The organism is Aerococcus sp. NPDC058936 (assembly GCF_042741995.1).
In the GTDB taxonomy this organism is placed as follows: domain Bacteria; phylum Bacillota; class Bacilli; order Lactobacillales; family Aerococcaceae; genus Aerococcus.
This window is the reverse complement of record NZ_JBHYKZ010000012.1, coordinates 1-57,671: the sequence shown is the minus strand read 5'-3', so window position 1 is coordinate 57,671 and position 57,671 is coordinate 1. Positions and strand designations below refer to the sequence as shown.

Annotated in this window: 51 protein-coding genes and 2 other annotated features (1 of these 53 running past the window's edge); of the genes, 43 read left to right on the top strand and 8 right to left on the bottom strand. The window is 40.8% G+C overall.

The annotated features are described in order from the left end of the window. A protein-coding gene (locus tag ACFW0C_RS09390; protein ID WP_378106958.1) for an HAD family hydrolase crosses the window boundary here: on the bottom strand, positions 1-308 show its 5' end (the start). 529 nt of this gene lie to the left of the window's left edge; the window shows 308 of its 837 coding nt (coding positions 1-308); the start codon lies at positions 306-308; its stop codon lies off the left edge, out of view. A gap of 201 nt (positions 309-509) precedes the next feature. Between ACFW0C_RS09390 and licT the strand changes: the two genes are divergently transcribed. From licT to ACFW0C_RS09295, 19 genes are all read left to right on the top strand, one after another. Beyond that, positions 510-1,340 (top strand): BglG family transcription antiterminator LicT, encoded by an 831-nt coding sequence (gene licT / locus ACFW0C_RS09385; RefSeq protein ID WP_378106956.1) that lies wholly within the window; start codon positions 510-512, stop codon positions 1,338-1,340. Positions 1,341-1,548: 208 nt separating this feature from the next. Then, positions 1,549-1,779, top strand: a binding site (T-box leader). 98 nt (positions 1,780-1,877) lie between these two features. After that, complete coding sequence (locus ACFW0C_RS09380) at positions 1,878-3,080, top strand: PLP-dependent aminotransferase family protein (RefSeq protein ID WP_378106954.1); 1,203 nt, start codon at positions 1,878-1,880, stop codon at positions 3,078-3,080. A gap of 34 nt (positions 3,081-3,114) precedes the next feature. Beyond that, positions 3,115-4,158, top strand: coding sequence for an Ldh family oxidoreductase (locus ACFW0C_RS09375; RefSeq protein WP_378106952.1), 1,044 nt, complete (start codon positions 3,115-3,117; stop codon positions 4,156-4,158). A gap of 350 nt (positions 4,159-4,508) precedes the next feature. Next, positions 4,509-6,494, top strand: a complete 1,986-nt coding sequence (locus ACFW0C_RS09370) for a beta-glucoside-specific PTS transporter subunit IIABC (protein ID WP_378106950.1) — start codon at positions 4,509-4,511, stop codon at positions 6,492-6,494. Positions 6,495-6,512: 18 nt separating this feature from the next. Then, positions 6,513-7,952, top strand: a complete 1,440-nt coding sequence (locus ACFW0C_RS09365; RefSeq protein WP_378106948.1) for a 6-phospho-beta-glucosidase — start codon at positions 6,513-6,515, stop codon at positions 7,950-7,952. 349 nt (positions 7,953-8,301) lie between these two features. Beyond that, positions 8,302-9,720 (top strand): glycoside hydrolase family 1 protein, encoded by a 1,419-nt coding sequence (locus tag ACFW0C_RS09360; protein ID WP_338191961.1) that lies wholly within the window; start codon positions 8,302-8,304, stop codon positions 9,718-9,720. Between the two features lie 248 nt (positions 9,721-9,968). After that, positions 9,969-10,307: a hypothetical protein gene (locus ACFW0C_RS09355; RefSeq protein ID WP_378106946.1), complete on the top strand. Its 339-nt coding sequence runs from the start codon at positions 9,969-9,971 to the stop codon at positions 10,305-10,307. Positions 10,308-10,493: 186 nt separating this feature from the next. Continuing rightward, positions 10,494-11,879 (top strand): L,D-transpeptidase family protein, encoded by a 1,386-nt coding sequence (locus ACFW0C_RS09350; RefSeq protein ID WP_378106944.1) that lies wholly within the window; start codon positions 10,494-10,496, stop codon positions 11,877-11,879. 236 nt (positions 11,880-12,115) lie between these two features. After that, positions 12,116-12,862: a methionine ABC transporter ATP-binding protein gene (locus ACFW0C_RS09345; RefSeq protein ID WP_378106942.1), complete on the top strand. Its 747-nt coding sequence runs from the start codon at positions 12,116-12,118 to the stop codon at positions 12,860-12,862. Continuing rightward, complete coding sequence (locus tag ACFW0C_RS09340; protein WP_378106983.1) at positions 12,855-13,538, top strand: methionine ABC transporter permease; 684 nt, start codon at positions 12,855-12,857, stop codon at positions 13,536-13,538. The genes ACFW0C_RS09345 and ACFW0C_RS09340 overlap by 8 nt, the downstream gene beginning before the upstream one ends. A 108-nt stretch (positions 13,539-13,646) precedes the next feature. Beyond that, positions 13,647-14,495: a MetQ/NlpA family ABC transporter substrate-binding protein gene (locus tag ACFW0C_RS09335; RefSeq protein ID WP_378106940.1), complete on the top strand. Its 849-nt coding sequence runs from the start codon at positions 13,647-13,649 to the stop codon at positions 14,493-14,495. 563 nt (positions 14,496-15,058) lie between these two features. After that, positions 15,059-15,296, top strand: a binding site (T-box leader). A 100-nt stretch (positions 15,297-15,396) separates the two neighbouring features. Beyond that, entirely contained in the window at positions 15,397-15,963 is a 567-nt protein-coding gene (locus ACFW0C_RS09330; RefSeq protein ID WP_378106939.1) for an NAD(P)H-dependent oxidoreductase, read from the top strand. Beyond that, complete coding sequence (locus tag ACFW0C_RS09325; RefSeq protein WP_378106937.1) at positions 15,945-16,505, top strand: GNAT family N-acetyltransferase; 561 nt, start codon at positions 15,945-15,947, stop codon at positions 16,503-16,505. Before ACFW0C_RS09330 ends, ACFW0C_RS09325 begins: the two co-directional genes overlap by 19 nt. A 64-nt stretch (positions 16,506-16,569) precedes the next feature. Beyond that, positions 16,570-17,349 (top strand): amino acid ABC transporter permease, encoded by a 780-nt coding sequence (locus tag ACFW0C_RS09320; RefSeq protein ID WP_378106935.1) that lies wholly within the window; start codon positions 16,570-16,572, stop codon positions 17,347-17,349. Then, positions 17,349-18,182, top strand: a complete 834-nt coding sequence (locus ACFW0C_RS09315) for a transporter substrate-binding domain-containing protein (RefSeq protein WP_378106933.1) — start codon at positions 17,349-17,351, stop codon at positions 18,180-18,182. Before ACFW0C_RS09320 ends, ACFW0C_RS09315 begins: the two co-directional genes overlap by 1 nt. A 25-nt stretch (positions 18,183-18,207) precedes the next feature. Next, the gene (locus ACFW0C_RS09310) at positions 18,208-19,044 is read left to right on the top strand and encodes a transporter substrate-binding domain-containing protein (protein ID WP_378106931.1); all 837 of its coding nucleotides are present in this window, start codon (positions 18,208-18,210) and stop codon (positions 19,042-19,044) included. A 24-nt stretch (positions 19,045-19,068) separates the two neighbouring features. Next, the gene (locus tag ACFW0C_RS09305) at positions 19,069-19,899 is read left to right on the top strand and encodes a transporter substrate-binding domain-containing protein (RefSeq protein ID WP_378106929.1); all 831 of its coding nucleotides are present in this window, start codon (positions 19,069-19,071) and stop codon (positions 19,897-19,899) included. A gap of 18 nt (positions 19,900-19,917) precedes the next feature. Further along, positions 19,918-20,631, top strand: a complete 714-nt coding sequence (locus ACFW0C_RS09300) for an ABC transporter permease subunit (protein ID WP_378106927.1) — start codon at positions 19,918-19,920, stop codon at positions 20,629-20,631. Continuing rightward, entirely contained in the window at positions 20,628-21,371 is a 744-nt protein-coding gene (locus tag ACFW0C_RS09295) for an amino acid ABC transporter ATP-binding protein (RefSeq protein WP_378106925.1), read from the top strand. Before ACFW0C_RS09300 ends, ACFW0C_RS09295 begins: the two co-directional genes overlap by 4 nt. A gap of 330 nt (positions 21,372-21,701) precedes the next feature. Here ACFW0C_RS09295 and ald read toward each other — a convergent pair whose 3' ends face one another. After that, complete coding sequence (gene ald, locus ACFW0C_RS09290) at positions 21,702-22,814, bottom strand: alanine dehydrogenase (RefSeq protein WP_378106924.1); 1,113 nt, start codon at positions 22,812-22,814, stop codon at positions 21,702-21,704. A 77-nt stretch (positions 22,815-22,891) separates the two neighbouring features. Continuing rightward, the gene (locus tag ACFW0C_RS09285; protein ID WP_378106923.1) at positions 22,892-24,004 is read right to left on the bottom strand and encodes a hypothetical protein; all 1,113 of its coding nucleotides are present in this window, start codon (positions 24,002-24,004) and stop codon (positions 22,892-22,894) included. A gap of 234 nt (positions 24,005-24,238) precedes the next feature. Here ACFW0C_RS09285 and trmL point away from each other — a divergent pair, with 234 nt between their 5' ends. The 13 genes from trmL to ACFW0C_RS09220 all read left to right on the top strand — a co-directional run bounded on the left by trmL (position 24,239) and on the right by ACFW0C_RS09220 (position 42,574). Beyond that, on the top strand, positions 24,239-24,754 hold the full coding sequence (gene trmL / locus ACFW0C_RS09280; RefSeq protein WP_378106922.1) for a tRNA (uridine(34)/cytosine(34)/5-carboxymethylaminomethyluridine(34)-2'-O)-methyltransferase TrmL: 516 nt from the start codon (positions 24,239-24,241) through the stop codon (positions 24,752-24,754). Positions 24,755-24,916: 162 nt separating this feature from the next. After that, positions 24,917-26,677: a DUF4153 domain-containing protein gene (locus tag ACFW0C_RS09275; protein ID WP_378106921.1), complete on the top strand. Its 1,761-nt coding sequence runs from the start codon at positions 24,917-24,919 to the stop codon at positions 26,675-26,677. 276 nt (positions 26,678-26,953) lie between these two features. Next, positions 26,954-29,050, top strand: coding sequence for a transglycosylase domain-containing protein (locus tag ACFW0C_RS09270; RefSeq protein ID WP_378106920.1), 2,097 nt, complete (start codon positions 26,954-26,956; stop codon positions 29,048-29,050). 168 nt (positions 29,051-29,218) lie between these two features. Beyond that, positions 29,219-29,602 carry a YlbF family regulator gene (locus ACFW0C_RS09265; protein ID WP_026465470.1) on the top strand — a complete coding sequence of 128 codons (384 nt, stop codon included), beginning with the start codon at positions 29,219-29,221 and terminating at the stop codon, positions 29,600-29,602. A 247-nt stretch (positions 29,603-29,849) separates the two neighbouring features. Continuing rightward, on the top strand, positions 29,850-31,127 hold the full coding sequence (locus ACFW0C_RS09260) for an exonuclease SbcCD subunit D (protein WP_378106919.1): 1,278 nt from the start codon (positions 29,850-29,852) through the stop codon (positions 31,125-31,127). A gap of 2 nt (positions 31,128-31,129) precedes the next feature. Further along, positions 31,130-33,877: an AAA family ATPase gene (locus ACFW0C_RS09255; protein ID WP_378106918.1), complete on the top strand. Its 2,748-nt coding sequence runs from the start codon at positions 31,130-31,132 to the stop codon at positions 33,875-33,877. Between the two features lie 24 nt (positions 33,878-33,901). Next, positions 33,902-34,945 (top strand): OB-fold nucleic acid binding domain-containing protein, encoded by a 1,044-nt coding sequence (locus ACFW0C_RS09250; protein ID WP_338191942.1) that lies wholly within the window; start codon positions 33,902-33,904, stop codon positions 34,943-34,945. Positions 34,946-35,158: 213 nt separating this feature from the next. Continuing rightward, complete coding sequence (locus ACFW0C_RS09245) at positions 35,159-36,283, top strand: ABC transporter ATP-binding protein (protein ID WP_338191941.1); 1,125 nt, start codon at positions 35,159-35,161, stop codon at positions 36,281-36,283. Continuing rightward, positions 36,280-37,170 (top strand): sugar ABC transporter permease, encoded by an 891-nt coding sequence (locus ACFW0C_RS09240; protein ID WP_338191940.1) that lies wholly within the window; start codon positions 36,280-36,282, stop codon positions 37,168-37,170. Before ACFW0C_RS09245 ends, ACFW0C_RS09240 begins: the two co-directional genes overlap by 4 nt. Before the next feature lie 15 nt (positions 37,171-37,185). Continuing rightward, positions 37,186-38,034: a carbohydrate ABC transporter permease gene (locus ACFW0C_RS09235; RefSeq protein ID WP_338191939.1), complete on the top strand. Its 849-nt coding sequence runs from the start codon at positions 37,186-37,188 to the stop codon at positions 38,032-38,034. Positions 38,035-38,179: 145 nt separating this feature from the next. Continuing rightward, positions 38,180-39,532: an ABC transporter substrate-binding protein gene (locus ACFW0C_RS09230; protein WP_338191938.1), complete on the top strand. Its 1,353-nt coding sequence runs from the start codon at positions 38,180-38,182 to the stop codon at positions 39,530-39,532. Positions 39,533-39,678: 146 nt separating this feature from the next. Next, positions 39,679-40,974: an MBL fold metallo-hydrolase gene (locus ACFW0C_RS09225; RefSeq protein ID WP_338191937.1), complete on the top strand. Its 1,296-nt coding sequence runs from the start codon at positions 39,679-39,681 to the stop codon at positions 40,972-40,974. 22 nt (positions 40,975-40,996) lie between these two features. Then, the gene (locus ACFW0C_RS09220; protein WP_338191936.1) at positions 40,997-42,574 is read left to right on the top strand and encodes a bifunctional UDP-sugar hydrolase/5'-nucleotidase; all 1,578 of its coding nucleotides are present in this window, start codon (positions 40,997-40,999) and stop codon (positions 42,572-42,574) included. A gap of 360 nt (positions 42,575-42,934) precedes the next feature. Here the strand turns inward: ACFW0C_RS09220 and ACFW0C_RS09215 are convergent, their stop codons facing one another. The 3 genes from ACFW0C_RS09215 to ACFW0C_RS09205 form a co-directional block, all read right to left on the bottom strand. Then, a complete protein-coding gene (locus ACFW0C_RS09215; protein WP_338192389.1) occupies positions 42,935-44,074 on the bottom strand; it encodes a peptidylprolyl isomerase in 1,140 nt (379 codons plus the stop codon). Positions 44,075-44,189: 115 nt separating this feature from the next. After that, positions 44,190-44,552 carry a YtxH domain-containing protein gene (locus ACFW0C_RS09210; protein ID WP_313552176.1) on the bottom strand — a complete coding sequence of 121 codons (363 nt, stop codon included), beginning with the start codon at positions 44,550-44,552 and terminating at the stop codon, positions 44,190-44,192. A gap of 1 nt (position 44,553) precedes the next feature. Next, positions 44,554-44,988: an HIT family protein gene (locus tag ACFW0C_RS09205; RefSeq protein ID WP_313552177.1), complete on the bottom strand. Its 435-nt coding sequence runs from the start codon at positions 44,986-44,988 to the stop codon at positions 44,554-44,556. Positions 44,989-45,203: 215 nt separating this feature from the next. On the opposite strand from ACFW0C_RS09205, the gene ACFW0C_RS09200 reads away from it, so the two are divergent. The 4 genes from ACFW0C_RS09200 (at position 45,204) to trmB (ending at position 49,072) form a co-directional block, all read left to right on the top strand. Continuing rightward, positions 45,204-45,950, top strand: coding sequence for an ABC transporter ATP-binding protein (locus tag ACFW0C_RS09200; RefSeq protein ID WP_313552179.1), 747 nt, complete (start codon positions 45,204-45,206; stop codon positions 45,948-45,950). After that, positions 45,937-47,184 carry an ABC transporter permease gene (locus tag ACFW0C_RS09195; RefSeq protein ID WP_378106917.1) on the top strand — a complete coding sequence of 416 codons (1,248 nt, stop codon included), beginning with the start codon at positions 45,937-45,939 and terminating at the stop codon, positions 47,182-47,184. Before ACFW0C_RS09200 ends, ACFW0C_RS09195 begins: the two co-directional genes overlap by 14 nt. 145 nt (positions 47,185-47,329) lie before the next feature. Further along, positions 47,330-48,142, top strand: a complete 813-nt coding sequence (locus tag ACFW0C_RS09190; RefSeq protein WP_378106916.1) for a phosphotransferase family protein — start codon at positions 47,330-47,332, stop codon at positions 48,140-48,142. Between the two features lie 288 nt (positions 48,143-48,430). Next, positions 48,431-49,072, top strand: coding sequence for a tRNA (guanosine(46)-N7)-methyltransferase TrmB (gene trmB / locus ACFW0C_RS09185; RefSeq protein WP_378106915.1), 642 nt, complete (start codon positions 48,431-48,433; stop codon positions 49,070-49,072). 47 nt (positions 49,073-49,119) lie between these two features. Here the strand turns inward: trmB and ACFW0C_RS09180 are convergent, their stop codons facing one another. Further along, positions 49,120-49,470: a hypothetical protein gene (locus ACFW0C_RS09180; RefSeq protein WP_378106914.1), complete on the bottom strand. Its 351-nt coding sequence runs from the start codon at positions 49,468-49,470 to the stop codon at positions 49,120-49,122. A 397-nt stretch (positions 49,471-49,867) separates the two neighbouring features. Here ACFW0C_RS09180 and ytpR point away from each other — a divergent pair, with 397 nt between their 5' ends. The 5 genes from ytpR to ACFW0C_RS09155 all read left to right on the top strand — a co-directional run bounded on the left by ytpR (position 49,868) and on the right by ACFW0C_RS09155 (position 54,834). Beyond that, complete coding sequence (ytpR, locus tag ACFW0C_RS09175; protein WP_378106913.1) at positions 49,868-50,503, top strand: YtpR family tRNA-binding protein; 636 nt, start codon at positions 49,868-49,870, stop codon at positions 50,501-50,503. A 58-nt stretch (positions 50,504-50,561) separates the two neighbouring features. Beyond that, a complete protein-coding gene (locus ACFW0C_RS09170) occupies positions 50,562-51,428 on the top strand; it encodes a hypothetical protein (RefSeq protein ID WP_378106912.1) in 867 nt (288 codons plus the stop codon). Continuing rightward, a complete protein-coding gene (murC, locus tag ACFW0C_RS09165) occupies positions 51,421-52,764 on the top strand; it encodes a UDP-N-acetylmuramate--L-alanine ligase (protein ID WP_378106911.1) in 1,344 nt (447 codons plus the stop codon). The genes ACFW0C_RS09170 and murC overlap by 8 nt, the downstream gene beginning before the upstream one ends. Positions 52,765-52,845: 81 nt before the next feature. Next, entirely contained in the window at positions 52,846-53,835 is a 990-nt protein-coding gene (locus ACFW0C_RS09160; protein ID WP_378106910.1) for a magnesium transporter CorA family protein, read from the top strand. A gap of 96 nt (positions 53,836-53,931) precedes the next feature. Next, entirely contained in the window at positions 53,932-54,834 is a 903-nt protein-coding gene (locus tag ACFW0C_RS09155; protein ID WP_378106909.1) for a UTP--glucose-1-phosphate uridylyltransferase, read from the top strand. A 56-nt stretch (positions 54,835-54,890) separates the two neighbouring features. Here ACFW0C_RS09155 and ACFW0C_RS09150 read toward each other — a convergent pair whose 3' ends face one another. Beyond that, the gene (locus tag ACFW0C_RS09150) at positions 54,891-56,201 is read right to left on the bottom strand and encodes an alkaline phosphatase (RefSeq protein WP_378106908.1); all 1,311 of its coding nucleotides are present in this window, start codon (positions 56,199-56,201) and stop codon (positions 54,891-54,893) included. Positions 56,202-56,335: 134 nt separating this feature from the next. On the opposite strand from ACFW0C_RS09150, the gene ACFW0C_RS09145 reads away from it, so the two are divergent. Together ACFW0C_RS09145 and ACFW0C_RS09140 are read left to right on the top strand one after the other, a co-directional pair. Then, the gene (locus tag ACFW0C_RS09145) at positions 56,336-57,343 is read left to right on the top strand and encodes a nucleoid-associated protein (protein ID WP_378106907.1); all 1,008 of its coding nucleotides are present in this window, start codon (positions 56,336-56,338) and stop codon (positions 57,341-57,343) included. 49 nt (positions 57,344-57,392) lie between these two features. Then, a complete protein-coding gene (locus tag ACFW0C_RS09140) occupies positions 57,393-57,575 on the top strand; it encodes a hypothetical protein (protein WP_003141595.1) in 183 nt (60 codons plus the stop codon). Positions 57,576-57,671: the final 96 nt, after the last annotated feature.

Genomic DNA, 57,671 nt, shown 5'->3' with positions numbered 1-57,671 from the left:
AAATAAAATTCTAAATTACGGTCTAGTAACCAGTAGACGATTTTGCGGGTTTCTTCGCTTGTTAAATGCTTGTGATAGATTACTTCATCCGCTACTTCGATGTAGTTACCGTTCCCGCCAACATAGCCGTCAAAGCCGATGTCTAGGATTTCTTTGTACATTTCAGCTTTGGACCGACCAGTCACTGTGAAGACCTTATGACCATTAGCTTGGGCTTGATGGATAGCTTCAACTGCAGATTCTGGAAGGACGTTTTCATAAGAAACCAAAGTCCCGTCTACATCTAGAAAAATATACTTACTTGTCATAAATTATGCTCCTTTTTCGATTATGGGTGATCGAATATTGATAATAAAGCGTTTTCAAAATTGATATACTAATGATAGCCGATAACGTTCATATAAGTCAAATTGTATGGTTCTAATTGTTTGATTCAGTAAAGGTTGAAAAAGAAACCGGTAACATGATATATTAATCTACATAAGAGAAAAATGTTTGGGGGTGGCAACGTGCAAATTGTTCGGATATTTAATAACAATGCGGTACTAGCGATTGATGAAGAGAATGACGAAGTGGTCGCGATGGGTAAAGGTCTAGGTTTCAGTCAACATGTGGGTAACGTGGTGGATGAAACGAAGATTGAAAAGATCTTCAAAGAAAACGCGGTGGATATATCGGTTGAGGAATTGTTTGTGACCTTATCCACCCCTGAAATCGATAGTTTGCTGGCCATTATTGACCTGGCATCCACTAGTCTTGATGAGAAATACCAGGCCAATTTGTATATCACCTTGGCTGACCATATTCATTTTGCCTTGGAACGGTTTGAAAAAGGGCTCGTTATCACGAATCCACTGGCTTGGAATATTCGACGGCTATTTCCGGATGAGTATCATATTGGTTTTAAAGCGCTAGATATTATCCAAGCCAATCTTGGCATCAGGTTGCCGGATGATGAAGCCTCTTCAATTGCCTTGCATTTGGTGAATGCCAGGATGAACCAGGGTGAGATGAGTCAGACGATGGAAGCAATGAAAATTGTCCGAGGCATTTTAGAAGTGGTAACCCTCTTCTTTGGTCAGAAATTTGATACCGAATCTATTGCCTATAACCGATTTATGACCCACTTGCAGTACTTTGCCTTGCGGGTGATTCAAGGGGAAGCGCAGAATGGATCGGGTCAGTTTCTCTATGACCAGGTTAAGGAAAATTATCCTAAGGCCATGGCATGTGCAGAGAAAATCGATGACTATATTTACCACCAATACGCCTACCGAATTACCACTGAAGAGAAATCTTACTTGGCTATTCATGTAAATCGGCTGATTGAATCTAATTAATAATTGAATAAGGGGCAAACAAACCCAATACATGATCTCTTTTTTTGAAACAAATCGGCTAGTATTATGATAAGCGGATGCTTTCAAAAGGTGAGATTTTTTGTTTTTCAGAAATCATGACAAAACACCTTGCAATAAAAACAAAAAAGTTGACAGGGCGACTTAAAAACAATAACATTCTCATCATAATATAATTTAATTTTAATTTATGAAAGCTTTGAAGAGAAGAGTAACTGAAGTATTTTCTGATGCAGAGAACCCTTGGATGGTGAAAGAGGGACAGAAAATAGAAGTGAAGATGAGCTCTGAGCAGCCAAGCGGTTAACGCCTCTTGGTCGGTTGCAACCGTTATATTGCCGGGTTCTATTTGGAACCCTAGAGGTGCTATGTTTATAGCATAAATTTGGGTGGTAACACGGAAAGCATTTTCGTCCCTTCATTGTACGAATGACGTATGGTGGAGGGGCTTTTTTATTTTTTCAATAAGCGTTAATACAAGGACAAAAGCTAGGAAAGAGTTGGAAAAGGAGTATTTCAATGACAAATAATTTTGCGAAACGAACGATCGGACTTCACACATCTCCCTTAAGAGAGAATGCTAAGAAAGCAGGGACAAATCCCGACACAATTTCTTTCTCGTTTGGTTATCCATCAAAAGATGCCTATCCAATAGATACATTGAGACAGATATCTGACAATCTTTACGAAAATGAAGAACCCGATGCTTATCTTCAATACGGGCAAACGGAAGGCGTTCCAGAACTTAGAGAAGCCTTAAAAGAACGATTAGCGAAAACAATCCAGTTAGAAACAGACGAAGATTTGATTATCACTTCTGGTGCTACCCAGGGGATTGCACTTTCGGTCAAGTTATTTTGTAATGAAGGTGATATTGTTTTATGTGAGGCGCAAACCTTTCACGGTGCAGTGACCTCGATTAAATCTAATGGGGCTATACCGGAAGGAATTCCGAAGACCGCAAGCGCTAATATCGATTTTGATTATTTAGAAAAAAGACTTAGTGAAGATGTGGATAAACGGATTAAATTGCTGTACTTAATTCCGACCTTCCAAAATCCTTTAGGCACAAGTCTTACTTTAGAAGAGCGAAAAACCGTCTATGCATTAGCAAAAAAATATGACGTTGTTATCATAGAAGACGATCCATACGGCGAATTGCAGTATAAAGGTGAAGTAATCCCGCGCATTAAATCTCTTGATGAGGATGGTCGCGTGATCTATGTGGGTTCTTTTTCAAAAATCCTCGCACCTAGTACGCGTTTAGGTTTTATGATTGCTTCAAGTGAAATTCTTGAAAAAGTGATTGTCTTAAAACAAGTGGCTGATTCCCATACAAACAACTATTGGCAGCGAGTCTTACTGGGCTTTATCAAAGGTTACGATTTTGAAGGACATGTGGCTTTTCTAAAAGACTATTATGGTCAGAAATACCAACTAATGGTCGACAAGTTAAATGAAATACCATCAGAATATATTGATTTTGCGGTGCCAACAGGTGGTTACTTTATCAACTGCCAAATCAAAGAAGGCGTGGATATCGAGGCCTTCTACCGGTATTTGGCGGACCGTCATGTGGTGGTGATTCACGGTAATGTGATGAGTGTAGACCATGTTGGTTTCGAAGATAATTTCCGGTTGAATTTCACAAGACCGTCCACTGAGGATATTGAAAAAGGGATTGAAGTCATCAAAGAGGCCCTGATAGTAGCCAAAAAATAATGAATTACTATTTAACCAACTAAGGAGACTAATATTGGCAACATTAAAAAGATTTACCAAGGAAAGCTTACAAATTTTACTGAATGATATCTACCAAAAATATGGCTTTTCAAAAGGAGACAGCCAACAAATTACGGAAATCCTTTTGAAAGCGGATATGACAGGGATCCCTTCACACGGCGTCCAACGGTTGAAATACTATGATGGAAAAATTAAATCAGGGCAAATTAGGGTAGATAAGCAAGCTGAAATCATCAAGGAAACCCCCATTTCAGCGATTCTTGACGGTCAATCTGCTATGGGCCACCTGGTTGGGAAAGCAGCCATGGACCTCGCTATTCAAAAGGCGCAACAAGCAGGTGTTGGGATTGTAACCGTTAGAAATTCTAACCATTACGGGATTGCTGGTTACTATGCAGAGCTTGCGTCTAAGGCTGGTTTAATTGGGTTGTCTCTTACGAATTCTAGAGCCATTATGGTGCCGACTAATGCAAGCCAACCCTTCCTTGGAACCAATCCCATTGCATTTGGCATGGCGGGCGTAGAAGATAGCTTTTTATTTGATGCTGCGACAACAACTGTTTCTTATGGTAAAGTCCAAGTCTATGAAAAAAGAGGGATAGACCACCCTGAAACCTGGACCCTATCAGATTATGATCCAAGTTTTACCAGTAATAAGCAAGCTTTAGCCCCTTTAGGTGGTTTTAAAGAGGCGTCTGGTAGTCATAAGGGGTTTGGCCTGGGATTGGTAGTTGAATTGTTAACTGGCATCTTGTCACAAGGGGGGACGTCCGACCAGATTTCAGAGAACGGTGGGATTTGTCATTTCTTCTTAGCTATCGATCCCAAATTATTTGGCGATAAGGAAGCGATTGAAAAAAGTCTCGATGCTTACCTACAAAGGCTTCGCGACGCCGATAGATTGGACGCTGAAATACCGATTTATGTGCCTGGTGACAAGGAAAAGCTAGCTAAAAAAGCAAACGAAAGACAAGGGATTCCAGTGGATGATGTGACAATTGCAGAAATACAAGCGATTGCACAGGACTTCGATATCGATTTCCCAACACCAATTTAAAAGAAAATACTTTGACCATTTAGGGTCTAGAGAATGATGTTAGTATGGAAGCGCCAATTTTTTAGAGACCTTATCCCCTGTCAATAAGCAGGCGATGATTACTTTAGTATGCCACCAAGCAATTAATTTTACAAAAGAGATTGCCTTTTCCCAAAGACCGTGATAAACTAAAAATACGTTAAGCGCTTACATTAAAATAACATACATTCCACTATGGATTGTTACTGGTCAGCAGGCAAAACCTAAATGGAAACATAGTAGAGGGGGACACTCTTTCTTTTTGACTATGTTTTTGTTTGGGTTTTTTTGTGCGAAAGAATGATTTAAAAGAAAGAAAAGAGGGTTTAGAAATGGCAATAAAAGATTATAAAAATTTAGCAAATGATATCGTAAAAAATGTCGGAGGTGAAGAGAATGTCGATGGATTACGGCATTGTGTAACCCGGTTACGGTTTAATTTAAAGGATGAATCAAAGGCTGATACGGATACCATCAAAGGTTTGGATGGGGTCGTAACAGTCATGAAAGCATCCGGCCAATACCAAGTAGTCATTGGGAATGAAGTAGCCGATGTTTATGACGCTATCGTAGATACCACTCACCTTGGCGGAGACGAAGCGGGTGGAAGTAGTAACAATGAACCTGAAAATGATGACCGTAAACTTGCGGACAAAGCCATCGACTTCATCTCGGGTGTATTCCAACCTTTCTTGATGCCACTTGCGGCAACAGGGATGATAAAAGGTATCGTGGCTATTTTAGGGACATTTGGCTTAAACGCTACCAACAGTGGTTTATATTTACTGCTTCAAGCAGCCGGGGACGGCTTCTTCCAGTACCTGCCAGTTATGGTCGCCGTAACGACAGCTAGAAAATTGAAGATGAATGTCTTTACGGCATTAGCCATTGCGGTAGCTTTCTTGCATCCGGCCCTTTCAACTTCAATGACAAACGACGTTTTATATACCTTATTTGAAGGTTCACCGTTTGCTTCAGATATTTATTCAACCGTCTTTGGCCTACCGGTTATCTTACCGTCAAATGGTTACTTCTCAGCAATCATTCCAATCATCGTTGCGGTATGGTTAGGGTCTCGTCTTGAAAAATGGTTCAAGCAGCGCATTCCTTCTACAGTGAATTCATTCTTAACACCATTCTTCACGATCATCATCGCCGTACCAATCGCTTTGATGGTTGTTGGACCAGTTGCCACATGGGCAGCCAGCTTAATCGGGGTATTCTTCACTTGGTTACAAGGGGTATCACCATTAGTCTTCGGTGCCTTACTAGCTGCTTCTTGGCAATTACTAGTAATCTTCGGGTTACACTGGGGTATCATTCCAATTACCTACTTACTATTAGCTGAAACGGGTTTAAACCCACTTGGGCCACTAATGCAAATTTCAACATTCGGTATCCTTGGGGTTCTATTAGCTATGTTAATTAAAGGAAACGAGAAGAAATTAAAAGATATCGCCATTCCTGGTGCAATCTCGACCTTATTTGGGGTGACTGAACCCGTTATCTACGGGATTATGATTCCACTGAGACGTCCATTCATCTATGCCATTATCGCCAACATCTTTGCTGGTGCTTATGCAGGTGCCATGGATACAGTGGCTTATCGTACTGGTGGTTTAGGAATCTTCAGTTTAATGAACATGATCGACAATGAAGGGCAATTAGGGGCTAACTTCTGGAATGTGGTCATTTCATATGCCATCGCCGTTGCCATTGGTTTTATCCTACAAATGGTCTTCCCAGTGAACCGTTTAGAAGAAGAGTTACCAGCCGAAGCATTGGCAGCAAGTGACCCTTCGAGAAATGAACCATCAGCATCTCAAGCTGTGGTTTCTGACGCTGAAATGGTCGCTTCTGCTAAAGAAGAAATTATCGCTAGCCCCTTAGTGGGCGACATTTTACCATTAAGTGCAGTCGCTGATGAAGTATTCGCAAGTGGCGCTTTAGGCAAAGGGCTTGCTATTCAACCAAGCGAGGGGAAAGTCCTTGCACCTGCCAACGGAACGGTTTCTGTACTTTTTCCAACGGGACACGCAGTCGGGATTACGACGGACACTGGAGTTGAATTGTTGATTCATATTGGCTTGGATACGGTGAATCTTGATGGTCGCGGTTATACAATTCATGTGGAGAAAGGGCAAAAAGTTTCAGCTGGGGATATACTGGTCGAGTTTGATATCGCTACCATCCATGAAGCTGGTTATGATACCATTACTCCTGTAATAGTGACCAATACGGATAACTATACAGATGTATTAACTACGACTGAGCCAGTTGTCGCTAAAAATGATTATCTATTTACAATTGTTAAGTAAGAGAAAAGGAGTATGAATATGTCTAGAAAATTACCTGATGGATTCTTATGGGGCGGGGCTACTGCTGCCAATCAATTAGAAGGTGGCTACCTTGAAGGGGGCAAGGGGTTAACAAGTGTTGACTTAATTCCTCATGGCGAGCAACGTTATGCAGTAACTGCTGGTGAATTGCACTATTCTGAAGTGGCTGAAGGTTCACATTTCCCTTCTCATGAAGCGATTGACTTCTACCACCACTTCAAAGAAGATATCGCCTTATTTGCTGAAATGGGCATGAAATCTTACCGTTTCTCAATGGCTTGGTCTCGTATCTTCCCAACAGGTTTTGAATCAGAACCAAATGAAGAAGGCTTGAAATTCTACGAAGATGTGATTGATGAATTGTTGAAATATGACATTGAACCTGTTGTCACAATCAACCACTTCGATGTACCAAAAACATTGATTGATGAATTAGGTTCTTGGCGTGACCGTCAAATGGTTGACCTATTCGTTAACTACGCGACAGCTTTATTCAACCGCTACAAGGGTAAAGTAAAATACTGGATTTCTTTCAATGAAATCAACATGCTTCTACATTTACCATTCATGGGTGCAGGGATTTACCTTGGCGACTTAAATGAAGCAGAACGTACTCAAGTCTTATACAAAGCAGCCCACCATGAATTATTAGCAAGTGCTAAAATCACTAAAGTCCTTCGTGAAATCGATCCAGAAGCCAAAATGGGCTCTATGTTGGCAGCTGGTGAGTACTATCCATACTCAGCAAACCCAGAAGACGTTTGGGCAGCTAACTTAAGCAACCGGGATAACTACTTCTTTATCGACGTACAAGCGGGTGGTGAGTACCCTGAATGGGCGAAAATCATGTTTGAAAACGAAGGTATTGATATTGGTATCACTGAAGAAGATGAAGCGATTTTACGTGAAAACACTGTAGACTACATCACTTTCTCTTACTACTCAAGTCGTGTATCTAAAGGCCAAATCGCTGAAGATGATATTGTCACAGGTAATGCCTTCTCAGGTGTTAAAAACCCATACTTAGAAGAATCTGAATGGGGTTGGGCCATTGATCCACTTGGATTACGTACAACAATGAATGCCCTTTGGGACCGTTACCGCAAACCATTATTCATCGTGGAAAACGGGCTAGGGGCGATCGACACTGTTGAAGAAGATGGGTCAATCAATGACGACTACCGGATTGAATATCTGAAAGCACATATCAATAGCTTCATGGATGCTGTTGAAGAAGATGGTGTACCATTATGGGGTTACACACCATGGGGAATCATCGACTTAGTATCAGCTGGTACTGGTGAAATGTCTAAACGTTATGGTTTAATCTACGTTGACCGTCAAGACGACGGGACGGGTGACTTACACCGTTCTAAGAAAAAATCATTTAACTGGTATAAAGAAGTTATTGAATCAAACGGACAAGCAGCCCGTTAGTTATTCGAATTATATTTAAATTTCCAAGCCATTCTTTTTATTTAAGGGTGGCTTTTTTATTTTCGAAAACGTAATGTCCATTGCAATAGCCAAGCTTTTATTTAGGATGTCTATAAACGTGATTACGAATAAGCTACTGGCAAGCAATTAATTTAAAATATTGGGAAAAGAGAGGTGTGACGTTTAAGTCATGCTTCTCTTTTTATGATTAGTAAGACCGGAAAAACGATTTTTGTAAGGGTATAATCATTTAAAATGGTGATTATTTTACAAGAAAGCGTTTTAATGGTAGGATTAGTATGTAAATAAATTGAATAATACAAGAATATGGAATGGAGCGAATTGTAGAATGAGTCAATATAAATTTCCAGATGGTTTCTTATGGGGCGGGGCTGCCGCTGCCAATCAATTTGAAGGTGCTTTCGATGTAGATGGTAAAGGTTTAACTGTTCAAGATGTGACGCCAAATGGCGGGATGGGTGAAATTACGGATGGTCCAACTGAAGATAACTTGAAGTTAGTGGGGATTGACTTCTATAACCGTTATAAAGAAGATGTGGCTTTATTTGCTGAAATGGGATTTAAAGTTTTCCGTACATCAATCGCTTGGTCACGTATTTTTCCAAACGGGGATGACGCTGAACCAAACGAGGCTGGATTACAATTCTATGATGACTTGTTCGATGAGCTCCATAAATATGGGATTGAACCTTTAGTGACTTTATCGCACTATGAAACCCCATTAAACTTAACCAAACAATACAACGGTTGGACAAACCGTGAATTGATTGGCTTCTTTGAGAAATATGCCACAACTGTGTTTACACGTTACAAAGACAAGGTTAAATACTGGTTAACTTTCAATGAAGTGAACTCTGTCTTACATGCGCCATTCATGTCTGGTGGGATTGATACACCGCCTGAAGAATTATCGAAACAAGACTTATACCAAGCTGTTCACCACGAATTGGTTGCTTCAGCATCTGTGACGAAAATTGCCCATGAAATCAACCCCGACTTCCAAGTAGGTTGTATGGTGCTTGCCATGCCGACTTACCCGATTACACCAAATCCGGATGATGTCATGGCTGCCCACTTGGCAGAAAACCAAAACTACTTATTCTCAGATATTCATGCACGCGGGGAATACCCAGCATATATCAACCGTTATTTTGCGGAAAATGGTATCGAGATCCAATTCGCTGATGGAGATAAAGAGCTGTTAAAAGAAAATACCGTGGACTTCATTTCCTTCTCTTACTACATGTCGATTGCTGAAGCGGCTGACCATAGCCAATATGAAGCGGGTGAAGGAAACATCATGGGTGGTATTCCAAATCCGTATTTAGAAGCATCTGAATGGGGATGGCAAGTTGACCCAGTTGGTTTGCGCTTAGTCTTAAACCAGTTCTACGACCGCTATCAATTACCGTTATTCATTGTGGAAAATGGTTTAGGTGCCAAAGACGTCTTAGTTGATGGCCCGAACGGTGAGAAGACTGTTGATGATGACTACCGGATCAAATACATGAACGACCACTTAGCCCAAGTTGGTGAAGCCTTATTAGATGGGGTGGACATCATGGGTTATACAAGTTGGGGTTGTATCGACTTGGTGTCAGCATCAACTGCCCAAATGTCTAAACGGTATGGTTTTATCTATGTTGACCGTAACGACGATGGTAGTGGTACGCTAGACCGTTACAAGAAAAAATCATTTAGCTGGTATAAAGATGTGATTGCGACAAATGGTGGTAACTTAAATTAATCACTCGATCAAGGTTGGGTAGTCGTAGAAAACGGCTATCCTTTTTTTATTTGGTCGTCATTTTCCAGAAAAGTCCTTCTTTATGTGACGGTAGCGAAAGAAATGCTGGCGTTTTCTGGGCAATAATCTAAAAGGTCAGGTCCGAGATAAATTGGACTTTCTTTCTATTAAAGTTATATAATGCAGTCAATCGCACAAGACCGAATGTTTAAAACAAGTAAAGTAGCGCAAGGTTAGGGAGGCAAACGATGAACAAACATGATGTAAACCGTAAAGGGACTAAGGATGACCATTCCTTTCGAAATGTCTATAAAATTGAAATCAGTGGCTTACAAGGGAACAACTACGATGAATTAGACGACAATAATTTGAAGGTCAGTATCAAAAGTATCCTATTGAAGGTTGTGGTATTTCTGTTTGTGGGTGTCATTACTTTCTTTATTTTTAAAGAAGATATGTGGTCTACAGATACCGAGGCGGCTTCCTTGGCTAGCATCTACTTTATTGTGACAACTTTGGTTGTAGGCTATTTGGGCACAGTCTTAGTGGATCTATTATTCGGTCGGAGAAAGAAGCGCAAGAAATAAGCCGACTGATTGGTTGACTAGTTTTTTTATAGTCAAAGGGTGGCTATTTTGTCAATGAGGAACTTATCAATCCGGGCCAATCGTTAAAAATATGATAAATTGAATAAATATTACAGAAATGTTACAAGAAATAAGGTACAATAGGTTAAAGCTTTAAAAGCGTCAATTGGGAAGGGAGAGAATTGAATGAAGAAAGTTTCGATGTGGTTATTGGGGACAGTCTTAGCATTATTAATAGTGGGCTACGGTGTAGGTGTTTATTATTATCAATCGCATTTCTTACCAGCAACGACTGTTTCTAATGTAAATGTCAGTGGGATGACAAAGGCTGACGCGGAGGCTGCAGTGGCCAAGGCCAACAATGAACGTACCATGAAAATTACTGACCAAGGTCAAGAAGTGGCTACCATGAATTTACAAGAAGCTGGCTTTCAACCAGCAGAAAATGAAGATTTTGATGACATGCTAAATCAACAAGCGACCTTCACATGGCCAGTTGAATTTGTTAGCAATGCTTTAAAGTCTGTGGATGCCAACGAAAGTAACGAGTGGACTGTTGACCGTGAGGCATTCAAGTCTTACTTTGACCAGTTAGACATTGATCAAGAAGGTGCAACACCATCAACAAGTGCGCAAGTAGTCATCAATGATGAAACAAGGACGGTAGAAGTGGTGCCTGAAACACAGGGTAATCAAATCACGTCAGATTCATTGGCGGATGCCGTCTTGTCAGAGGTGAAAGCAGGAACAAGTGAGCTAGATTTAGCGGATGCTTACGTGAAACCTGAAGTGACTAGCGATTCTGAGGCCATTCAAACGGCCAAGGCTGAATTAGAAGGTATTTTAACGGCTACGATCGGCATGCAAGTTGAAGATGAAGTAGTGAACATTCCAAGCGAAACGTTAGCGGATTGGGTAAGCACGGATGACAAGGGCGCGGTCCAAGTGGATGAAGCGGCTATTGATCAATGGTTATATGAATGGAACGTTGAGAATGCGGCATTAAACCATGATCACCAATTCCAATCAACTGCATCTGGCGAAGTGACGGTTACACCAGGTATTTATGGTTGGTATATCGAGCGCGAAATGACGACGCAATTGGTTGCGGAAGCAGTCCTTGCGGGTGAAGATACAGTGATTCAACCAAATATTTGGGGTGGCGGTTATAACCAAGATGACTTCTTTGGCACTTCTTATATTGAAGTGGACTTAAGCAAGCAAAAGATGTTCGTTTATATTGATGGCGAACAAAAAATTGCCACTGATATCGTTAGCGGGAATACTGGTACTGACACGGTTCCGGGTGCCTATGAGATTTGGAATATGGAAGACCCATCAGTATTGAAGGGGTATAACCCAAGAACTGAAAAAGATTATGCGGTACCCGTAGACTACTGGATGGCCTTTGACTTTACGGGTCAAGGGATCCATGACGCCAACTGGCAATCAAATTTCGGTGGCAACGCCTACCAACAAAATGGATCTTTAGGTTGTATTAATACACCGCCACAAACCATGGCAAAAGTATATGATTTAGCTTATGTAGGATTACCAGTCATTGTTTTCTAAACCGTTACTTGAAAAAGGGTTGCCTTGTATAGATGAGGTACAAAGAAATAAATATAAGCAGGACAACTGCTAGGGGTCGAGAACTTGTTTTCTCGGCCTTTTTTGATGTTTATTTTAGTTGGTTAAACAAGTGTATAACAGTTTGTGTAATAAAATGTAACAGTTAAATAGGCTAGACATCAAGGTAAAATGCTGTTAATATGTAACACATGAAGTAGGAGTAGGTGGATAGATACATGATCGATTTCAAGCAAGTGTCAAAAGAGTTCGTCAATAATGGTAACCGCATACAAGCCCTGGACCAGGTGAACTTAAATATTCAATATCGAGAAATATTTGGCTTAGTTGGTGAAAGTGGGGCTGGTAAATCGACTTTGTTGCGTTTTATCAATGCCCTTGAAAAGCCCAGCTTTGGACAAGTTCTAGTAGACGATGTCCTAGTCAATGACTTATCTGGGAGAGACTTGCGGGCATTTCGAAAAGACATCAGTATGGTCTTTCAACAATTTAACCTATTAAACAATAAAACAGTTGCCGAAAATGTTGCCTTACCCTTAAGTTTGCACAAGTATGATAATCCTTTAAGTGTGGATGAGGTCTTGACCTTTGTGGGTTTAGCAAATAAAAAAGACCACTACCCAAGTCAATTATCTGGTGGTCAAAAACAACGAGTGGGGATTGCCCGTGCCTTAATTACTCGTCCAAAAGTCTTATTAGCTGACGAACCGACATCAGCCTTGGATACCCGAACTACAGGCGAGATTGTGAAAGTATTAAAGGCTGCCCATAAAGCCTATCCAATGACCATGATTGTGGTAACTCATGAGCTTGAAGTCATAAAATCCTTGTGCCAACGGGCTGCCATTTTAGAAAAGGGACAAGTCAATCAAGTGGTAACAGTCAAGCCAGATACTGGGGCTGGTTCAGACGGTAACCAGTCTTACGCTGACCATGTATTGGAGGTGCTTGAAGGCAATGAATAACCTACAAGCATATGGCCAACGGTTGATTGAATTTCTACCTAAAATCATTGAAAGTCTAGGTGAAACAGGGATTATGATGGTTTTTGCTATGGTGGCAGCAATAATTTTAGGCCTACCATTAGGGACGATTTTATTCTTAACCAATGAGGATAATCCAAGAGAAAATAAGCTAGTCTACCAGGTCTTATCCTTTATCGTTAACATTATCCGGTCATTCCCATTTTTACTATTGGTTGTCTCTATGCAACCGCTGATTCGAGCGACTTACGGGCGAGCGACAGGGGACCCAGTGGCGGCATCCTTTCCAATGATGGTGATTGCCATCGCTCTATATGCCCGCTTTGTCGAGCAGTCGTTACTGGACGTTGACCCCGGTGTCCTTGAAACAGCCGATGCTTTAGGGGCTAACACCTGGCAATTGGTGACCAAGTTCCTTTTCGTTGAAGCCAAATCGTCCTTAATTATTGGCTATACGACGGCATTTGTGTCGTTCATCTCCTATTCGACAATTATGGGAGTTGTCGGCGGAGGGGGGATTGGTGACTTCGCCATTCGCTATGGCTACCAGCGTTATGAAACTGACATGATGTACACGGCCATTGTATTGATTATTGTGATCGTACAAGTTTGTCAGTGGTTAGGACTTAAACTAGCTAAGAAAGTCGACCACCGTTAAGTGAGTGGTTGTTGAGGCACAATTCATTGGAAAATGGCTATATTTTCTTTTGTTGACGCCAGCTTAAAATAAGGTAATCTTTTTACAAAAAAATTGGAGGTAAGATGTATGAAGAAAGGTTTATTGTTTACAGGGGTATTATCAGCAAGTTTGTTGCTTGCGGCATGCGGTAACGGGAGCGAATCTACAGAGACAACGGGGACTGAATCGGCAACATCAAGTGAAGATACAGTGATTAAAGTAGCGTCTCATACCACACCAATGACTGATATCGTGGAATTGGCTGCGGAAGTGGTGGAGGAACCTTACACAATTGAATTGGTTGAAGTTTCAGATAACATTCAATATAACGAAGCAGTTTTAAATGATGAAGCAGATGCCTCATTTGCCCAACACGAACCATTTATGGAAGTTTTCAATGAAGAGCGTGATGGTGATCTAGTAGCCATCCAGCCGATTTATAATGCTATCGTTGGTTTCTATGCACCTGAATATGACAGTATTGAGGATATTGAAGGCGGTGCAGAAGTAGCTATCCCTAGTGATATGACCAATGAAGCCCGCGCTTTACATATTTTAGACGCCCAAGGATTGATCGATGTACCGGATGAAACCTTTGTAACAGTTGATGATATTACAGAAAATGACAAAAACCTGACCTTTACCCATGTGGATCTGTTGAATTTAAACGCTGCATATGAAGATGGGGTGGACTTGGTCTTTAACTACCCAACTTATATTTCTGAAATTGGCTTAACACCAGCAGATGCATTATTCTTAGAAGAAGATGATTCTAACCGTTTTGCCTTACAAATCGTGACTCGTGAAGGTAATGCAGATTCAGAAAAAATCCAAGCATTGAAAGCAGCTTTTACCTCACAAGAAGTCTATGACTACTTAGAACAACTAGCGGCAAGTGGTCACTTACAACCAGCCTTCGAAAATCCTTCAGAATAATAATTTCAATCAGTAATTAAGTAAGCTTTCGGCTTATACTTTATCTATCATTGCCTTAAAAAGCAGTGGGCGTGCTAGATAAGTTCTAACCGAACCTCTTTCTAATAGAGATTAATAGGCATGATCATCAATTGGTCATGTCTATTTTTTTCGGTCATTTGTGATAGGTGTCTACTATTGATCGCTTATCCAGGTCAAATGATAACCGGAAAAGTTTATCAAGTTTTTTGTCCAAAGTCTGACAAATACTGATATTAGGGTGTTTTTTAGTGTATAAGATTTACTTAAAAGGCACACAAAGCACAAAAATTGTTCTTTAATGGGTGGTTTTTGCTCGCTATTTCTGTCACTTCTATATCAGTGATGATAGCGGTTAACGATTAAAAAAAGATGATAATCGGATGAAAAGCTAAGTAGGATAAGGGTTTTTGTCCTTTTTCAAAAAGAGGGTCGATGAGACGAAAGGCAATTCATTGATTGTTTTTCCTAGGCAGTAATATTGATGCAGATGCATGAGATTTGTTAAATTTACTGCAAGCAAAAGTTGCACATCATTTTTATAACCAATTGCTTTGATGAGTAGAGTAGTTATGCAGGTAATCCACAGCGAGTCTGAATTTGGTGAAATCAGATGTTTACCGATAATGAAAATGAGCTCTGAGCATCTAGTCAGTGAAAGCTGGTTAGACGGGTGGGACCGTTATTTCTTTCAGTATGTAAGGTATTTACTGGATAAGAAATTGCTCGCGAGGGCAATTTGAATAAGGGTGGCACCGCGATCGTTAACCAATCGCCCCTTCTTAATAAACAGGGTTGTTTATTAGGGAGGGGTTTTTATTTTTCAAAAATGTTTAGATGTATGAAATCAATGAAAGCAATCACCAAAGAAAGAGGGAAGGATATGACAAAAGTAACTTTAATTGTAGGCGCAAATTCATTATCTTCACGATTGAATGGTTTGGTGGCCTATGCCCAGCAGGTGTTATTCGAATATAAGATTCAAACGCAGGTGATTCAAGTCCATATGTTACCGGCTGAAGCTTTGATGACGGCGGACTATACGGATAAGACCATCCAAGCGGTCAACCAACAAGTATTGAATTCAGATGGGGTTTTGGTATTTACACCAATCTTCCAAGGGAGCTACTCAGGGATTTTAAAGGCGTATCTTGATGTACTGCCGCAAAAGGCACTCCAAGACAAGGTGGTTTATGGCTTGGGCTTAGGTGGGTCAAAACACCACTTGTTGGCCTTACAATATGCTTTGGAGCCTGTATTGAAGGAACTGGGTTCAGAAGAATTGTTACAGTCAACCTTTGCAACGCAAGACCAGGTAGTGAAAGATGGTAGAGATTTTATTATCGAAGACAGTGTAACCAATCGAATTGATGAACAACTTTATAGATTTACCAGCCGTATCGGCCACGAGGTTATAAAGGAGGCAGCAAGATGGGAAAAGATCGTATAAGAATTGCTACAAAAGAGGACGCACCAGCATATTTAGCCCTTATTCAAGAGTCATTCCAAGAGGTGAAGGACTTAGGTATTGATTGGCCGTCAACGAACGCTACGTTAGAATCAGTCATTGAAAATATTGAAACAGGGATTGCCCTAGTCTTGGAGCGAGATGGCCAGTTGATTTCAACCATCACGATTCGACAACCATGGGAAAATGACAGACCGATTTCACACTATCCTTTCTTGTGGTGGTTTGCGACTGCTAATGAATTTAAAGGACAAGGGGTTGGAAAGAAATTCCTTAAACAAGTGGAAGAAGAATTCTTGGTGAAGACCTTAAAAGCACCAGCCTATGTCTTAGGAACTTCTGGTAAGAGACATCCATGGTTATTGGACATGTATTTAAGAAATGGCTATAAAGTCTTAGGTACAAGAGAAGATCCCAATGATATTGGCGTTTCCTTATATAAAGTCTTGATTCCTGAACGGTTTGATGAAAGCGTCCTTCGGGTTGATGCACCTTATTATGAATACCAAGATTTGACAATTTAATGATTTGACATTTTAGTGGCTGAATAGCCGACGAAACGGTTCCAACAAATAGGAGGAAAAACGCATGTCAGAATTTTTTAAATGGGAATATATTGTATCCTTTTTCCCAAAAATATTATCCGCACTCCCTACGACACTAGCAATTGTGGCACTTGCAACAGCAGTCGGAATAGTACTCGGCTTGGCAATTGCTTTTGTGAGAATTGAAAAAGTGCCGGTCTTGTCACAAATTAGTCAGGTGTTTGTGTCTTTCATCAGAGGGACGCCAATTCTAGTGCAATTGTTCTTAGTTTATTACGGGCTACCGATTGTCTTTACGGCTTTAGCCAATATTGAAAAGATTGACTACGTTTATATTACATACGGTTTGAGTACGGCGGCCTTTTTCTCAGAAATCTTCCGGTCAGCGATTTCAAGTGTCGCTACCGACCAGAAGGAAGCGGCAGCCTCTGTTGGCTTGACCAAAATGCAAACCTACCGGCGAATCATTTTGCCACAAGCGGTACGGATCGCTATTCCTGCTACAGGAACCATGATTGTCAGCTTATTACAAGATACATCACTTGCCTTCTCACTAGGGGTCATCGATGTGATTGGGAAGGTTCGGGCTTTAGCGGCTTTAACTTACCGGTCGCTTGAAGGGTATTTCGTGGCAGCCATCATCTTCATCGTTCTATCTATTATCTTGGAGCGGGTCTTTGCTTGGTTATCTAAACGATTCCAATTCCAATCGAAAGAGAAAGCTGAAGTGGCGCCGGCAGGACTTGATCCAGAGATTTTAATTAAAAATGATGAACTATTTAACACATATACACTTAAAAGTGGAAAAGGGGAGACCTACTAATGAAGAAGAAAACAGCTTTTATACGATGGGGATTATTAACTTTTGCAGCAACAGCGGTCCTTGCAGCTTGCGGGTCAGCTGAAGCGACGGATGAAGACGCAGCAGCATCATCGAATCCGGATGCAGAGACAGTTATCGTTGGGACAGGGAATGGCTACCAACCCTTTGTTTACTTAGATGAAAATGGCGAATTAACAGGATATGATGTGGCTGTCCTTGAAGCGATTGACGAAAAATTAGCCGACTACAATTTTGAATATGAGTCATCTGATTTCAAGAATATCTTGACCTCATTGTCAGCTGGAAAGATTGATTTAGCGGCTCACCAATATGAATATAATGATGAACGAGCGGAGAAATACCTTTACGGGGAAGTGGGCTATACCGACTACACCCTATATATTGTCAACATTGCAGGCAATGAACAATATGCAACTTTAGATGATCTACAAGGTAAGAAAGTATTCGCATCACCGGGATCTAACGTGGCTTACTTATTGGAACAATATAACAGTGAACATGAAAATGCAGATGAACAAATCTCCATTATTTATAACGAAAGTGCCAGTGAAATCTTTGTTTCAGGTTTACAAAACGGGACGGCAGATGCAGGAATTTTAACTAAATATGACACCAACAAATACAATGAGCAATTTGATGCCAACTTAGAGATTGCCTCTGAACCGATTTCAGTTTCAAAAACCTACTTTTTGTATGACAAGGCTGACGAAGAGCTGAAAGAGGCTGTTGACGGTGCCTTACAAGAGTTGATTGATGACGGGACTTTGAAAGAATTATCGGTTGAATACTTAGGTGACGATTACACTCAATAGAAAATGAAAAGGTGGACATCATGATATGAAGAAAATATTTGGAAATAAAATTAAAAAAGGGTTTGTGTTAACGGGTATTGCTTCAGCCTTATTACTTGGTGCTTGCGGGAATGCGGATGCTTCAGAAGACCAAGAAGCAGCGTCCAATCCGGATGCAGAAACGATTGTTGTTGGGACAGGGAATGCCTACCAACCATTTGTTTACTTAGATGAAAACGGCGAATTAGATGGTTATGACGTGGCCGTGTTGAAGGCCGTCGATGAAAAATTAGACCAATATAACTTTGAATACGAGTCGTCAGACTTCAAGAATATCTTGACTTCGCTACAAGCTGGGAAAGTTGATTTAGCGGCCCATCAATATCAATACAATGATGAACGAGCGGAAAAATATCTCTTTGGTGAAGTTGGCTATAACAATATCACCTTACATATTATTTCGATTGAAGGTGAGGGCGAATACAACAGCTTAGACGACCTACAAGGGAAAAATGTGATCGCCTCACCAGGGGCTAACGAAGCCCATGTCGTTGAAGAATACAACAGCGAACACGGGGAAGATGAACAAATCAACATCGTCTATAACGAAGGTGGTAGTGAAATCTTTATTTCTAGCCTACAAAACGGTACAGCTGATGCAGGAATTTTAAAAGAATATGACGGTAACAAATACAACGAACAATTCAATGCCAACTTGGCCATTTCAGAACAACCAGTTAGTGGCTCAAAAGCCAATTTCTTATATAGAAAAGACGATGAAGAATTACAGCAAGCCGTTGATGGCGCTGTCCAAGAGTTGATTGATGAAGGAACTTTAGCAGAATTATCAATCGAATATTTAGGCGATGATTATACACAATAAAAGGGAGAAAGTGGGATTTAAAATATGAAGAAAATGATACAAGCAAGATTAAAAAAACAGTTTATATTAACGGGTATTGCCTCATCCTTTTTACTAGCAGCTTGCGGATCAGCTGAAGCAACTGATGAAGAAGCCACAGCTAATCCAGATGCAGAAACCGTTATTGTGGGAACAGGGAATGCTTACCAACCCTTTGTTTACCTAGATGAAAATGAAGACTTACAAGGGTATGACATTGAAGTCTTGCGGGCGGTGGACGAAAAGTTAGACCAATACAACTTTGAATATGAATCTATGGACTTCAAAAACATCCTAACGTCACTTTCAGCCGACAAGGTCCAACTTGCAGCCCACAACTACGCTTATAACGACGAACGCGGGGCCAAATACCTATACGGGGAAGAAGCTTACAACAATTACGCCCACCATATCGTAGCCGATGAATCTACCGGTCAAGTTTACCAATCTTTAGATGACCTTAAAGGCAAAAAGGTATTCGCGTCCCCAGCTAGCGAGGTAGCCAATATTTTAGAGACCTATAACGCTGAAAATGATAATGCCATAGAAATTGTTTACAGTGAAGTGAACGGTGAATTATTAGTCTCTGGTCTAAAAAACGGGACAGCAGACGCAGCCATTTTAACAAAATTTGACGTTGATAAATACAACGAACAATTCGATATCAACTTGCAAGCCTCAGACGAAGCCCTAAAAACTGCTGGTATTTACTACGTCTTCCAGCAAGGCGATGAAGCATTACAAACAGCCGTTGACGGGGCCATCAAAGAATTACGACAAGAAGGCACTTTATCAGAACTTTCCACCGAAATCCTTGGTGCTGACTATACCGAATAAAGAAAGGAGGGTGCTACAATGCCCATCGATTTTACAGCAATAGCAGAAGCCTTTAAAGCAGCTGTTCCATTTATCCCAGTCACCTTGCGCTTGGCCTTCATTCCCTTATTCATTGGGATTATCTTTGGCCTACTCATCGCACTGGCACGTTTCTTCCAAGTGCCTATTCTAAGCAAATTTCTTGGCGGACTCATTACCGTCGGGAAAGGGGTACCAGTTGTGCTAAGCTTAATGGTTGCTTACCTACTTTTCTCAGACTTGTTCGATCAAGTAGCCACTAGCTTAAGCTTGCCGATACGTTTTTCAGATATCAACCGTGAATACATTGGCATTCTCGTCCTTAGTTTCACGGCCACCATTTCTATTTCGGAGATTTTCCGTGGTGCCTTATCTGCCATTCCAAAAGACCAATGGGATGCAGCAGCATCCATTGGTTTCACCCAATTTCAAACCATTGCCCGGGTCATTTTCCCACAAATGATTCCTATTGCATTACCCATGATTTGTAGCCAATTAATTGTCTTAATCAAGGCGTCTTCACTAGTATCCTTGGTATCAGTGGTCGATGTCTTGAACGGGGCCTTAATTACAGCGACAACTAGCTATACCTTCCTAGAATCTTATATTGCAGCAGCTATTATTTACTGGGCGCTGTCGATTACAGTGGAACAAGTATCGCAATTATTTGAACGCAATTATACTAGAAAATTTGTGAAAGGAAGTGCCCTATGATACAAGTTGAAAATATCCACAAAAAATTTGATCAAAATGAGATCCTTAAAGGGATCGATTTAACCATTAACCAAGGCGAGGTGGTCGTAATTATTGGCCCATCTGGTTCAGGGAAGACCACCTTCCTACGTTGCCTTAACTTTTTAGAGCGTGCGGATAAAGGCCACCTGAAAATTGGGGACCAACAAGTAGACTTTGAAAAAGTTTCTAAGAAAGAAATTCTAGATATTCGTAAGAAAACAGCTATGGTTTTCCAACAATATGCCCTATTTTCAAACCGGACGGCTTTAGAAAATGTCATTGAAGGTTTAGTGATTGCCCGTAAAGTGCCTAAGAAACAAGCAACAGAAAAAGGGCGAGACCTTTTAGCTAAGGTTGGTTTGGAAGGAAAAGAAGACCACTATCCACATGAACTTTCAGGTGGGCAACAACAACGTGTGGGGATAGCGCGCGCTTTGGCCTTGAACCCAGAAGTTATTCTATTCGATGAACCAACATCGGCCTTAGACCCAGAGTTAGTAGGGGAAACCTTGGAAGTCATTAAAGATGTAGCCCAAGGCGGATCTACTTTAGTCATTGTGACCCATGAAATGCAATTTGCTTATGAAGTTGCGGATAGAGTGATCTTCATGGAAAATGGCAACATTGTTGAACAAGGGACACCTGAAGAAGTCTTTGATCACACACAAGAAGAAAGAACGCAAAACTTCCTGAAAAGAACAGCTGTATTTGCACGTTAGACTTTTGATACATAGTTTGTAATGTCTAATGGGCAATTTAAAAAATGAACATCTAAAAAGCAAGATTGCTTTCAAAGCTATGTGCACAGGTGTGGTGCTGGTAGCTTGGTTAATTGTTTGATAATGGTCAAAAACGTTTTAAGATACCTATTTGTCTTACTAGATGTGTGTTAATAGAATTTGCAAGCTGAATCAAATTGATCGTTAACAAAACAAAAAAACCGCTATTCTTTTCTATAGTGGACCCCAAAAGTTAGATTTTTGGTCTAACTTTTGGGGGCCTCTACATTCAGAGGGGGCGGTTTTTTTGGTGCTGATATCAACTTTATTTTATTTGCTTAGTAGGTCTTGGATGGGTGTGTAGTCACGGTTTTGTGATTCGGCTACGCCTTCTTGGGTCAGGTGACCTTGGTAAGCGTTGATGCCAGTTAGAACGGTTTCGCTGTTTTTGGCAGCTGCTTCTACACCTTGGTTAATGATTTGGTTGGCAAATTTGATAGTGGCATTGGTTAAAGCCAATGTTGAGGTACGTGGCACTGCACCCGGGATATTGGCTACCGTATAGTGGGTTACCCCATGTTTTACATAGACTGGGTCTTGGTGGGTTGTTGGGCGGGTGGTTTCGAAATTACCACCTTGGTCAACGGCGATATCCACCAATACTGATCCAGCTTTCATCGTCTGAACCATTTCTTCGGATACGAGTACCGGTGCGCGACGACCCGTGACTAATACAGACCCAACGACAACATCCGCATCTTTGAGGACTTGACGGATATTTTCTTCGCTGGACATTAGGGTAGTCACTTTGCCGTTTAAGATGTCTTCTAGATGGGCAAGGCGACCAGTGTTGACGTCTAAAATCGTTACGCGAGCGCCCATGCCAACAGCTACTTTGGCTGCGTTGTAACCAACGGTACCACCACCAATGACAACGACGTGACCGGAAGCAACACCTGGTACACCTGAAAGTAAGATACCAGAACCACCGTTTTGTTTTTCTAGGTAGTGGGCACCAATTTGGATTGCCATTCGTCCAGCAACTTCAGACATAGGTGTTAGTAGTGGCAGGCTGCCATTTTCCACCATGGTTTCATAGGCGATAGCCGTTACTTTATGGGCTAACAGGGCGTCAGTTAGTTGAAGCTCTGGCGCCAAATGTAAGTAGGCGAACAAGATCAATCCTTCGTGGAAGTAGTCGTATTCAGATGCTAACGGTTCTTTGACTTTGATGACCATCTCGCTGGCCCAAATTGTCGCTGGTTGATCTTCAATACGGGCACCGGCCGAAGCATATTCCCCGTCCGTAAAGCCTGCGCCGGTACCAGCACCCGCTTCAACCAGCACTTCGTGGCCGTTATTGATCAAAGTTCGTACATTACCAGGCGTTAAACCAACGCGGTCCTCTTGCGCCTTAATCTCTCTTGGTATACCAATCTGCATGTAAACATCCTTCTTTCTATTTAAAGTTTAAATCAAGAACATTATACCACGAAAAAAACAATTCCCAAATTTACCTATTATTTGTCTAATAGTCTAGTCACAGCCCGCCAAATCATCATAAATAGGAAGATAATCCCGAAATAACCAGCCACCACATAGACGATATTAACTAGTTGGTCAAAAGGTAGAAACAAGCCAATAGCCGTCGCAACGAAACCTAAAACGGCCGTGGCCACTTTATTATAAGTCGTGCCATCAGTCGTTACGGATGCTGCCACATTCCACAACATGGATACAACAGTCGAGTAAATCGCCAATAGGATGATTACGATGAAGGCATAGCCAAGCCATGGATGCAGTTGGTTTGCGATGGTTAAAGTCGGTACTTGTGTACCCGCAATCAGTGAGAATGCGCCCATAAAAGCCATGTACAAGATGAAAATACCTAGGGCATAGATCCCAGATGAGAAAAGGGCTGCTGTCTTCGTTTCTGTCTGATTATTGGCTTGAATACCAATTTGGGCAATAAAACCAGCGTTTAGCATAATAATCAAGCCCACATAGTTTAAAGCGGACACCAACCAATTTTCTGAAGCAGCTTGAATAGTGCCTGAGGCTACGGCATTTTGGACCATGCCAGAAGCTTGACCAAGGTCACCGTTATTAGTGTATAAACTGAGTAAACCTAAAACAACGGCAAAAACGGCAATCGTCGGGCCAATATTTCCTAAAATACTGGTGATTTTGTCCATACCCAACATCACGGTTATGGCGGAAGCCATATACATAAAGCCAGAACCTATATATACGGGAACACCAAATTGTTGTTGGATGGTGGCACCAGCGCCAGCAACCATTACGGCATAGGTTAGAAATAGGGTGATTAAGGCGATGTATTTATACAAGCCACCGATTTTATCACCGGCAAATACCTTGAAGACGTCATTTGGACTATCAAGGTTTTGTTTACTGGCTAAACCAGCTTTAAAGAAGGCATCGCTTGAAAAGCCTATTGTTAGGAAGGTGGCGATGACCCCTAAAATGCCTGTCCATTCGTGGGCTACAAAGTATTGCATGATTTCTTGACCGGTCGCAAATCCTGAACCGACTAAGGTTGCAGTCATGGCGCCAGCCATCACAAAGACTAGCCCCCAATTGGTCGTGCTCGTGTGTTTTTTATTGTCTTTCATAGTCAATCCTTTCAAACATGATTTACATGTCATTACATCTAACGACGATGGTTTTTCTTTTTTCCTAATGAATATCATAACAAAATTCTCTATTGGTGTAGAAAAAAAGGCAATAAAGACAATCACTGGAAGGGACCGAATAACTTTAAAATATGATATAATCAATGGGCGAAAGAAGCCATTTGGTTTCGTATACGTGACGAAAACATTATTTATATAGAAAGAAGCGACAGAATGACTAACCATATTGTATTATTTGAACCAGAAATTCCAGCAAATACAGGAAATATTGCCCGTACTTGTGCAGCGACTGATACCCACCTACATTTGATTGAGCCTTTAGGATTTAAAACAGATGACAAGCATTTAAAACGTGCTGGTTTGGACTATTGGAATGCTGTAGATATTACTTACCATGCAAACCTAGATGCCTTCATGGAATATCTAGGCGATAACCAATTATATTTAGTAACAAAATTTGCTAACCATGTGTATTCAGATATTGATTACGGTAATAATGATCAAGAGCAAGATATCTTCTTGATGTTTGGAAAAGAAACAACAGGATTGCCAGAAGCTTTTATGCGTGCGCATGAAGACCAATGCATTCGTATTCCAATGGATGATACCCATGTGCGTTCATTGAACTTATCGAATTGTGCGGCCTTGGTGATTTATGAAGTACAACGTCAACAATCTTTTAATAAGCTAGAGTTGACCCACCATTATGAAAATGACAAATTAGATTAATCCAACCAAGCGTGGTCAGGAAAGATAAATCCTAATCACGCTTTTCTATTGTGTAAAATTTCCTGTTTTCTACTGTATGATGCTACTTTTTATAATCTCAATGGTATAATAGATAGATAAGAAAGCGATTTAAAAATCTATTTACCTATTTGGGAGGTGCTGATGATGCGGAGGTTTCAATCTCTAGATGAGTGGAAGGGTAGTTTACTACGGTTTCCAATGGTAGTCGTGTTTGGGTTTATTGCGGCTGCGCTGTCGATGTATGTGAATCGTATGCCTTATGACCAGCCAACGATGATGGCTGAGGTAGGGATTTATGCCAGTACGATCGGCATGTTGCTGGCGACTGTGGTCCAGGTGGCTTATGAGCGTTTTGTGAAAGATGGCAGTCGGGTTCAGACGCTTGGCCTTCAAGGTGTGGCCGGATTTGGGGCAGTCGTTTATTATCTTTTTGCCAGTCGGACGGGGGATTTCTACTCTAGCCACCTGTTTACTCGAACCAATATTGCTATGTTCTTACTATCTTTACTGATTATTTGGTTACCGTCGATTAAGAATGAAGGGCTGGATTTTGCCCAGAGTTTCCGGATTTGGTTTAAATCATTCTTTGTCTCGGCGGTTTATACCAGTATCTTAATGATCGGTATTAGCTTGGTCTTGGCTGGATGGTCCATCCTAATTTCTAATGTTGAGGATGAATTGTATTGGGATATCTTTTCAGTACTTATATACATTTTCTTTCCTTGGTATATCTTGTCTCAGCAGTCGGTATTCACCCGACCTTTTATCGAAGAAGAAGGTAAGATGTCCTCTAATGTTAGCAAATTCTTGGATATCCTTTTAACCAAAATATTTATCCCTATCGTAACGGTGTATACGATGATTATTTTCATCTATTTCTTCTCGACTTTGGGGAATTGGACGGATATTACGATTGAAATTGTGATGGTGTCCTACTTGGTGGTGGGCTGGATGATCCTCTTCTTAGTAGCGGCGATTCAACGGCCTTTTATTGTCCGGTTTACTCAGATTTATGCGGTGGCAGTTCTGATTGCCTCGGTATTTCAAATTTACCGGTCAGTCATCTATTCTAATGTATATGGGGTGACCATGAGTCGGTATATGTTGATGCTCTTCTGCTCGATTTCAGCTGTTGGGGCGGTTTTATACCTGATCAAAAATGAATGGTTACCGCCGGTGCTTGTGGCTGGTTTATTTGTGGCTATGATGCCACCAGTTGATGCGATTTCTGTATCAGTGGCTAGCCAAGGAAAAATAGTCAACGATATTATTGCTGACAATCCTGATTTGGTAACGGCCGGCCAATTGCAATTAACGCCGGAAAACGTTGAACAGTTGGATGAAACGACCGCTCAGAAAATGAAGCAGTCGCTGAGATATTTAGACAAGTATAATGAATTAGGACGGGTGTCGTCAATACCAGAAGATTTTGATGTCTACCAAGACTTGCGGGCCTTTGACGGTGTTCATACGGACGATAATTACGATGCTGACTATTCAGACAGTTATTATTTCTCAGCCCACTTAAACTTTGACGAAGGGTCATCCACTGCCTTTACTAGTAGTGGTGGCGGTGACCTGGTCTTATTGAATGCCTATGATAGCCCGGTGACCTTTACGGCTTTAGGAAAGAACTTTAGTCATGAAATAGTAGACGTAACTAGTTTACAAGTAACCGACAAGGATAGCGGGGAAGTGTTAACCTTTGACTTAACTGGACTTGAGGAATTAACGGAAGCGGAGAATATTTCTTTAACGATTGATCAAGCTACCTTTAGCCAAGAATCTGATTCTTATACGGCTACCTTGGTGGTGCAAGACTTTTCTATCTATTCGTCAAGTGGTGAGGACAGCGACCGGACTGGGTCTGGCTATTTTATCTTAATACTGTCTGAAAAATAAATGTTAATTTGAATGAGGCAAGTAGCTGGCAATTTTGTAATAGAAAATGCTAGTTACTTTTTTGCTATCTTACTAAATTTATGTTAATAATCGCTTCATCCTATTGTGCTTTGTTTTACTGCGTGCGAGAATAGGTTGAAATGTCCGGCTGATCGCTTTTTAGGCCAGACATTTTTTGCAATATCCAACCAGAGTCCGAGTGATTGACTGGGATTTTTGGTAAAATAGTAATGAAAAATGGAAAATAATGTAGACAAATAAGATAGGAAGAAAACAATGCGAAATAATTTTGAATCGAATGATCGAGACATGTATTCGGATGATTCAAATCCCACTTTGTGGCAAAAGTTCCGCAGCTTGTGGCAACGATATCGGATTACCCGATGGTTGATTTTGATCATCTTGGTACTTGGTTTTGTCTTTGAATCCTATTTACTGATAGGGGCCAAAACGACTGATGTGAGTGACCTGCCTGCTAAACTGCAAGTAACAACGGAGTTTTATGACCAAGACGGGGAGTATGCTGGTGAAATTTCCAATGATGCCGGTACCTATGTTGAATTGGCAGATATATCGACCAATATTCAAGATGCAGTCATTTCAACAGAGGATAAACGCTTTTATAACCACCAAGGGTTTGACCCCATTGGGATTGCCCGTGCAGCTTTTGGTTATTTAACTAGTGGACAAATTGTCGGTGGTGGGTCAACTATTACCCAGCAATTAGTGAAGAGTGCTTTTTTAGACAATGATCAGTCCTTAATGCGTAAATTAAAAGAGTTGTTCTTGGCTTTTGAAATCGAAAAGAATTATACAAAAGATGAAATTTTAGAAATGTATTTAAACAATGCCTACTTCGGTAACGGTGCTTATGGGGTAGAGGATGCCAGCTTGAAATACTTTGGCGTGTCAGCATCCGAGGTGACTGTTGATAATGCAGCGGTCATTGCCGGTGCATTGAAAGGCCCAACCATTTATAACCCAGTGGATGATTATGATGCGACGGTGGAACGCCGTAATACCATTTTACAATTAATGGCCGATAATGAATTCATCACACAAGAGGAAGCCAATGCCGCGATTAATACGGAATTGGTACAAATGAATAATGACACTTCTAGCGATGCCTATGCTTATCCTTATTACTTCGATGCGGTAATCAATGAGGCAATTGATAAATACGGCTTATCTGAAGAAGATATTATGAACGGTAATTACAAGATTTATACCAACTTAAATCAATCTTACCAAACGGAAATAGAGGCTTCATATGAGAATACATCGCTATTCCCAACGTCGCCAGCTGGTGAGTTAGCCCAATCAGCGTCCGTTGTGATGGACCCAACAACTGGTGGGGTAATGGCCTCAGTCGGTGGTACCGGCGACTACTCATTTAGGGGCTTTAACCGGGCAACGCAAATTTCAAGAAGTCCTGCTTCAACCATCAAACCATTATTGGTTTATGCCCTAGCCTTGGAAAAAGGCTACACTGCTCAATCTGTCATCCTGGATGATGAAGAACTGTCATACGGGACGGATAACTATACGGTACAAAACTGGGACTTTAAATCAGTAGGGGAGATCCTACTATGGGATGCAGTAGCCAAGTCGAAAAATACATCAGCTGTTTGGTTGATGAATGAACTCGGTGTGAATGCAGCCGTATCTAAATTAGATGACTTTGGCATTCCATATACTGAAGCCGATAAAAACTTAGGTTTAGCCTTGGGTGCTTTCGACGATGGTGGGGTATCCCCACTACAAATGGCCTCTGCCTATTCTGCTTTCGCTAACGGTGGGGTGCGTTCTGAAGGGCAATATATTACCCGAATTGAAGACCAACAAGGAAATATAGTGGTTGAAGAACAAGAACCAGTTCAAAACCAAGCAGTATCAGAAGAAGTGGCTGACGAAATGACCTCGATTCTAATGTCTGTTTATGATGATGGTGGTACTGGTTCGACTATGGAACCTGAAGGCTATGAGATTGCTGGTAAGACAGGTTCAGCTGAATCTGCCAACTTCTCTTCAGGGAACAAAGATGAATGGGATATTGCCTATACACCTGATGTAGTTATTGCCACTTGGTTTGGATTTGATGATACCGATGAAGATACTTACTTATGGTATCAGTCAGAAGGATCATCTAAATTGGCCTTCTCAGACATCCTAGAGGGTATCTTGAATGCCAGCCCAGGAACTGAATTTACGGTGCAATCAGCGTATGATGAATATAATCAAATTCAATCTGAAGAAGCTACAGCATCTGAAGAATCATCTTCAGAGGAATCAACGTCTGAAAGTGAATCAACAGGCGGATCAGTCTTCGATTCTGTACAAGAATTCTTCCAAGGATTATTTGGCGGACAATAGGCCACCCCTTTTGGCTTTCAATGATTCTGAAAGCATGTTATATTGGAAAATGTAGTTGAAAAGAGGCAGTGCAACATCAAGTTGCCTGACGCTCGAATTGATAACTATTGTTAAATAGCAACTAAGGACGTGACCCAGCTGTCATGGTCTTGAGAACATTTTTGAGGAGTGAACATTTTGTCAAATATTTACGATACAATTAACCAATTAGAACGTGACATCCGTGAAGAAGCAGCTTATAAAGATTTAGTAGCAGCTGTTGAAGCACTAAAAAATGACCAAGAAGCATTCGATATCTACACTGAATTCCGTGCATTACAATCAAGCTTCCAATTCAAAGCCCAATTAGGCCAAGAAATTACTGAAGAAGATGAAAAAAATGCCAACGAATTACAAGAGAAATTAGCGAACAACGAAGTCATTTCTAGCTTGATGGATAAAGAGCGTGCTTTAAACACTTTAGTTGAAGACATCAACAAAGGTGTTTCTGGGCCAATTAACGAAGTATACCAATCATTAGCAGAACAAGCAGAAGGGCAAACAGAAGCGTAGTTCTAGTTGATTAGCAAAAATTAAATTAAAAGACGAAGCTAGTTTAACAGAGGCTTCAAGCTTAAAATAGGGCGAGATGATCATCTCGCTCTTTTTTATGGCTATTTTTCCAATTTTTAGATTCTTTAAAATCCTTTAAGACGGCCTCATCTTTCACAAGTTTCAGGTCTGTATGTTAAAATAAGAATAAGGCAATTTAACAATTTCTAAGCAAAATGCCAATAAATTTATGAACGGAGTAATCAATATGGTGAGATTTATACACACAGCAGATTTGCATTTAGACCAGACCTTCAAAAATTTACCAATCAAAGACGATTACTTGCAACATGCTTTATCAGAAGCAACTTTAAATTCATTTGACAACTTAATTCAAACAGCAATTAATGAACAAGTAGACTTTTTCTTAATTGCCGGTGATATCTACCATGGTGCTCGTGCTACTTTGCGTGCGCAATTTGCCTTTTCCAACGGAATGCAACGGTTAGCGGACGCGGATATTCCAGTATACATGATTTACGGTAACCACGACTTCGATGCTGACGCTGATCATCGTTTGAAATTACCTAAGAATGTCTATATTTTCGGAGCCGAACCTGAAACGAAATACCTATCCACATCAGCGGGGGAAAGTGTAGCTATTACCGGTTTCTCTTATGACCAGCAATGGATTTCAGAAGACCGGTCAGAAGCCTATCCAAACCGTGATACCCTAGTCGACTACCATATTGGAATGCTGCACGGAGACAATTCATCTACTGATGGGCAAAAACGGTATGCACCTTTTAACCCGAGTCAATTAGCTAGTCATGGCTATGACTACTGGGCGCTCGGTCACATTCATAAAGGACAAGTGATCTATGAAAATCCTGCTATGGTGTACCCCGGAAATATTCAAGGGGCAAGCTTCAAGGAAGACGGGGCTAAAGGCGCTTTAATCGTCAACTTAGCTAAGGGCGTCCCAGCTGAATTAGAATTTATTGAAACAGCTGAATGGCAATTCCAACATTCAACTCGTGATCTAGGTCCAGTCAACAGTCTAGATACCTTGCGTAACACTATTGAAACAGCCTTGCATGAACATATCATGTTCGCAAAAGATGAGGCAGTTAATGTGATTTCTCGCATGACCTTCCTTACAGACGGAAATGAAGAAGCGCTATACTGGTGGAATACCTATGCTGAAGAATTATTGGAACAATTACAATGGTCACTACGCAATCAAAATGCCAGTCGTGAACAGAAAGTCTACTTGGTTTCAATTGATATTGAGGTGAAAGACCAGGCTGTATGGTCACCTTCACCAGTCTTCAATGAGAGTATGAAACAAGCCTTCGAAAGTATTGTTCAAGACACTGACCAATACAAGAAAGTCATTGAAGACCTTGAAAAGAACGGACAATGGCAGCGACTAATTGGTTCTGCAATTGACCCAGACCAATTCAAGGCTGATGTTTTGGCCAAGGCGAAAGAGAAAATCATTGTAGAGCAAGCAAGTTATAGCCAGGAACAAAGGAGATTTTAGCCATGCATATTCAACGCTTTGAGATTTTTGGGTATGGAAAATGGGTTGACCAATCCTTCCAGCTAACACCCAATTTAAATGTTTTTTCTGGCTTGAATGGGTCAGGGAAAACCACCCTTATGTCATTCCTATTAAGTGTCATGTTTGGTTTCCCAAACACACGGCGTAAAAATGCTAGAAATTATGATACCAACGATAATGTCAAATACGGTGGCCGTTTATACCTTACAAATACTAAATACGGTGATGTCATGATTGAACGAACCAAAACAAACAGCAAACAACAACTGGCTTACACCATTAACGAAGGGGAGAAACAAGTCACAAACGATGTCTCTTTCTTGTGGAATGACTTAAGTAAGACAGATTACCTTGCCTACTTTGGTTTTTCAGAAGATGATTTAATGGACTTTGTGTGGGATGATGAAGAAGACTTTGCTAAAAGCTTGATGTCAATTGGGATGTCAGGACGCCAAGTCTTAACGGATATTACGCCAAATATGGCTAAACAGGCTGAAGAAATCTATAAGCCAAATGGTAAGAACCCAGTCTTAAACCAAAAGATCCAAGAGATTGAAACAGCTGAAGGCAGACTAATAAAGGCGCAAGATAAGGAAGCTGCTTACTTTGATTTACGCCAATCCTATGAGCAAGAATCTAGTCGTTTAAGCCGTCTGCAAACCAGCTTAAAGGACGCAACAAGTAGTGAAATTCAATTAGAATTAGCTAACCAACAGTCTACGTCAATGAACGAATACCTACAATTGCACGATGAATTGACTGCTTTTGAATTTATTGAATTCGAACCTGAATTGGCTAATAAATGGTTACAACATGAAAATCAAAGCCAACACATTAACCAACAATTGGCCGAATTAACGGATGAAAATGATGTGCCGGAAGCAGAGGATCAAACTGCTGCTGGAAATTCTTCTGGTATGGACTGGATTGCGAACCATCCAAATGTCAGTGAACAAATGGTAGTTGAAGCCCGTGCATTTAGAGACCGTATGCGTCAGAATGAAGAATTCAGCCAAGAATTGATTGAACGTCGTTATGAGAAGCAACGGTTAATGTCCTTACTTGGGGCTGAAGAAATGGCCGAGTTACCGGATGAATTAACCGCAGATGAAAGAGCTTATTGGCAACAACGGTACAAAGAATTAGAAAACAAACGCATTTTCTATAACCACAGCCAAAGTGATATGACAAACTTATCTGAAAAGGCTAGCTCTTTGGAAAATGAATACACTCAGTTATCTTATGAACGAGATGAACTTGAGGCTAATGGCCGACAAGACGACCGTTGGATTCGCTTATTTGGTGGTGTCCTTGCGGGAATGGGGATTGTCTTACTTATTGCTTACTTTGTGACGTCAATGACCTTCCTATTTGGTGCTGGCGTGACAGCGACGATCGCAGGTATTATTATTTTGATTATTGGTATGATGGTACAAAATGCCAAGTTAAAACAATTTGAAGATAAACTTGAAGCCTATGATTTAGATTTAGAAGACATTCAATCTGAATTAAACGAAGTCCACCGCAACAAAGAAATTCAAGAAGAACAATTAGCCCATTTAACGGATGAATCAACCGATATTGTGACTGAATTAGATAAATTATTAGCGGAAAAAGGTGGTTCTTCAAATATTTCTTCTCAAGTATGGTTAGAAGATACTTATGTAGATGAAATCTTTAATCTAGATCACAAAATCCAACAGTTAGAAATGACTCTTGGTGTCTCTAACTTTGGTAAAGCACACGAACAACAATGGGCTGAATATGCCAATTCACTAGAAGTTGGGGAAATCAGCGAAGATGCCTACTTCCAACAATTTGAAGATGACTATTTAGCTTTAAGACGTCAACAAGCAGACCAAGACTATGCTTCATATGAAGAACAAAGTCGCGCTAACCGCCGTCAACAATTACAGGCAGAACTATCTGCTATTAAGGCTGACCAAGAGCGAATCCTTGACCAATATAATTACCGGTCTGGTGACGAGTTACTAGCAGCTATTGACCAGCAAAAACAAATGAAACAAAAACAAAACCGTCATGATATCTTAGCTAACCACTTAGACTTAAACTTGGCCACCTACTTACAACAAGACCGTCCAGTCGACCAACAATTAACTGACTTACGTCAAAAGATTGCGGACATGGAATCAGAAATTGCGGACCTAACTCGGTCAACTGCTGACAAACGTAGCCAAATCCAAGAGATTGCTAGCGAGGGTATGGCACCAGATTTATTACAAGCTTATCAAGCACAAGTAGACGAAGCTTATCAAATGTCTGTTGAATGGGCAGCCAATAAGTTGGCCATTGCGACCTTTGAAAAGGCCACAGTTGGGGAATCGTCAGATGTCAAAGAACGGGTTTTAACAAACGCATCGCGGTTCTTGGTTGATTTATCGGATAGCCGTTTTACCAATTTAGCCTTTAGTGAAGAGGGGATGACGGTTCGTCTAGCGGATGATTCTGAAGTGTCTGTAAACCAATTGTCTCGCGGGGAGAAAGCCTTATTATTCGTGGCTATGCGGTTCGCCTTTATGGATGCACAGCTTGGTAACATTGAATTACCGATCATTATTGATGAAGCCTTCTCACATTTAGACCGTAAATACCGGTCAAACATTTATCGCTTCTTACAAAAATTCGCGGCGTCGCACCAAATTATTTTCTTCACGGTGGACGACACCTTGTTAGACCTTGTAGAAGCGCCAGCGCAACACGTACTCTAGACGTGTGCGATAGAAAGGATATACATGGACAACTTACAAATTTTTGATGTGGCTTTAGACCAAAATTTCGATATCTTTGTCTTGATAAAAGTCGCCGAAGTACGAGAAGACCGTAACGGTAAAAAGTACATTTCATTTACTTTCCAAGACCGGTCTGGCTCAATAGAGGGCAAGTTCTGGGGCGCAACTGACCAAGATATTGAACACTATACTTCGGGCCAAGTTGTTGCCTTAGCGGGTAAACGAGAACTTTATAACGGTAAACCACAAGTTCGTATTAATAGTCTTCGCCTAGCCACTGACGGGGAACCAAATGATCCGTCTGATTATGTTGAACGTGGGCCAATGACTAGAACGGAAATGGTGAATGAAGTATTGGCTGCAGTGGAAGGGTTTGAAAATACCACTATTGACGCCATCGTTCGTTACCTATTACGTGAAGTGTCATGGGATTTCTTTACCTACCCAGCAGCGAAGAAGAACCACCATGCCTATGTAGGTGGTTTAGGCTTCCATACCATTTCAATGCTGCGTTTAGCCCAAGCCGTTGCCAGCCAATACGATAATATTAACAAAGACTTATTGTATGCCGGTGTGATTATTCATGATATTGGTAAAACAGTTGAATTCACTGATCCAATGTCGACTGAATATACCGTAGAAGGGAATCTAATTGGACATATTTCGATTGTCGACGAAATGATTACCCTTGCCGTTGATAAATTAGGTTTTGACCAGTATAGCGAAGAAGTTGTCTTGTTGAAACATATGGTATTAGCCCACCACGGTAAACAAGAATGGGGTAGCCCAGTATCACCGCATTTATTAGAAGCTGAAATCTTACATCATTTAGACAACTTAGATGCGTCTATTCAAATGATGACAACTGCCCTTGATCATACAGAACCTGGCGAATTTTCAGCTCGTATTTTCGGTATGGACAACCGGGCCTTCTATAAACCAAAAGGGCAAGTAGCTACGGAAGAAAGTCAAACTCTAGACCAAGAAGACGAGGAAATTACCCTAGATTTCCAAGAGTCAAATGATGACCTACCATTTTTTGAATAAAGCATTTTAACAAGAAACCAAGTCTTTACCTGCAAGCAATCGGGTACGGACTTGGTTTCTTTTTTGCATAAATTTCGTGTAAATTTCGAATTTACGCAAACAATATCCAAATTTTACGGAGAATTAACGTGAGCGTGATATTCTGTATTACTGCGAAAGAAATGGATCTATTCGCGGTTTAAAAATTGTTAGGACTATAAAGAGGTGACTAGGGTGCAAGTAAAATTCCAAGATGTACAAATGCGCTACAACGATAAACAAAACAATGTACTTGATGAAATTAATTTTGAGATTCCAGAAGGTCAACTAATCTCTATTTTAGGGCCAAGTGGCTGTGGTAAATCAACGACATTGATGCTGATTTCAGGACTTATTTTCCCAAGTGAGGGCAAGATTTTCTTCAATGGTGAAGAGGTAACTAGTAAAGATGCCGTTCAACGTAAGGTAGGCATGGTCTTTCAGAACTATGCCTTATACCCACATTTAACTGTATTAGAAAACATCATGTTCCCATTGAAGATGGCCAAAATGTCTAAGCATGACCGAAAAGCACGCGCTTTAGAATTAGCTCAATTGGTGAAAATTGAAGATCATATCAACAAGAAACCAGCAGCGCTTTCAGGTGGACAACAACAACGGGTAGCTATTGCCCGCGCCTTGGCTAAGAAGCCGTCTATTTTGCTGATGGATGAACCCTTATCCAATTTGGACGCTAGACTGCGAATTGAAATGCGGCAAGAAATCCGCCGTATCCAGTTAGAAACAGGGATTACCACTATTTTTGTCACCCATGACCAAGCGGAAGCTTTGAGTATTTCAGACAAGGTCATGGTCTTAAACTCAGGACAAATCCAACAATACTCGGACCCCGTATCCTTATATGCTAAACCAAACAACCGGTTTGTGGCCGAATTTATCGGAACCCCAGTTATCAATATGCTTGAGAAAGACGCCTACCGGACAGTGTGGGACAAATTACCTTTGAATGCGGAGAATAAGGCAGCTTGCCAAGCTATCGGGGTGCGGGCAGAGGACTTATTCAGAATTCCAGAAGCCGACAAAGACCAAGCCATCATCACTGGTCAAGTGACTATGGTCGAACATATTGGAAAAGACATTACCATTCATTCAACGGATGGTGTGTCACAATTCGTAGTGTCTAACCAAGATCAAGCACCACAAATTGGCGACCAAATTTACCTCGATATCTTGCCGGAAAATATCTTATACTTTGATACGACAGGGCAGGCAATTGAAGCTCGCGCAATAGATGGACCGAGTGCTGAAACCCACGTTCAAGATCCAGTTCAACTTGTTAAAGTTGGTGATCTCCAATGATCGATAAACCGACTTGGCGGTCAACCTTAAAGGCTTACTTATATTTATTACCTATGCTCTTAGTCATTGTGACTTTTAATATCCTGCCCATATTTAGGTCGTTTGAAATGAGTCTGTGGCAAGATTACAACTTCTTCACCCAAGAGGTCTTTGAATACGGATTTGGCCCTTTTCAAGAAATTTTCCAAGATAGTGATTTTTGGTTAGCTATTCGAAATACTTTCATTTTTGTTTTAGGTGTTGTGCCGGTTTCTATCATGATCTCTTTAGGGATAGCTGTTTTACTCAACCAGATTAAATTTTTATCCGGCTTTTTCCGGTCGATTTATTTCTTACCCTTTGTCACGTCAACAGTCGCGGTATCCATTGTCTGGCGCTGGCTTTATCATTCAGACTATGGCTTGATTAATTACTTTTTATCATTTTTCAATATAGAGGCCATTGCCTTTATGGAAGACCCTAAATTCGCCATGTTAGCCCTTGTTATGATGTCCATTTGGAAGGGGTTAGGTTTTAACATTGTTATTTTCTTGGTGGGCCTAAATAATATCTCGGATACTTATTATGCTGCCGCTAAGATTGATGGGGCAGGCCCTTGGCAACGATTTACCAACATTACCCTGCCACTCCTAACATCAACCATGTTTTTAGTATCCATTATGGGGGTCATCAATTCATTTAAGGCTTTTGATGAAGTATACGCCTTGTTTAATGGCCGTCCGGGGCCAGCCAACTCAGCTTTGACCATGGTTTACTATATTTTTCAAAAATTTTACGAAGAGAGTCAATATGCCCTCGCTTCAGCAGCCGGTATCATCCTCTTCTTGATTATCTTAGTCTTTACTTTAATGCAGATGGCCGTCAATCGTTACATCAACCAACAATAGCCTGGAGGTGACCCTATGGAACACAAACAACGCATTCAAAAACGGAAGCTCTCTGCTGGGCAAATCATCACTTTCGTATTGCTCACAATCGGTGCCTTTTCAATGATACTGCCATTCTTTTGGATGGTATCAACGTCCATTAAAACAACCGGGGAGACCCTGGCTATTCCACCGGTCTGGCTACCAGAAAACTGGCAGTGGTCAAATTATGAAACAGCCCTAACCATGGCACCCTTTGAACAATACTTTATCAACTCGGTCATCATCACCCTGTCGTCAACAATTGGGGAAGTGATTACCTCGATATTAGCCGCCTTTGCTTTTTCTAAATTGCAATTTTTCGGTAAAAATATCTTATTCACTATTTTGATTTCAACTATGATGGTGCCCTTTGAATTACTCATGATTCCAAACTACTTAACCTTGTCTAAAATGGGCATGATCAATAGCTACTGGGCCATGATAATCCCATTCTTAGCCAGTGTATTTTCAGTCTTTTTACTCAAACAAAACTTTGAGGCTGTACCAAAGCAATTATATTATGCTGCTAAGGTAGATGGGGCTAGCGACTGGCGTTTCTTATGGCAGATTTTAGTTCCTATGTCTAAGTCGTCTATTGTAACAGTAGTTATTTTGAAGATGATTGGGTCTTGGAATTCGTTCATGTGGCCTTTGATGGTGACTAATGAAACCCACTTACGCCCGCTACCAGTTGGGCTACAAGCCTTTACAACGGAAGCCGGGACTTATTTTGAACTCTTGATGGCTGCGGCGACGATTGTCGTCTTGCCAATGATTATCATTTACTTGTTCTTACAAAAATACATCATCAAAGGGATTTCTAACACGGGAGTAAAGGGATAGACGTTATTGGGATGATAGTCATTAAAGGGGGTGGTTGTGTCAAAGGATCATTGTAGTCACGGTTACTTGTCATTATGAGCGTTATGAATTAAGTTCAGCATCAAAAATTGCTTAAGGGATTTTATCATAAGGAGAGAAGAAAATAATGAAATTAGAAGTGAAATGGTTAAAAGCGGGATTGGGATTATTGTCTGCAAGTTTATTCTTAGTAGCATGTGGCAACGGTGGTTCAAGTGAGTCAGGGTCAAGTTCAACATCTGTCGACGCGTCTTCATCAGAAACATCTTCATCAAGTGCTGACGGGGAAAAAGTTGAGTTAACTTTCTGGCATGCTATGACTGGGCCACAAGGGGACGCGTTAACAAGATTAGTCAATGACTTTAACAAATCGCAAGACAAATATACCGTAGTAGAACAAAATCAAGGTGACTACAATACTTTGGCACAATCTGTGACGGCAGCAGCAGTTTCAGGTGATTTACCAACCATGTCTCAATTAACAGCAACTGATGTGGTGGAATATGCCTCAAATGACTTATTATTACCAATTTTAGATAACTTATTAGCGGCTAACGACTTTACCCAAGAAGATATCGACGATGTTTATGAAGGATTCTGGGGATCAACGCAATATAATGGTGAGCGTTATGCGATGCCATTCTCAAAATCAACGCGTGTCATGTACTACAACCAAGACTTATTAGATGAGTACGGAGTTGAGGTGCCAGAAACTTGGGAAGATGTGACTGCCCTTGGTGAATTAATGGTTGAAGCAGGCGACGATGCCTACGCTATGGGCTTTGAAAACGGCTTTGAAATGGAATGGGAAACAATGGCCCGCCAAAACGGATCAGACTTTATCGACGCTGAAGCGGGTACTGCTTCTGTTAATGATGAAGCGGCAGTTGAAGCTTTAACCATCATTAAAGATGCTTTAGACAATGGCTATGCACGTACTGCCGGTGAAGATGGTTACATGTCAACACCTTTTGCAAACGGCGCAACAGCCTTATATATTGGTTCTTCAGCAGGTTTGGGCTTTGTTGAAGAAGGGGCCGCTGAATCAGGTATCAACTGGGCGGTAGCAGAAATTCCAACATTAAATGACACAGAATTAACCTTGTTTGCAGGGAATGATTTAGGGCTATTCGCTGACGCTTCTGAAGAAGAGCAAGCAGGATTTGTTGCTTTTACAAAATTCCTACTAGAACCTGAGAATACAGCCTTCTGGTCAATGGAAACAGGTTACCTACCAGTTCGTCAATCAGCATTAGAAGATGAAACATACGCAAGTTACTTAGAAGAAAATCCACAATACCAAGCGGCAACAGAAGAACTTTCATACGGTACTTCATCAGAAACTTTCGTTGGCTACGGAGAATTCCGCAACCAAGTGGTCGCGGCAATGGAAGAAATCGCTGTAAATGGTGCCGACCCACAAGAAGTCTTGGATAACTTGCAAGCAGAAGTAGAAAGCATCTTAGCAGACAACCAATAATGGTTGATCTGGACCACAAGTCATTCAGATGCCACATTTTCTAAATATACAGGTAAATAAAAGCCTAATGCATAGAAGAGGACTGCGTTTTATTCAAACCTTCCTCTCTTGGCATCGGCTCTTACATTTTAAGAAAGGAGACCGGTATGACAACATTTCAAATTTGGAGTGGCATTGAAACAATCGGTGGCAATATCGTGGAAATCAGTACCCAACAAGCTAGAGTCATTTGTGATTTTGGCTTAACCGGCGAGGCCAATAAAGACCAACCACTAGAGAATTTAACTGCCTTAGAAAGTACCTTGGTAGAAGGGAAATTGCCACAAATTCCAGGTTTATTTGATACCAGCGATTTTCAAACTATCCAGCTAGCTGGTGTTGAAAGCCAAGAATTGACGCAAGCGATTTTCATCTCCCATCTCCACATCGACCATATGGGCGGGTTAAAATTCCTGCCAGCTGAGGTTGAAGTTTACTTGACCAAAGATTCGCTCACCCTATATGAAGCATTGATTGAGGTAGGCGACGAAGTGGCGCCAGTAGCCAAATTACATGGGATTGACTACGGGGAATTAGTGACGATTGGGGACATTCAACTCTTTTTCCAGGAGTCAGACCACGATATCAAAGGAATTGCGAGCATTTTTATCCAAACGCCTGAAGCTAAATTTGTCCATACGGGCGACTTTCGTTTGACGGGCTACCATCCTGAAAAAGTCGACCAGTTAGTAGAGGCTATCAATCAGTTTGAACCGGATTATGTCTTTATTGAAGGGACCTCATTCTCTTTTGATGTGGAAGAAGACCGGATCACTTCAGAAGCTAATTTGTTGGACAATTTTAAAAAGGGTTTGACCGAATATGCCAATGATTTAATTGTCTTTAATCCTTATATGCGAAACGTCGAGCGGATCCACTATTTTAATCAAGCAGCAAAGGCAATGGGTCGACAAATGGTCCTTGAACCAACTTATGCCAATGTCTACCAGGCCTTTTACCCGGATGCGGATTTTCTGATATTGTCCGAAGATAGGTCAAATGGTGTGGGTTATAGTCTGGAAAATAGACCGAGATACATCAACTTAAAATTACTGAAAAAAGACCCAGAATTGTATCTATTACAAAATGCTTTTGAAAATATTTCAATCTTGGCAGACTTAAAGCCAGCGATTTACCTGCATACAAATGGGGAACCAATTGGGGAATATATGCCAGCTTATAGCCGAATGATTGCTTATTTAAAAAGTATAGACATCCCCTTCGTGTCATTTGGGGTCAGTGGTCACGCTAGCCAGACGGATTTACTCAATATCGCCAATCGAATTCGGACCCAAAATATTATTCCTTGGCATACATTCAAACCGCATTACTATGGTAAACTAATAGCAAACTTAGGATTACATGTTGTATATCCGAAATATAAGAAAAGCTATATAGTTTGAGGGGGAAATTCTAATCAAACAGGTGACAATTTTTCAAACGAGCGATATTCACGGGTATATCTATCCCACAAGTTATTTGACTAGAGGTGAAAACCAGCCATTTGGCCTGTTAAAGGTTTATGAAAACTACTTGCGGGAGAAAGACCTCTTGGCTGATAAAAGTAGTTTGCTCATTTCTACAGGAGATATCATTCAAGGATCGCCACTAACCCATTACCTACAAAAGCACCGCCATTCAGCAGCAACAATTGTAGAAAATATGAATCGGATGGGTTATGACATGGGAGTGCCGGGAAACCATGAATTCAATTACGGACAAGAATACCTGTTGAATTCATATCGAAAAGCACAATTTCCCATTCTATGCGCCAATATTATAGATGACACTGACCAACCATTTTTCGGTCAACCCTATAAAATATTCGAACGCATGGGCATTAAGATTGCTGTTTTGGGCCTAACCACGCAATACATTCCTCACTGGGAGCATCCTGCACACATCACTGGCCTGCAGTTTAGGTCAGCTGTCGAAACGGCCAAAGAATATGTGCCTATGTTAAGAAGTATGGCTGACGTAGTCGTTGTCGCTTACCACGGAGGCTTTGAGTGTGACCTAGACACCCTTGAACCAGTAGAACAAGGCGCCGGGGAAAATGAGGGCTACGCCTTAACTCATGAAGTGCCAGGGATTGATGTCTTATTAACTGGCCACCAGCACAATGAAATCGCCCGCGTCGTGAACGGTGTAGCAGTTGTCATGCCAGGGGACAAAGGCCGCCATCTTGGTAAAGTAACATTAGACTTAAACCAATACAATGGCGATGACCACTGGACCTTAGTAGATGCAGTGCCTGAATTAATAAGCTCGACCGTGGACACACCAATTCAAAAAGAAGCCGCTGCAAGATTGGCGGACTTACAAGCAGAAATAGAAAATTGGTTGGACCAACCTGTGGGGACCATTCAAGGGGACATGAAGATTGACAATGTGGATATGGCCCGCATCCATGACCACCCATACGTCGAATTTGTCCACCGGGTACAAAACTATTACGGGCAAACAGAAATATCAGCGGCAGCCTTATTTAATAATGATGCCAAGGGCTTTCCAAACGAAGTAACCGTCCGTGACGTACTCAATAATTACCCATTCCCTAACACCTTAGCCGTGGTTAAAATCACCGGAGCAGAATTGAAAGCAGCTATCGAGCAATCAGCAGAATTTTTCATTTTGAATGAAGACCAAGAAATCGTCATGTCTAAGGATTGGCTATATCCCAAACCAAAAGCCTATAATTACGACATGTATGAAGGGATTGACTACATCATTGATGTATCAAAACCCATTGGTCAACGGGTAACCAAATTAAACTACCACGGGCAACCATTGGATTTAGAAGCTGAATTTGAAGTGACCCTCAACCAGTATCGAGCTGTTGGTGGTGGTGACTATCACATGTTTGATTCATCAAAAATTGTCCGTGAAGTCAACCTGGAGATGAATCAATTAATCTCTCGCTACTTTGAAACACACAAAGAAATCAAAGCTACTTGTAACAACAATTTCCAAGTGGTGAACGGCAATAATTGTCCAGCATAGTAAGAACGGAATACCTCAGTTAAGGGGTATTCCGTTTTTTATTATGCCAGCTAAAATTATGCGAATTAAACCTCAATGTGATATTGAGCATTTAGATAGATGAAACACTAAAGAAAGCATAACATGATGGTTAATGGGCTTTACGTATTGAGTCCAGACTTATTCGACGCAGATTAAACACCAGCAACCCTTACAGAAATTCAGTCCCGTATTGATTAATTTTTAAGTCAATGACAGATAAAACGGAATCCGAGGCTTATATAAGTCACAAATAATATCAAAATACAATTCCTAGATCAATCACATCAAAAAAGCCCATCCGCAACCGGCTGGGCTTTCCATTTAGGTATGTCAGTTAGCTTATTCAGCTGAAGATGATGCTTCGCTTGAAGCTGCTTCTGATGATTCAGAAGATTCAGTTGAAGAAGACTCTGTTGATGATTCCTCTGTGCTAGATTCTTCTGAAGTTGATTCTTCGCTAGAAGATTCAGTAGATTCAGATGATTCTTCACTTGAAGCTGCAGATTCGCTAGCAGCTGATTCACTTGCTGCGGCAGCTGACTCAGATTCAGCATCTAATGATTCTTGTTCTTCTTCAGTGATAATCACGTCATCTAGGGCAGTCTTCAAGTCATCGTCTTTAATATCGATGTTGTGGGCTGTCATGATGTCAGAAACGATACCAGCAACTAAAGTAGAATCAGTTAATTTTTCAGAAATAATAGATTCTTTCAGTTGTTCAGTTTCGTCTTCTAGAGAACCTTTTTCAGGTTTTTCATCCATCTTGATGATGTGGAAACCGTAGTCAGTTTCAACTGGTGTAGTTGTGTACTCGCCTTCAGATAGTTCTTCTGCTGCAGCGTAGAATGTTTCATCTAACCCAGAATCAGCATTTACTTCACCTAATGAACCACCGTTTTCAGCAGATGCTGTATCTGTTGAGTTTTCTTTCGCTAATTCAGCGAAGTCAGCACCATCATCTAATTGGGCAATCAAGTCTTTAGCAGTTTCTTCATCATCCACTAAGATGTGTGAAACAGTGAATGAAGGTGTGTATTCATCGTAGGCTGTTTGAATTTCTTCGTCAGTAACCTCGATGTATTTAGATACAGATTCACTCATTAATTTGTAGTAGTAAACTTGGTGTTCGTAGTCTTCACGGTCTGAGAAACCAGAAGATGCTAATACAGTATTGAATTGATCTTCTCCGCCATAATTAGCGATTAGCGTTTCAACTTCAGTAGTTGCTTCTTCTTTTAATTCTTTAGCTCGGTCATCGCCGACTTCGTTTACGAATACTTCTTCCATAATTAATTTTTGCAATACGGTGTTACCGTATGTTGATTTTAATTCGGCTTGTAATTCTTCGTTGGTTACTTCAACACCATCACCAGTTGCAACGGCGCTTGAACCATCACTTGAGCCAGTTGAGCACGCTGCTAGAGCAACAGTACTTAATAAGGCAATTGAAGTAAGTTTGAATTTCTTACTAATCATCATTTTCTCGATTCACTCCTGTCAAATCTTGTAATACAAGTCTTAATATAGCATACCAAAAATGCTATACACAATGATTCAGAAGATTAATCAAGAAATCTTCATATTTAAAACATCTTTAAGAATCAGCATTTTCCTCGTTAGCACGGATGTCAGCGGCGGATAAGTCATTTTGTAGTTTTGCCACTTGTTTTTGAATTTCTGAAATTTGTGGGGCAGTTGATTGGTTGAAATCATTGATGGCTAAAGTGATTTCATCACGGGCAACTTTGGCAGAAGATAAGCCTTGTTGGGCTAAGTCTGTAACTGCATTTTGTGCTTGGGCGATTGAGCCAGTTAGATCATTGGCTGCATAAGTGACATCGTCTAAATAGTTTTTCAAACGTTCTCTATTTTCAGTGCCTGAGTGTGGTGTCTTTAATAAGGCATAGCCTGCACCAGCAACGGCACCAAATAGAATACCAGTAATAAATTTTTTCATATTATCCCTCGATTTGTTGGTTGATTGTGTTGGCAATGTGGTTTAAGTCTTCATCAGCGTATGTGCCTTCTTGGGCTGGTTCCCATTTTAGACCAAAGCCGTCATTTTCCCCGTTGTATCTAGGGATTAAGTGGACGTGTGAATGGAAAACAGATTGGTAGGCCATCTCGCCATTGTTGTTTAAAATATTTAAACCTTGCATATCTGGGAAAGCATCTTTTAATGCGTTGGCAACTAATGGGATGCGTTTGAAGACTGCGCCAGCGTCATTTGATGAGTAGCCGAAAATGTCTTGGATGTGTTTTTTAGGTACCAGTAAGGTATGGCCTTTTGTGACTTGGCTCATATCTAGGAAGGCTATCACCACTTCGTCTTCGTAGACTTTGTTTGTGGGGATTTCACCGTTTGCAATTTTACAGAAGATACAATTATCCATGAATAGTCCTCGCTTTCAATATTGGGTTAACTTTGGCCGGGTTAATTCATCGCATTTACTCGAAAATAATGTTAAATTAAAGGCTATAATTGTATTAATTTTAACATAAATGATGGGAAGGGAACAATTTCAGTGCTATGCTAGAGTTGAAATGATTTCTTTATCATTAAACTTAAATGCTAGATTAAATCGAGATCAATAAAAGGATGAACAAAATGACATTAACAGTTAAAGGACTTACAGGTGGCTACTCTAGTCAGCCTGTACTAAAAGATATGAATTTTGAAATTGCATCAGGTGAGATTGTTGGCTTGATTGGGCTAAATGGTGCGGGTAAATCAACTACCATTAAACATATTATCGGCCTGATGCGAGCGATGAAGGGGGAGATTGCCATTGACGGTCATCAGTTAACCGATGACGCCAATGCCTATCGCCAATCCTTCACTTATATTCCGGAAATGCCCGTACTATATGAATCATTGACTTTGAGAGAGCATATTGAATTAACTGGGATGGCCTACGGTTTAGGGCAGGCAGAAGCACTAAGAAATGCCCAACCTTTACTAGAAACCTTTCGTTTAGATAAACGGTTAGATTGGCTGCCGATTCATTTTTCAAAAGGGATGAAGCAAAAGGTGATGATTGTCTGTGCCTTCCTAGTGGAGACATCTTTATATGTAGTGGATGAACCATTTCTTGGGTTAGATCCACTGGCTATCCATGATTTTATCGATACTTTGAAGGCCAAACGTGATGCGGGTGCGTCAGTATTAATGACCACTCATGTCTTAGCAACAGCTGAACAGTATTGTGACCGATTCTTATTCTTGGCGAATGGTGAGTTAGTGGCGTCAGGTAGTTTGGATGAAATCCGAGCACAATATCAAATGCCAGGCGCTACTTTAGATGACCTATATCTACGCTTAGCGAAGGGGGCAGATGACCATGCGTCTGCTTGACACTTACCAAAAACGGCGGCAAGAAGGGCAAGATTTATTTCTAAGGAATGCCAAATATATTTTTAATGATCATGCCGTAATCGTCCTCTTCTTCCTATTTGGAGCTTTGGCTTACCAATATTCCAACTGGCTGTCAGGCTTGTCGCAGGGATTGGTCGGGGTTTGGGTCCACGTGATTTGGGCGGTTCTGATGACGGTTGGGGTTTTTATTACCGGTGTGGCTTCACATATTGTGGCGGCAGACTTGGTCTTTCTCTTACCTATGGAGTCGAAATTTACGGACTGGTTTCGCTCAGCCTTGAACCATTCATTACTGTTACCGAGTGCCATTATCATCATGATGGTAGCTGCTTCTTATCCACTGCTGATGGCTATGGTAGGCTATTCGATCTTTGAATTGATTGTCTTGACCGTAATTTTGATTTGCTTTAAGACAGCCCACTTAAATATTATTTTAGAAAGCTGGCGTTATACCAGCAGCCGGGTGATTAAAATTCATAAGGCAGTCTTGTATCTAGTGGTTTTTGTCACGGTATTATTGGCTTCCTTTGTGACCCCATATCTGTGTTTAGGTGTAGCCCTATTGTATTTAATCGCCATTTATTTTACCGGTATTCGTCCTTTTTCAGACGGGAAAAGGGGTTGGCACTGGGATAAGATTGTTGCGGTGGAACAAGACCGCCAGCAGCAAATTAAACGAGGATTGGCCTTATTTGTGAATATGCCACAAGATGCTGTTTCTAGTAAACGACGCAAGTATTTGGATAGCTTTATTAAAGTGATCAACCGCGGGGACAATCCTTACGCTTATTTATACAGTCGTGCCTTTTGGCGAGCAAGTGATTATTACCCGCTGTGGGGCCGGATGACTTTAGTAGGGGTTTTATATTTGGTCTTTGTAACCAATAGTCACTGGTTGAATTTAGTGGTGATTTTACTGATTCAATATTTCAGTCATTTCCAAATTTTACCTATGGCTAAGAAAATGAACCAACATGTCTTATTACAGGTTTATCCAATGGATCAAAGTTTACAGGTGACTGGCTTTAAACAGATGATGGCTCAACCAATTTGTACGCAAATTGTACTATTTGCTGTAACGAGTTTGCTTACCCACGACTGGATTTTTGCCGGTGCGGTGCTACTTTCTACCATTATACTAGGCCTATTCTTCCTTTATCTCTACTTACCACGTTTTATCCACAAGAAAGAAAAAAGGGTTAGAATACGTTAAGTCTGTTGACTAAGTCCTGTTTTCCAACTAAAATAACTAGTACTCAAGAAAAAAGGAGTAAGCATCTCAAGAGGGAGTCGCTGCTCACTTTTTTCTTTTATACAGTAAGTTGACACTACTTGGGCAAAAGAGAGGAGGACTGGTTTTGGAATACAAATTTGATCGCGAATGGATTCTCGAACCCATTGGAGGGGATACTGGTCAAGCCTATGTTGGCTATAATGATGCCAACGATGAACGTGTATTTTTAAAACGTAATTCTTCACCCTTATTAACCATCTTGTCGATGGAAGGATTTGCGCCCAAGTTGAAATGGACCAAGCGTGAGTCTAGCGGAGACATTATGACGGCCCAAGATTGGGTATCTGGTAATGTCTTGTCGCATTTTGAAGTGGCCCAATTGCCGGTAGTCAAATTGATGTACCGCTACCACCATTCGGATAATTTATATAACATGCTCGTTAAAATTGACGGCGAGGTTTACGAGCCGGCCCGCTTTTTACAGGATTATGAAAGTGATTTGGCAAAAGAATTGCATCATCATCACTTATTAGCCGATGTGACTGCTTGCCTATGGGACACTCGTCATTTGGTTGAAGGGGTCCGCAAGACGGTGTGTCACGGGGACTTGAACCGCCGGAACTTTATACGAGCTGAGGACAATCAGTTATATCTAGTGGACTGGGAAATGGTAAAAATCGCTGATCCTATTCTAGACATTAGTCAATTGTTGGTGCAATATGTTGATTTTAAAAATTGGGATGCCTGGTTTGATTTATATGGCTTGCGCATTACATATGATATCTATCAACGTATCGAATGGTATTCGATGTTGAATCTCTTGAATATGATCAAAAAAGACTTCAGCGAAAATCGGATGATTGCCATGAACCAAAAAATTTTAAAATTAAAACATATCTACAATAACCGTTACTTACAACAAGTAGGGGAAATGTAAGGAAGGTGTCACAAAAGTCGGTAAGACTAGATGCTTCTAACGCATTTAGGAGCGTAAATGCTAAAGCGTAAACTCTCCCATAAGTTGGGCCAAAACCGGGTTCGAGCCTCAAAAAGCCAACCAATTACTGCAAGTATTGGCGTATTTTGGGAAGTGTCGGAAGCGTTTGACTTTCAAAACCTGATATTATGACCGTTATTGGTCAAAAAAAGGGGATGTGCAGTTCATGTCACGTCTCTTTTTTCTTGGAACGAAATCAATTATAAAACAAATCATTAGGAGGATATTATGCGCGTAAGAAATAAACCGTGGGCAAAGGACGCCATGGCAGAACATAGAGAATATGTCATTTTAGAACCGGAAACAATGCAGGGGAAATGGCAAGCTGAATTTAAAAACGACCATCCTGTTCATTTAGAAGTGGGAACTGGTAAGGGGCAATTCATTATTGAGATGGCCCGCCGTAATCCAGACGTGAACTTTATTGGTCTTGAGTTACAAGATTCAGTATTAGTGATGGCGATGGAGAAAGCTTTGGAAGGTGAATTGTTACCTAACTTACGCTTTATTTTAGGGAATGCCCTTGAACTATCTTCATATTTTGAAGAGGGTGAGGTAGCCAAGTTATTCCTAAACTTCTCTGATCCGTGGCCAAAAGCCCGTCATGCGAAACGTCGTTTGACTTTCAAAACCTTCTTGGACCAATATAAACATGTTTTGCAAACAGATGGTTTTCTGCAATTCAAAACGGATAACCAAGGATTATTTGAATATTCACTGACTTCAATGTCACAGTATGGCATGGATTTCTTAGAAATTTCATTGAACTTGCATGAGTCGGCTATTGAAGGCAATGTGCAAACAGAGTACGAAGAAAAATTCTCAGCCCGTGGTTTTAGAATTAACTATATGTTGGCTAAATTTAAATAAAAAAATGAGGGACTGTGACTTCAATTGCCACAGTCCCTCAATTATGCTTACAGCTTATAAAAATCTAGAAAGTTCCCGGTTTTTGGATCTGCCATAAATTCGTATTGAACTAATTCATTGTCTTCTGTACGAGAGATCCCGCCGTAGAAGACTTCTTGTTTCTGCCCAAAGCGTTCTGCTTCAATGGGTTGTAATTCTATCCAAGACCCTTCGATGGTACCTGGGTCGGTGAATAGCGCTTTGGCTTTTTGTAGGACGTCATTGCCATCTACTTTTTTAGAATGGTCGGCTACTAATGCGCCCACAACACCACCGATAACTAGTCCGCATCCAAATAAGAAACCTGCTAGTAGGATGTCGTCACGTTTTGTTGGTTGTTGATCGTATTGATTAGACATATAATCGCTCCTTTGTTGTCTGAAGGTTGAATAAGTGAATCTATTTCGATAAGTGATCATGAATATATTATAACAATCATGGCTGGCAAAATATAGTTTTACCTATTCACAATAGTTTGGCGTATAAAGTGGCTTTATTTTGTGAAGTTATTTTAAATGATGGCGGAACCATTTATGCCATGGCGGGAAAGCTTGGCTGTCGGGGGAAATGGGTATTTTTCATATCCTATTATTATTTGCACTTTTATGACTATGAGTATATAATCTAGTAGAATAATTATACGTTTTAATAGGACATTACCAGTCTAGTTGATGACTAGGCTTTTTTATTGGTTTATGTCGTAAGTTTTACTTAATTTTATTTTAAAAAAGAAACATGAAGGGGATTTTAACGAGTATGTGGATTAGTATATATAATCGAGATGGCGTCGGTGACGTTATCATGTTTTCCAAAGGTACATTAACGAGAGATCGTATTGCGACTTCAACGGTTGGAGATGTGACCCGTATTTTCAATAATGAAACGAAAGAAACAATGGGTTACAACATCCAAAATATTTCTAAGATGATTCAAATTGAAGGAAAGGGACGTGTTCATTTAAGTCAAACACAATTAGACTTAATCAACCAATCCTTATATGAACAAGGTTTTGAAACGATTCCTTTCAATGATAATCCGCGTTTAGTCGTGGCTGAGGTTTTAGAAGTGAAGGATCTAGAAGGTTCTGACCACTTGCATATTACGCAAACCAAAATTAGTCCAGATGAGGTTGTTCAAATTGTTTGTGGTGCGCCAAATGTCCGAGAAGGGATGTTTGTTGTGGCGGCCTTACCAGGTGCTGTAATGCCAAATGGTCAAGTGATTTGGGAAGGTGAACTGCGTGGCGTTTCAAGCTATGGCATGTTAACTTCTGCATTTGAATTAGGTGTCGACCCTGAACATGTACGAAAAGGTATCCTTGAAATTAAAAATGACGTGCCAGTTGGGACTTCATTTGATAAAATTAATAGTGAACATTTCGTTGAAGCTTAGCAGGTATTATATGGTCTGATTAGGCAAAATATACTTGTAATGTGTTGGGGGTGAGTAGTTGAGTCGAGACCATGACAAACTGAGACATTCTAAGGATAAATGGCAGCGATTTGAAGAGAAGTCCGTAAATCAGCTTGAACAATTTGTCCCATTTTACCATAAGGAGAATGATTCTTTGTTACACGAGAAAAATGACAATCCAATTACTTTCCCCAATTACATGAACTGGTATAACCAGGGGGAGGACCAATCTTCTGGAAGGCAAATGCCGCCTAAAAAGACCTATCAAAGAGAGGGTCAAGGAAACGACCGTCAGCAGATGAACTATTATCTAGGGGATAAAGATCATCGTCACCGCTACCAACCCTCATATGGGCATTTTAACTACGCCAACAATGAGGAACGGGACACCACAAAACCAGTTGAAGATCCAGGGGTGCAAGAGGTCTTTAAAGCGGTCAATGTGGATGACAAGCGCCAGCAAAAATTGGACCGTTTACGTCAAGAGTTGCAGGAATATCAAGATTACCAATTCCGCAGACCTTTTCAACCCAATGATTTGCCGACAGATTGGACCAGTAATCGTCAAGATGCCAAGGCTGCTCGGTCATCCAAACGCAGCCATTTTCATTTTGAAGAAGCGGTTTCTCAACCTAATGGATTCCAAGAAAAACGGCAAGCAACACCGGTTACTGAAACCTCGTCTAGAAGAGCCACTGTGCCTAAGCGAGGGCATTTAAATCGTGGTCTGCAGAGTATTATGGCGGATGAACCAGAAGTAAGCTTTAACCAGCCCGGAAGACAAGCTAAGTCGGGACATTATTCCTATTTTCCAGGCCAGGACAAGCCGTCATCAACCCCCTATTTAAAGAACAAACAAGCGCAATCTAATCGAGGAAATGGAGATTTTAACGAGCATGAATAAAGAATTAACGTATCACTTCACAGGGATCAAAGGATCAGGTATGAGTGCCTTAGCCTTAATCTTGCATAATATGGGCTATAAGGTTCAGGGTTCAGACCAAGAAACTTACTTCTTTACCCAACGAGGTCTAGAGAAAGCTGGTATTGAATTACTACCATTTAACGCTGACAACATCCAAGAAGGTATGTTTATCATTTGCGGCAACGCTTTTGGCGATGACCATCCTGAAGTGGTCCGTGCGAAAGAATTAGGTCTTGACGTGATGCGCTACCATTTCTTCCTTGGTGAATTAATCAAAGATTACACTAGTGTAGCGATTACTGGTTCTCACGGCAAAACATCGACCACTGGTTTGATGGCGCATGTGATGCGTGGTTTACACCCAACAAACTTCCTAATCGGTGATGGTACTGGCGCGGGTCAAGAAGACGCTGAATATTTTGTATTAGAAGCGGACGAATACCGTAAACATTTCTTAGCATACCACCCAGACTACGCGATTTTTACGAATATCGATTTTGACCACCCCGACTACTACGAAAATATTGACCAAGTATTTGCAGCGAATACGACTTTTGCTCACCAAGTGAAGAAAAAAGTCATTGCATACGGAGGCGATGCTTATTTACGTCAATTTGCTGATCAATCTGACTTAGATGTTTGGTACTACGGTCTTGAAGGTGGCGACAACCATATTGTGGCTTCAAATGTTGATCTAGCTACTGATGGGTCTCATTTTGATGTACATGTATTGGGTGAATTCTATGGTCATTTTGATGTTCCAACATTCGGGGAACACAATGTAATGAACGCCTTGTCTGTGATTGGTTTCTGCTACTTCGAAAACTTCCCGGCAGACCGTGTTGCGGAAGAATTACGTACTTTCGGTGGTGTTAAACGCCGTTTCTCTGAGAAGAAAATTGGCGATATGACTTTAATCGATGACTATGCGCACCATCCATCAGAAATTAAAGCGACGATTAATGCTGCCCGTCAAAAATACCCGAACAAGCGGATTGTTTCTGTCTTCCAACCACATACATTCAGCCGTACTATCGCTTTAATGGACGAATTTGCGGGTGCTTTGGACTTGTCAGATGACGTATACTTATGCGAAATTTTCGCTTCTGCGCGTGAGAAAGACAACAAGCAAGTGTCTGTTTCTGACCTAGCTAACAAGGTAACAAAACCTGTTCAAGTATTACCATTGGAAAATGTATCACCATTATTAGACTATGATAATGCAGTCATGATCTTTATGGGGGCTGGCGATATCATGAAGTTCGCTTACGCTTATGAAGACCTATTGGCAGACAGCCAATCAACTATCCACTAGAATAAAAGTATTGAAAGGTCAGCTTTGTGCTGGCCTTTTTGCGAAGAGAAGGCGTTGTATTAGCATTGGGAGGCGGATTAGATGGTTTACCGAAAAGTGATTCAGTTTGACCAGGAGGACCGATTTCAAGATGACTTGGCCAATAAAGTCAAGCAACTAACCTGGTTGCATTATGAAAATCCGGATAAGGGGGAAGTGCGGCAGGTGCTTGAAGACTACCACTTGCCAGTCCACTTCGGGGAGTATGTTTATGACCAGTTTGAAACGTCATGGATTGAGTATTACCGAAATGATGACGGGGACCTATTTACCTATATCATTATCCAGTATCCCTATGGTCATGAGGTAATTAGCGAGAATACCTATCATACAGCCCCGCTAGTGATTGTCATGGGGCAGGATTTGGTGATCACTTTCATGAACCATACCAATATGCCTTTTATGTTAGATATCCAGCGGTTAAATTTACCTTGTGACTTACCGATGACCTCTGCTTACGCCTTTGTCATGTACATGTTTTATGAGGTGGCTCAGGCCCATATCGATGCGGTAACCAATATGCATGGCTTGATCAAACAAGCTGAGGAGGAGGCCCGTCATTCTACTAAAAACAACGTGTCCTACGCTTTAATTAACGTCAATAAGGGGCTGGTATACTTATCTACCGCGGTCCATAATAACGCCAAGACTTTGAGCCGGATTAACCAATACTTTAACCAATACTTTAACCAATTAGAAAAGGACACCCGCTACCACGAACGAGTCCTCAATAGGGTACAAATCGAGATGAACCAGGCAGAAACCATGATTGAGAATGACATGGCGGTCATTAATAAATTGAACGATATGCTGTCGAATGTTATTTCAAATAACTTGAACGATGTTATGAAAAGGCTAACGGTTATTACCATTATTATGACCGTTCCGACGATTACAGCAGGACTTTGGGGGATGAACGTGGCTTTACCACTTGAAGATAATGTCCATGGTTTTTCCATTATTTTAGTCGGTTCGATTATCTTGTCAGTTATTATTTACTTTATTATTGATCGGATAAATTTGTTTAAATGATGGCTCGGATTATAATTTTTTGAAAAATAACCGTTTACCTTCCTAGTTGAAAGTAAATTATGCTAAGATAAAGACAATATAATCAAGGAGGCTATTATGGCTAAACAACAGATTAAAAAAGCAGTAATTCCAGCTGGTGGTTTAGGAACGCGTTTCTTACCAGCAACTAAAGCGATGGCGAAAGAGATTATTCCAATCTTGGATAAACCGTCCATTCAGTTTATTGTTGAAGAGGCAATTGAGAGTGGTATTGAAGAGATTTTAATTATTACCGGACGTAACAAGCGTTCAGTAGAAGACCATTTTGATGCAAACTTTGATTTAGAAGACAACTTGAAGCAAAAACACAAAGATAAGTTGTTGAAGATGGTTGAAGATACGTCATTATTGAATATTCAATTCAAACGTCAGCACTATCCAAATGGGTTAGGGGACGCTATCTACCAAGCCAAATCATTTGTTGGTGACGAACCCTTTTTATTACTATTAGGAGACGACATCGTGGTGAGTGCGCCAGGTGAAAAACCATTATCAAAACAAATGATGGATTGCTACCAAGCTAATTTAGTTGATGATGCTTTATTAATTGCTGGGGCTAGTGTACCTGCCAAAGAAACTTCTTCTTACGGGATTATGACGACTTCTGGTAACGGTGAAGCAGGAATCTACAATATCGATAAGTTTGAAGAAAAACCGCAAAATGAAACCGAAGAAAAATTAGCGGCGATTGGTCGTTACATTTTACCACCAGAAATTTTCGATGCCATCGAAGCTATTCCTGAAAATGCTTTCTCAGGTGAAATAGAATTAACAGATGCCATCAACCACTTAGCTAAAGGCGACAAGTTAAAAGCCTATGACTATCAAGGTGAATGGTATGAAGTTGGCGAACCACTAGGTTTATTAAAAGCTAGCATTCAGTTCGCCTTACGTCACGAAGAAACAGCAGACGGTTTCCGTGAATACTTGAAAAATGATATTATCCCTTCGCTGAAATAATCGAACCTAAAAAGCAGTAGCGCGACTTCAATCGCGCTACTGCTTTTTTCAATATTTTAATAATTATCGTCATCTGGTGATAGGCCAGCGGCCAATATTTTCAATAGTTGGCCGGTTTCAGCATTTTCATGCCAGCCTCTAAAGTAATCAGACCCGGGTCCATAAGCATAGACATTGACGTCTTCACCCGTATGGTTACCTGTTGTCCAACCCGTATTAGAACGGCGGTCTACAATGTCTCGAATGGCTTGGGTCAAGCGGCTGACCTTTTCCTCGTACGTATAGACATATGTATGGTAGATAGACCGTAACTGGTTTTTCTCGGTAGAAGATAATTCAAATTGGATGTTACGACGAATCACTTCAACCCAGTCATTGGTTTCTTGCGTTAACTCAGCAATGTGTTGAGGAGTTGCTTTAACTTTTCGAATATAGTCAGGCAACCACGAATCGATATTATTCGCCCCCATAGTCATCCCACCTGTCGCATGGTCAGAGGTAGCAATGACAAGGGTATCTCCGTCTTGCTTGGCGAAATCGATAGCCACTTGAAAGGCACCGGCGAAATCATCAATTTCACTCATGATCCCAACCACATCCTTATGGTGGGCAGCCCAGTCAATTTGACTCCCTTCAACCATTAGGAAGAATCCTTCATCACTCGTATCCAATCGGCGTATGGCAGAATGGACCATTTCACCAAGACTAGGGGTCACATTTGACCAACGATCAATGGCCATTGGAATCCCAAATTCGGAGAATAAGCCAAGGACTTGTGGGTTATGGGAATTAAAGAGTTCATGCTTAGTATGAACGATATCATAGCCAAGATTTTCAAATTCCTGAGCTAAATTTCGGTCTGGGCGGATAAAATGTTTACGACCACCACCAAGCATGACGTCAATTTTTTGCTTGCCTTCAATGGTATCGTCTAAGTATTGGTCAGCAATATCAAAATAGTCTAAGCGGCTTTCTACATGGGCCGCGAAACCTGCAGGTGTAGCGTGGCTGATTTCAGCGGTCACGACAATGCCTGTTTTTTTATTATTCAATTTGGCAATCTCTAAAGCAGAGTCTACCCGGCTCAATTGTTTGTCTAGGCCAATCACGCCATTCATGGTTTTGGCACCAGTGGCCATGGCTGTTGAAGAGGCGGCAGAATCGGTAATCGTCGCCCAAGGGTCAAAGGAATAAGTGGACTGTTGGCCTACCAAGTATTGGTTAAAGATACTTGGGGTTCTAAAGTGACCAACATCTTGATGAAGGTATTCCCGGTAGGCTGAGGCGAGTGAAACGCTCATCCCGTCGGACACCATGAAAATAATGTTCTTCGGTTGGTGGGGAAATTGCTCATTACTAGCTACCATAATTTATGCTGCTTCCTTTCAGTAATCACATATCAAATTGAGTGTATTTTTTTCAAATTAATACCATCTTTTCTATCCTACAATCCTATTATAAGTTAAAATAGAAAGGAATGCTAAAGAAAGAGGGATACGACATGTTACGGATCGATGCCGCAGTTTTACATATCTTTGATACCAACACCAACGAAGCGGTCTTATCACAGACACTTTTAGACCATAAAGCGGAATATATGATTGATTATATTGACAAAATGATGACCAAAATCATGTACACGGCACAGCAAAAAGTAGGTAAGCTACCTGATAGAAGTCCAGCTAAGGAAATTTTAGTGGGCATGAATCAAGCAGAAAACTTCCTACATGGCACACAAAAACTGACCAACCGTTTTTTCAATTTCACAAAATTAAACCCTGATATCAAGCCAGCGGATCTACTGTGGACGGGATTCTGGCTGGACGAAGCTTATTTTATCGGCATGTTCAAGTTAAACCACAACGAATCTTACACCCACTATGTAGAGTACGACCAAGACAACTTGAAAAATGACCTGATTATCAACCGGGCCATTCTACCTAGTCCAACCCAAGCAATTGACGAAGGGTTTTTATACTGCATCGATACAGAAGAATACTTTTTAATTGAGAAGAAACACCTGATAGAAGAATACGGGGAGCGGATTAACTATCTAAGTGAAATCTTCTTGGATATCCAAACCAATCCAAGTATGAAAGAATCAGTAAATATCATCAAAAAGGCTATCGCTAAAACCGCTAAGAAATTTGGAGAAGATGACTATCAAGATCTAGCTGAGGTAAAACAAATCCTACATGACACTATTCATGAAACACAAGCGATTGATAACCAAGCGATTGCTGAAGTTATGTATGGGGACAATTTCTCTCGTAAGCAAGCTTACTTTGAGGAAACTAAAGAACAAGGGTTAGCTGATGAAACCCCTTATATGCCGGAACTTTTAGGGAACAACATGCAACGCCAAAAATTCAAGTTTGAAAACGGGATTGAATTATCTATTCCCTTAGACTTATTCAATGACCCAGAAGTGGTTGAAATCAAAAACAACCCGGATGGCACACTATCAGTCGAAATTAAAAATATCGAAAAAATCAAAAACATGTTCTAGACTACTACCATTGTCTAATTGACAGATAACATTAGAAAGGGTTACCTATATGTGGCAAAAATTCAAAGACTTAGGTTGGCGTGCCGCCCTAATCGTCTTCTTCGTGGTTTATATGATCACGATTTTAACAGTAGCAAACCCAGAACAATTCCAAACGCCGTTCCGCTTCATCTTCGCAGCAATCATCATCGTTGGTTTTGTCATGGAATTAGAAAAGAAACGCAAAAAATAAGGGCTCTACAATATATAGGACTGATGACTTCAAAAAAGTCATTGGTTCTATATTTTTTTTACAAAAAAAGAGGAATCTCCATTATCATAAAGTTAA

Excerpts from the sequence above, each read along its gene's own strand:
- ACFW0C_RS09255 (WP_378106918.1), top strand. The coding sequence starts at position 31,130 with ATGCATATTCAACGCTTTGAGATTTTTGGGTATGGAAAATGGGTTGAC.
- ACFW0C_RS09195 (WP_378106917.1), top strand. The coding sequence starts at position 45,937 with ATGCGTCTGCTTGACACTTACCAAAAACGGCGGCAAGAAGGGCAAGAT.
- ACFW0C_RS09370 (WP_378106950.1), top strand. The coding sequence starts at position 4,509 with ATGGCAATAAAAGATTATAAAAATTTAGCAAATGATATCGTAAAAAAT.
- ACFW0C_RS09335 (WP_378106940.1), top strand. The coding sequence starts at position 13,647 with ATGAAGAAAGGTTTATTGTTTACAGGGGTATTATCAGCAAGTTTGTTG.
- ACFW0C_RS09315 (WP_378106933.1), top strand. The coding sequence starts at position 17,349 with ATGAAGAAGAAAACAGCTTTTATACGATGGGGATTATTAACTTTTGCA.
- ytpR (WP_378106913.1), top strand. The coding sequence starts at position 49,868 with ATGTGGATTAGTATATATAATCGAGATGGCGTCGGTGACGTTATCATG.
- ACFW0C_RS09180 (WP_378106914.1), bottom strand. The coding sequence starts at position 49,470 with ATGTCTAATCAATACGATCAACAACCAACAAAACGTGACGACATCCTA.
- ACFW0C_RS09200 (WP_313552179.1), top strand. The coding sequence starts at position 45,204 with ATGACATTAACAGTTAAAGGACTTACAGGTGGCTACTCTAGTCAGCCT.
- ACFW0C_RS09160 (WP_378106910.1), top strand. The coding sequence starts at position 52,846 with ATGGTTTACCGAAAAGTGATTCAGTTTGACCAGGAGGACCGATTTCAA.
- ACFW0C_RS09310 (WP_378106931.1), top strand. The coding sequence starts at position 18,208 with ATGAAGAAAATATTTGGAAATAAAATTAAAAAAGGGTTTGTGTTAACG.
- ACFW0C_RS09360 (WP_338191961.1), top strand. The coding sequence starts at position 8,302 with ATGAGTCAATATAAATTTCCAGATGGTTTCTTATGGGGCGGGGCTGCC.
- ACFW0C_RS09340 (WP_378106983.1), top strand. The coding sequence starts at position 12,855 with ATGAATAACCTACAAGCATATGGCCAACGGTTGATTGAATTTCTACCT.
- ACFW0C_RS09365 (WP_378106948.1), top strand. The coding sequence starts at position 6,513 with ATGTCTAGAAAATTACCTGATGGATTCTTATGGGGCGGGGCTACTGCT.
- ACFW0C_RS09305 (WP_378106929.1), top strand. The coding sequence starts at position 19,069 with ATGAAGAAAATGATACAAGCAAGATTAAAAAAACAGTTTATATTAACG.
- trmB (WP_378106915.1), top strand. The coding sequence starts at position 48,431 with ATGCGCGTAAGAAATAAACCGTGGGCAAAGGACGCCATGGCAGAACAT.
- ACFW0C_RS09325 (WP_378106937.1), top strand. The coding sequence starts at position 15,945 with ATGGGAAAAGATCGTATAAGAATTGCTACAAAAGAGGACGCACCAGCA.
- ACFW0C_RS09270 (WP_378106920.1), top strand. The coding sequence starts at position 26,954 with ATGCGAAATAATTTTGAATCGAATGATCGAGACATGTATTCGGATGAT.
- ACFW0C_RS09205 (WP_313552177.1), bottom strand. The coding sequence starts at position 44,988 with ATGGATAATTGTATCTTCTGTAAAATTGCAAACGGTGAAATCCCCACA.
- ACFW0C_RS09155 (WP_378106909.1), top strand. The coding sequence starts at position 53,932 with ATGGCTAAACAACAGATTAAAAAAGCAGTAATTCCAGCTGGTGGTTTA.
- ACFW0C_RS09235 (WP_338191939.1), top strand. The coding sequence starts at position 37,186 with ATGGAACACAAACAACGCATTCAAAAACGGAAGCTCTCTGCTGGGCAA.
- ACFW0C_RS09150 (WP_378106908.1), bottom strand. The coding sequence starts at position 56,201 with ATGGTAGCTAGTAATGAGCAATTTCCCCACCAACCGAAGAACATTATT.
- ACFW0C_RS09230 (WP_338191938.1), top strand. The coding sequence starts at position 38,180 with ATGAAATTAGAAGTGAAATGGTTAAAAGCGGGATTGGGATTATTGTCT.
- murC (WP_378106911.1), top strand. The coding sequence starts at position 51,421 with ATGAATAAAGAATTAACGTATCACTTCACAGGGATCAAAGGATCAGGT.
- ACFW0C_RS09260 (WP_378106919.1), top strand. The coding sequence starts at position 29,850 with ATGGTGAGATTTATACACACAGCAGATTTGCATTTAGACCAGACCTTC.
- ald (WP_378106924.1), bottom strand. The coding sequence starts at position 22,814 with ATGCAGATTGGTATACCAAGAGAGATTAAGGCGCAAGAGGACCGCGTT.
- ACFW0C_RS09140 (WP_003141595.1), top strand. The coding sequence starts at position 57,393 with ATGTGGCAAAAATTCAAAGACTTAGGTTGGCGTGCCGCCCTAATCGTC.
- ACFW0C_RS09330 (WP_378106939.1), top strand. The coding sequence starts at position 15,397 with ATGACAAAAGTAACTTTAATTGTAGGCGCAAATTCATTATCTTCACGA.
- ACFW0C_RS09215 (WP_338192389.1), bottom strand. The coding sequence starts at position 44,074 with ATGATGATTAGTAAGAAATTCAAACTTACTTCAATTGCCTTATTAAGT.
- ACFW0C_RS09225 (WP_338191937.1), top strand. The coding sequence starts at position 39,679 with ATGACAACATTTCAAATTTGGAGTGGCATTGAAACAATCGGTGGCAAT.
- ACFW0C_RS09320 (WP_378106935.1), top strand. The coding sequence starts at position 16,570 with ATGTCAGAATTTTTTAAATGGGAATATATTGTATCCTTTTTCCCAAAA.
- ACFW0C_RS09355 (WP_378106946.1), top strand. The coding sequence starts at position 9,969 with ATGAACAAACATGATGTAAACCGTAAAGGGACTAAGGATGACCATTCC.
- ACFW0C_RS09210 (WP_313552176.1), bottom strand. The coding sequence starts at position 44,552 with ATGAAAAAATTTATTACTGGTATTCTATTTGGTGCCGTTGCTGGTGCA.
- ACFW0C_RS09380 (WP_378106954.1), top strand. The coding sequence starts at position 1,878 with ATGACAAATAATTTTGCGAAACGAACGATCGGACTTCACACATCTCCC.
- trmL (WP_378106922.1), top strand. The coding sequence starts at position 24,239 with ATGACTAACCATATTGTATTATTTGAACCAGAAATTCCAGCAAATACA.
- ACFW0C_RS09350 (WP_378106944.1), top strand. The coding sequence starts at position 10,494 with ATGAAGAAAGTTTCGATGTGGTTATTGGGGACAGTCTTAGCATTATTA.
- ACFW0C_RS09145 (WP_378106907.1), top strand. The coding sequence starts at position 56,336 with ATGTTACGGATCGATGCCGCAGTTTTACATATCTTTGATACCAACACC.
- ACFW0C_RS09295 (WP_378106925.1), top strand. The coding sequence starts at position 20,628 with ATGATACAAGTTGAAAATATCCACAAAAAATTTGATCAAAATGAGATC.
- ACFW0C_RS09300 (WP_378106927.1), top strand. The coding sequence starts at position 19,918 with ATGCCCATCGATTTTACAGCAATAGCAGAAGCCTTTAAAGCAGCTGTT.
- ACFW0C_RS09345 (WP_378106942.1), top strand. The coding sequence starts at position 12,116 with ATGATCGATTTCAAGCAAGTGTCAAAAGAGTTCGTCAATAATGGTAAC.
- ACFW0C_RS09240 (WP_338191940.1), top strand. The coding sequence starts at position 36,280 with ATGATCGATAAACCGACTTGGCGGTCAACCTTAAAGGCTTACTTATAT.
- ACFW0C_RS09285 (WP_378106923.1), bottom strand. The coding sequence starts at position 24,004 with ATGAAAGACAATAAAAAACACACGAGCACGACCAATTGGGGGCTAGTC.
- ACFW0C_RS09275 (WP_378106921.1), top strand. The coding sequence starts at position 24,917 with ATGATGCGGAGGTTTCAATCTCTAGATGAGTGGAAGGGTAGTTTACTA.
- ACFW0C_RS09250 (WP_338191942.1), top strand. The coding sequence starts at position 33,902 with ATGGACAACTTACAAATTTTTGATGTGGCTTTAGACCAAAATTTCGAT.